At 36.2% G+C, this 57,671-nt stretch carries 45 protein-coding genes and 2 pseudogenes (1 of these 47 running past the window's edge); 19 read left to right on the top strand and 28 right to left on the bottom strand.

Going from position 1 to position 57,671, the window contains the following annotated elements; translation table 11 throughout:
* Positions 1-54 precede the first annotated feature (54 nt).
* Both ABD792_RS01690 and ABD792_RS01695 read right to left on the bottom strand, forming a co-directional pair.
* A pseudogene (locus ABD792_RS01690) lies at positions 55-975 on the bottom strand (DUF4331 family protein).
* Positions 976-1,008: 33 nt separating this feature from the next.
* Positions 1,009-1,281, bottom strand: a pseudogene (locus ABD792_RS01695) (DUF4331 family protein); the annotation flags it as partial.
* Between the two features lie 147 nt (positions 1,282-1,428).
* Here ABD792_RS01695 and ABD792_RS01700 point away from each other — a divergent pair.
* From ABD792_RS01700 to ABD792_RS01720, 5 genes are all read left to right on the top strand, one after another.
* Positions 1,429-2,601, top strand: a complete 1,173-nt coding sequence (locus ABD792_RS01700; protein ID WP_345003983.1) for an LETM1-related biofilm-associated protein — start codon at positions 1,429-1,431, stop codon at positions 2,599-2,601.
* Positions 2,602-2,616: 15 nt separating this feature from the next.
* Entirely contained in the window at positions 2,617-3,849 is a 1,233-nt protein-coding gene (locus tag ABD792_RS01705; RefSeq protein WP_345003984.1) for an MFS transporter, read from the top strand.
* 191 nt (positions 3,850-4,040) lie between these two features.
* Positions 4,041-4,868: a cyclase family protein gene (locus tag ABD792_RS01710; protein ID WP_345003985.1), complete on the top strand. Its 828-nt coding sequence runs from the start codon at positions 4,041-4,043 to the stop codon at positions 4,866-4,868.
* A 43-nt stretch (positions 4,869-4,911) separates the two neighbouring features.
* On the top strand, positions 4,912-5,067 hold the full coding sequence (locus ABD792_RS01715) for a hypothetical protein (protein WP_345003986.1): 156 nt from the start codon (positions 4,912-4,914) through the stop codon (positions 5,065-5,067).
* A gap of 272 nt (positions 5,068-5,339) precedes the next feature.
* Positions 5,340-6,779, top strand: a complete 1,440-nt coding sequence (locus ABD792_RS01720; RefSeq protein WP_345003988.1) for a sulfatase-like hydrolase/transferase — start codon at positions 5,340-5,342, stop codon at positions 6,777-6,779.
* Positions 6,780-6,793: 14 nt separating this feature from the next.
* On the opposite strand, the gene ABD792_RS01725 is transcribed toward ABD792_RS01720, so the two are convergent.
* A complete protein-coding gene (locus ABD792_RS01725; RefSeq protein WP_345003990.1) occupies positions 6,794-7,951 on the bottom strand; it encodes a THUMP domain-containing class I SAM-dependent RNA methyltransferase in 1,158 nt (385 codons plus the stop codon).
* 179 nt (positions 7,952-8,130) lie between these two features.
* On the opposite strand from ABD792_RS01725, the gene ABD792_RS01730 reads away from it, so the two are divergent.
* From ABD792_RS01730 to ABD792_RS01740, 3 genes are read left to right on the top strand one after another with little or no spacing between them, the layout of a single operon-like run.
* Positions 8,131-8,862, top strand: a complete 732-nt coding sequence (locus ABD792_RS01730; protein ID WP_345003992.1) for a class I SAM-dependent methyltransferase — start codon at positions 8,131-8,133, stop codon at positions 8,860-8,862.
* 45 nt (positions 8,863-8,907) lie between these two features.
* Complete coding sequence (locus ABD792_RS01735) at positions 8,908-9,582, top strand: ZIP family metal transporter (protein ID WP_345004039.1); 675 nt, start codon at positions 8,908-8,910, stop codon at positions 9,580-9,582.
* Positions 9,583-9,587: 5 nt separating this feature from the next.
* Positions 9,588-10,016 carry a DUF4268 domain-containing protein gene (locus ABD792_RS01740; protein ID WP_345003993.1) on the top strand — a complete coding sequence of 143 codons (429 nt, stop codon included), beginning with the start codon at positions 9,588-9,590 and terminating at the stop codon, positions 10,014-10,016.
* 9 nt (positions 10,017-10,025) lie between these two features.
* On the opposite strand, the gene ABD792_RS01745 is transcribed toward ABD792_RS01740, so the two are convergent.
* The 3 genes from ABD792_RS01745 to ABD792_RS01755 all read right to left on the bottom strand — a co-directional run bounded on the left by ABD792_RS01745 (position 10,026) and on the right by ABD792_RS01755 (position 11,922).
* Positions 10,026-10,544, bottom strand: coding sequence for a GNAT family N-acetyltransferase (locus ABD792_RS01745; protein WP_345003994.1), 519 nt, complete (start codon positions 10,542-10,544; stop codon positions 10,026-10,028).
* 67 nt (positions 10,545-10,611) lie between these two features.
* On the bottom strand, positions 10,612-11,238 hold the full coding sequence (gene trhA / locus ABD792_RS01750) for a PAQR family membrane homeostasis protein TrhA (RefSeq protein WP_345003995.1): 627 nt from the start codon (positions 11,236-11,238) through the stop codon (positions 10,612-10,614).
* 9 nt (positions 11,239-11,247) lie between these two features.
* Positions 11,248-11,922, bottom strand: coding sequence for a DUF4294 domain-containing protein (locus ABD792_RS01755; protein ID WP_345003996.1), 675 nt, complete (start codon positions 11,920-11,922; stop codon positions 11,248-11,250).
* Between the two features lie 101 nt (positions 11,923-12,023).
* Here ABD792_RS01755 and ABD792_RS01760 point away from each other — a divergent pair, with 101 nt between their 5' ends.
* Together ABD792_RS01760 and ABD792_RS01765 are read left to right on the top strand one after the other, a co-directional pair.
* Positions 12,024-13,112: a M42 family metallopeptidase gene (locus tag ABD792_RS01760; RefSeq protein ID WP_345003997.1), complete on the top strand. Its 1,089-nt coding sequence runs from the start codon at positions 12,024-12,026 to the stop codon at positions 13,110-13,112.
* Between the two features lie 181 nt (positions 13,113-13,293).
* On the top strand, positions 13,294-15,459 hold the full coding sequence (locus ABD792_RS01765) for an endonuclease MutS2 (protein WP_345003998.1): 2,166 nt from the start codon (positions 13,294-13,296) through the stop codon (positions 15,457-15,459).
* A gap of 882 nt (positions 15,460-16,341) precedes the next feature.
* Here ABD792_RS01765 and ABD792_RS01770 read toward each other — a convergent pair.
* The 7 genes from ABD792_RS01770 to ABD792_RS01800 all read right to left on the bottom strand — a co-directional run bounded on the left by ABD792_RS01770 (position 16,342) and on the right by ABD792_RS01800 (position 31,050).
* Complete coding sequence (locus ABD792_RS01770; protein ID WP_345003999.1) at positions 16,342-18,729, bottom strand: ABC transporter permease; 2,388 nt, start codon at positions 18,727-18,729, stop codon at positions 16,342-16,344.
* A gap of 269 nt (positions 18,730-18,998) precedes the next feature.
* On the bottom strand, positions 18,999-21,440 hold the full coding sequence (locus tag ABD792_RS01775; RefSeq protein WP_345004000.1) for an FtsX-like permease family protein: 2,442 nt from the start codon (positions 21,438-21,440) through the stop codon (positions 18,999-19,001).
* Between the two features lie 219 nt (positions 21,441-21,659).
* Entirely contained in the window at positions 21,660-22,364 is a 705-nt protein-coding gene (locus ABD792_RS01780; RefSeq protein ID WP_345004001.1) for an ABC transporter ATP-binding protein, read from the bottom strand.
* A 410-nt stretch (positions 22,365-22,774) separates the two neighbouring features.
* Positions 22,775-25,150, bottom strand: a complete 2,376-nt coding sequence (locus ABD792_RS01785; RefSeq protein ID WP_345004002.1) for an ABC transporter permease — start codon at positions 25,148-25,150, stop codon at positions 22,775-22,777.
* 387 nt (positions 25,151-25,537) lie between these two features.
* Positions 25,538-27,973, bottom strand: a complete 2,436-nt coding sequence (locus ABD792_RS01790) for an ABC transporter permease (protein WP_345004004.1) — start codon at positions 27,971-27,973, stop codon at positions 25,538-25,540.
* 471 nt (positions 27,974-28,444) lie between these two features.
* Positions 28,445-29,695, bottom strand: coding sequence for an efflux RND transporter periplasmic adaptor subunit (locus tag ABD792_RS01795; protein WP_345004005.1), 1,251 nt, complete (start codon positions 29,693-29,695; stop codon positions 28,445-28,447).
* 5 nt (positions 29,696-29,700) lie between these two features.
* On the bottom strand, positions 29,701-31,050 hold the full coding sequence (locus ABD792_RS01800) for a TolC family protein (protein ID WP_345004007.1): 1,350 nt from the start codon (positions 31,048-31,050) through the stop codon (positions 29,701-29,703).
* A gap of 212 nt (positions 31,051-31,262) precedes the next feature.
* On the opposite strand from ABD792_RS01800, the gene ABD792_RS01805 reads away from it, so the two are divergent.
* From ABD792_RS01805 to ABD792_RS01815, 3 genes are all read left to right on the top strand, one after another.
* The gene (locus ABD792_RS01805; protein ID WP_345004008.1) at positions 31,263-32,630 is read left to right on the top strand and encodes a sigma-54-dependent transcriptional regulator; all 1,368 of its coding nucleotides are present in this window, start codon (positions 31,263-31,265) and stop codon (positions 32,628-32,630) included.
* 3 nt (positions 32,631-32,633) lie between these two features.
* Positions 32,634-33,980, top strand: coding sequence for a sensor histidine kinase (locus ABD792_RS01810; RefSeq protein WP_345004009.1), 1,347 nt, complete (start codon positions 32,634-32,636; stop codon positions 33,978-33,980).
* Positions 33,981-34,051: 71 nt separating this feature from the next.
* Entirely contained in the window at positions 34,052-34,468 is a 417-nt protein-coding gene (locus ABD792_RS01815) for a thiol-disulfide oxidoreductase DCC family protein (protein WP_345004010.1), read from the top strand.
* Here the strand turns inward: ABD792_RS01815 and ABD792_RS01820 are convergent, their stop codons facing one another.
* The 3 genes from ABD792_RS01820 to aroC are packed head-to-tail and all read right to left on the bottom strand — an operon-like array spanning position 34,469 to position 37,687.
* A complete protein-coding gene (locus ABD792_RS01820; RefSeq protein WP_345004011.1) occupies positions 34,469-35,290 on the bottom strand; it encodes a sulfurtransferase in 822 nt (273 codons plus the stop codon).
* A 17-nt stretch (positions 35,291-35,307) separates the two neighbouring features.
* On the bottom strand, positions 35,308-36,618 hold the full coding sequence (locus tag ABD792_RS01825) for a dicarboxylate/amino acid:cation symporter (protein WP_345004012.1): 1,311 nt from the start codon (positions 36,616-36,618) through the stop codon (positions 35,308-35,310).
* Between the two features lie 4 nt (positions 36,619-36,622).
* A complete protein-coding gene (aroC, locus tag ABD792_RS01830) occupies positions 36,623-37,687 on the bottom strand; it encodes a chorismate synthase (RefSeq protein WP_345004013.1) in 1,065 nt (354 codons plus the stop codon).
* Between the two features lie 245 nt (positions 37,688-37,932).
* Here aroC and ABD792_RS01835 point away from each other — a divergent pair, with 245 nt between their 5' ends.
* Positions 37,933-38,781 carry a UDP-2,3-diacylglucosamine diphosphatase gene (locus ABD792_RS01835; RefSeq protein WP_345004014.1) on the top strand — a complete coding sequence of 283 codons (849 nt, stop codon included), beginning with the start codon at positions 37,933-37,935 and terminating at the stop codon, positions 38,779-38,781.
* Here the strand turns inward: ABD792_RS01835 and ABD792_RS01840 are convergent.
* Positions 38,773-41,700, bottom strand: a complete 2,928-nt coding sequence (locus tag ABD792_RS01840) for an FAD-binding and (Fe-S)-binding domain-containing protein (protein WP_345004015.1) — start codon at positions 41,698-41,700, stop codon at positions 38,773-38,775. The genes ABD792_RS01835 and ABD792_RS01840 overlap by 9 nt on opposite strands.
* Positions 41,701-41,847: 147 nt before the next feature.
* On the opposite strand from ABD792_RS01840, the gene ABD792_RS01845 reads away from it, so the two are divergent.
* The 3 genes from ABD792_RS01845 to ABD792_RS01855 all read left to right on the top strand — a co-directional run bounded on the left by ABD792_RS01845 (position 41,848) and on the right by ABD792_RS01855 (position 43,507).
* The gene (locus tag ABD792_RS01845) at positions 41,848-42,327 is read left to right on the top strand and encodes an outer membrane beta-barrel protein (RefSeq protein ID WP_345004016.1); all 480 of its coding nucleotides are present in this window, start codon (positions 41,848-41,850) and stop codon (positions 42,325-42,327) included.
* Between the two features lie 68 nt (positions 42,328-42,395).
* Positions 42,396-42,962: a Crp/Fnr family transcriptional regulator gene (locus tag ABD792_RS01850; RefSeq protein ID WP_345004017.1), complete on the top strand. Its 567-nt coding sequence runs from the start codon at positions 42,396-42,398 to the stop codon at positions 42,960-42,962.
* Positions 42,963-43,048: 86 nt separating this feature from the next.
* Positions 43,049-43,507, top strand: a complete 459-nt coding sequence (locus tag ABD792_RS01855; RefSeq protein WP_345004019.1) for a DoxX family protein — start codon at positions 43,049-43,051, stop codon at positions 43,505-43,507.
* Positions 43,508-43,518: 11 nt separating this feature from the next.
* Here ABD792_RS01855 and ABD792_RS01860 read toward each other — a convergent pair whose 3' ends face one another.
* The 9 genes from ABD792_RS01860 to ABD792_RS01900 form a co-directional block, all read right to left on the bottom strand.
* The gene (locus tag ABD792_RS01860) at positions 43,519-46,182 is read right to left on the bottom strand and encodes a DNA gyrase/topoisomerase IV subunit A (RefSeq protein WP_345004021.1); all 2,664 of its coding nucleotides are present in this window, start codon (positions 46,180-46,182) and stop codon (positions 43,519-43,521) included.
* A 7-nt stretch (positions 46,183-46,189) separates the two neighbouring features.
* A complete protein-coding gene (locus ABD792_RS01865) occupies positions 46,190-46,666 on the bottom strand; it encodes a hypothetical protein (protein WP_345004022.1) in 477 nt (158 codons plus the stop codon).
* Positions 46,666-48,528: a DNA topoisomerase IV subunit B gene (locus tag ABD792_RS01870; RefSeq protein WP_345004023.1), complete on the bottom strand. Its 1,863-nt coding sequence runs from the start codon at positions 48,526-48,528 to the stop codon at positions 46,666-46,668. Before ABD792_RS01870 ends, ABD792_RS01865 begins: the two co-directional genes overlap by 1 nt.
* A 127-nt stretch (positions 48,529-48,655) precedes the next feature.
* Positions 48,656-49,555 carry a DMT family transporter gene (locus ABD792_RS01875; RefSeq protein WP_345004024.1) on the bottom strand — a complete coding sequence of 300 codons (900 nt, stop codon included), beginning with the start codon at positions 49,553-49,555 and terminating at the stop codon, positions 48,656-48,658.
* Between the two features lie 89 nt (positions 49,556-49,644).
* Positions 49,645-50,097, bottom strand: coding sequence for an SRPBCC family protein (locus ABD792_RS01880; RefSeq protein ID WP_345004025.1), 453 nt, complete (start codon positions 50,095-50,097; stop codon positions 49,645-49,647).
* Between the two features lie 146 nt (positions 50,098-50,243).
* Positions 50,244-51,338 carry a redox-regulated ATPase YchF gene (ychF, locus tag ABD792_RS01885; RefSeq protein ID WP_345004026.1) on the bottom strand — a complete coding sequence of 365 codons (1,095 nt, stop codon included), beginning with the start codon at positions 51,336-51,338 and terminating at the stop codon, positions 50,244-50,246.
* Between the two features lie 338 nt (positions 51,339-51,676).
* The gene (locus tag ABD792_RS01890; protein ID WP_345004027.1) at positions 51,677-52,114 is read right to left on the bottom strand and encodes a MarR family winged helix-turn-helix transcriptional regulator; all 438 of its coding nucleotides are present in this window, start codon (positions 52,112-52,114) and stop codon (positions 51,677-51,679) included.
* Between the two features lie 33 nt (positions 52,115-52,147).
* Positions 52,148-52,681 carry an NADPH-dependent FMN reductase gene (locus ABD792_RS01895; RefSeq protein WP_345004028.1) on the bottom strand — a complete coding sequence of 178 codons (534 nt, stop codon included), beginning with the start codon at positions 52,679-52,681 and terminating at the stop codon, positions 52,148-52,150.
* Positions 52,682-52,683: 2 nt separating this feature from the next.
* Positions 52,684-53,061 (bottom strand): DoxX family protein, encoded by a 378-nt coding sequence (locus ABD792_RS01900; RefSeq protein ID WP_345004029.1) that lies wholly within the window; start codon positions 53,059-53,061, stop codon positions 52,684-52,686.
* Between the two features lie 153 nt (positions 53,062-53,214).
* Between ABD792_RS01900 and ABD792_RS01905 the strand changes: the two genes are divergently transcribed.
* Both ABD792_RS01905 and ABD792_RS01910 read left to right on the top strand, forming a co-directional pair.
* Positions 53,215-54,858, top strand: a complete 1,644-nt coding sequence (locus ABD792_RS01905) for an acyl-CoA carboxylase subunit beta (protein ID WP_345004030.1) — start codon at positions 53,215-53,217, stop codon at positions 54,856-54,858.
* A gap of 181 nt (positions 54,859-55,039) precedes the next feature.
* Positions 55,040-56,518: a pyridoxal phosphate-dependent decarboxylase family protein gene (locus ABD792_RS01910; protein WP_345004031.1), complete on the top strand. Its 1,479-nt coding sequence runs from the start codon at positions 55,040-55,042 to the stop codon at positions 56,516-56,518.
* 64 nt (positions 56,519-56,582) lie between these two features.
* Here the strand turns inward: ABD792_RS01910 and ABD792_RS01915 are convergent, their stop codons facing one another.
* Both ABD792_RS01915 and ABD792_RS01920 read right to left on the bottom strand, forming a co-directional pair.
* Complete coding sequence (locus ABD792_RS01915; RefSeq protein ID WP_345004032.1) at positions 56,583-57,311, bottom strand: energy transducer TonB; 729 nt, start codon at positions 57,309-57,311, stop codon at positions 56,583-56,585.
* Between the two features lie 176 nt (positions 57,312-57,487).
* On the bottom strand, positions 57,488-57,671 hold the end of the coding sequence (locus ABD792_RS01920) for an Hsp20/alpha crystallin family protein (protein ID WP_345004033.1). It continues 296 nt past the right edge of the window; 184 of the gene's 480 nt are visible here — the last part of the coding sequence; its start codon lies beyond the right edge, outside the window — the gene reads right to left on this strand; the stop codon is at positions 57,488-57,490.

Raw genomic sequence — 57,671 nt, forward strand, 5'->3', positions numbered from 1 at the left:
AGAAAACTTAGACTTGGGAAAGATAATTATTATCTAAATCAATTCCCTAATTTTTTAAATGAAATTGCCCTGCAAAAAAGGTTTATCGTTTGCGTCTACATTATCGTTAGACAGTTCTGGGTTTTCAGTGAAATCTTCCCCACCGAAAATCAACAACAATTCTACTGTAATAACATCGTCTGCTAACGCACGTCCTGTTAGTACGTTTGTGCCATCATAAAACGTTGTTGTTCCATCCAAGGATACATTTAGTACGTCTGTAGCCAAAACACTTGTAAATGTGGCTGCATCTAATCCCAACGCATTAGTATCGCCGTTATTAGCATAAGCTGGACTTAATGCTTCCAGGTTTGCTTGAAACATACTTTGAAATGCAGCATTTTGATCCGAAGGCACTGTAACATTGAACATGTCTTTGCTATCTGAAGAAACAAACACTGTATTAACAGCAGGACGTCCCATTTGGTCTTGCTGTACATAAACCCCAGAAAGGTTTGGGTTGTTGTATATTCCTTCGCCTTTTGGTGTATCATCGGCTGAACAATTAACTAATAGTCCTGCGATTAAAGTAAGTCCTAGTATGATTTTTATAGTTTTCATCTGTTTAAATTTTACTGTTAATTTTTATTGTTTTCTTTTTGATTCCACCCATGTGTTTATAGTACCAGAACCCCCAATCATTGCTTTTGGTACTTCTACGACTATCGACATTACATTTGTTCCGGCAAACGTATCGCTTCCGGGATTATTAAAGCTTGTAGCATTGCCTCCAATAATAGCAGAGTATTGAGCGAAATCCATAAAGAAAGGGTCGTCTCTCGGGCCAGCAAAGGCTGAAATACCATTTTTAGTTTCTACTACGGCATCCATACCATAGGACGTAATATTAACACCTAGTACGTCTTTACTGGTTTCGGCTGTTATGGTACTATTTAACCCTGTTTGACTAGGAGCAATAGGCCCTATAATGTACATTTTACCATTTCTCGGTACTGCTTGAATAACCAGATCTTCAATATTGTCGCCAGTATTATCAATATTAAATTCAATCATTACATCCTCATCAAAGGCTGCGCTTGCTGTAGCTGTTGGACTTAATAAACCTTGCAGGTTTGCAACAAATACTAAATTGTTTGTGTTTTCACCTTGAAAGGCGTAAAAATCGGTGATATCACTAGTACCACCTTGCACTGTCGGCGCGTCGATGTGATCTGCCGCAATAACGATTAAACTGGCTACTGCCAGTATGCCGACTCCTAAAATTTTCTTGAAGTTTTTCATAATTTAAGTTTTTGTTAATTAATGTTTGACTTTCAAGCATACCTACGAAGTAATCACTTTAGTGGTTTTGTTAAAGTTTTGTTAAAGGATTTATTTGCAAATTTGACATCTAAAAGCTTACATTTACGGCATATTTAATTTAGCTCTATGAATCCATCAGCAAACGGTTGGATAAAGAAATTACTTAAAGTAATTGCACTAAACGATGCATTTTTAAGCTATCCAGAGGATCTCTTTTATAATGCCTTACGTACTTGTGGTTTTATTTATGGTAGCAATCTGGACATTGTTGACCAGGTGGTTGATAAAAAGGATTTGACCGAAGACGAGATTTGTAAGGCAAATTTATGTATAGCGTTTTTATATACCCATAGGCATACGGGTTCTGATATAGGATTTATAGACAGTGTGATTAATTTTTACACTGCGATAAACGAACTTAAAACCTCTTTTTTCCAAGAGCTATTGGGGGGCAAAAAATCCTGTGAACAGCTAGAGAAAATAATACACAAGCGCGTACAGATAGATGATAACGTGATTACCAAGAACTTTAATTATTTTATTATAAACGCGTTGTTATTTATTGATGTTCTGGCATATCATGAATATTTGAAGCATGGCAGTATTTCTATTGATTATATAAAAAACCTGGAGGCTTCTATCGCTTCTATTACTTTGGATGTTTTAAATTCCAAAACCACGAAGAACCAATACGACGATAGTCTTATAAAACTTTTGGAGTCGTCGTTAAGGTATCAGGACAACATTCATATTAAATACGACAAAGCCATTGGTTTTATTAAATCTCACCAAGAGAAGCGTTATGTTCTGGATCTGGCATGTATGGCAACCTGGGGAGATAAAACCATAGACAAGAACGAGGAGCATTTTTTGTTAAAATTGGGAACGGACCTTGATATTATCCGAACTACCATTGATGCTTCCATAGAAATGGTGAATACATTTTACACGCTACACGCAAACGATATCCCGTTATTGAGTTCTAAAAACATTGTACAGAGTTTTTATAACAACTCCAGTAAAATGGTAAATAAGCTAATTTCGAGGAACAGCAAGCGCCTGTATCGTGAACTTAAGGACAGTAAAGAGCTTATGATCTTGCTTTCGCAATCTACACTGAGAGACCTGGACAGCGATGAGCAAAAAAAGGTACAGGAACAGTTATTGGATATTTTTAAGTCCATACCTAGTTTAGCCATTTTTTTACTACCGGGTGGTGCTTTATTGCTACCTTTGGTTATTAAGTTTATCCCTAAGTTGTTACCATCGGCTTTTGATGATAACCGCATTGAGGAATAAGTTGTTTTTAGTAAAATGCACCGCATACAAAAGAACTCACAATACTATAAATTCTGTGCTTATGGTTTTTTAAAGAACCTGCGTTTTTTTGATGCCTTCTTATTGCTTTTTTTTCTGGAAAGTGGCATTAGCTACACACAGATTGGGGTATTGTATGCGCTTAGGGAAATAACGATCAATATTTCTGAGATACCTTCTGGTATTTTGGCCGATACTTACGGGCGTAAAAAATCGCTTATTGGGTCTTTTATCTTGTATATGGTATCGTTTATAGCTTTTTATACCTTTTCTTCTTTTTATGCGTTTCTTCTCGCCATTGTTTTATATGGTATTGGTGATGCTTTTCGCTCTGGAACGCACAAGGGTATGATTATGGACTACCTGGAACTACAGGGACAAAGTAACCAAAAGGCGACCTACTACGGACATACGCGCTCGTGGTCGCAAAAAGGCTCGGCGCTATCGGCTTTAATAGCTGGGGCGCTTGTATTGTATTCGGGCAGTTACCGTTCTATATTTTTGTATTCGGTAGTCCCCTACCTCCTTAATTTTATTAATATTTATACTTATCCCAGTTCTATTGATTATGCTTTAAACAGCCACAAAAAGCAGCAGAGCGCATCGTTGTTATTTACTTTAAAGTCCTTTATAAAAACGGTTAAGACGCCCAAAGTATTGCAAATCATCAATTCGGCCGCCCTGCATACGGCTTACCTAAAAGCTATTAAGGACTACATCCAACCGATTATGGTACAGGTAGCGCTTTTAATTCCTGTTTTGATGCACGTGGATTCTAAAAAGAAAAGTGGGCTTATAATAGGCATTATCTACTTTTTTATTTTTCTGGCCAACTCCTATGCATCCAGATCGGCTTCTCGTATTTCGAATAGGGTTTCTGTTAATGTTGCTAAGGTTACCTTATTTTTAGGTCTGATAGCTGGTGGCATTAGTGGTGCGTTTTATTATTTTGAATACTGGCATCTGGCACTTGTTTTCTTTGCTTGTATCTACTTTTTAGAAAATATTAGAAAGCCCCTTTTGGTTGCTGAAATTGCGGATAATGTGCCCCAAGAAATCTTGACTTCTGTTATTTCTGCCCAATCGTTTTTTAGTACGCTAACAACAAGTATAATAGCCATTGTTATTGGTTATTTTGCCGATACTCTCGGAATTGGTATTGCATTTATCTTGATATCTGTGGGGTTACTGTTGTTTACACGCCTTGTTGGTTTGATGCCATCTAAGTGATTTACTATTAGCTATTGGCTATTGGTGATTGGCTATTGGCTATTGATTATTCACTGACTACTAAACAAATGGTATAAAATAATTTGCTAACTTTAAGGGTTACATTCTTTTTTTGCTTGCTTGGTTATTTAAGCCCCTCCTCCTCTACTTTTAACTGTTTTTGGAAACTGTAACTAATAAAAACAAAGCATATGAAAACAGCTGTTTACTCCTTGGTTCTATTACTCTTTTTATTGCTTTCATGTAATAGTAAGCCTGCTGAGCAAAATCAGGCAAAAGCAACTGATATACTCCCAAAAACAATTATTGATTTATCGCATGAGTTTTCAGATAAAACCATCTATTGGGTTACTGCCAAGGAATTTGAATTGGATACTGTTTTTAAGGGAGAAACTGATAAGGGTTTTTATTATTCTGCTAATAATTTTTGTACAGCCGAACATGGTGGGACACATATAGATGCACCCATTCATTTTGCTAAAAAAGGACAGTCTGTAGACGAGATACCTCTTGAAAATCTAATAGGTAATGCCATTAAAATAGACGTGTCCTTAAAAGCTCTAAAAGATCCGGATTATTTAATAAGTATAGCCGATTTTGTGCATTGGGAAACTACTGAAAACACCCAAATTCCTGATGGAAGCATCATTTTATTGGAAACAGGTTTTTCGCAATACTACCCAGATAAGGTTAAGTATCTGGGAACGGATAAGCGTGGTGAAGCAGCTATAAAAGAACTGCACTTTCCTGGTTTATCTCCCGAAGCTGCAACATGGTTGGTAGAAAACCGTAATATTCATGCGATTGGTATTGATACCCCAAGTATTGATTATGGACAGTCGCAATATTTTAAAAGTCATGTGATACTCCTGTCCCATAATATTCCTGCTTTTGAAAACCTGACCAACCTTGGCAAACTCCCCAACAAAGGTTTTGAGGTTATCGCTCTGCCTATGAAAATTCAAGGTGGTAGTGGTGCTCCCCTAAGAATTGTAGCCATAACAAATGCTGTACAATAAATTCGTATTAATCTCCTTTAAATCAACATCTAAAATCTAAAAAATGACACGCAACAAAAAACTAAATCTAATTTCTGTACTGTTAATACTCGTGGCTATTATAATGATTGCTATTGGACTGGTCATGAAAATACCGGCACCAGCCTTGACAGGGATTGGGTTTTTATTGATAGTTTGGGCCATTAGGGAATTGAGGTAATTGTTAATTGACTATTTATTATTGATTATTTACAATTGTGTATTGGGTTTTGGTTGTTTGTTGTTGGTTACATAATTGTACAACTTTAAACTTCAACTCTTAGCTGTTAGCATTTGGCTTTTAGCCTTCAACTGTTCATTGTTCACTTTTCGTTTTTCGCTTTTTACTTTTAGCTTTTAGCTGTAAACTGCTGGGAAAAAGCATTTTGAGATTGTATTTCAAGTTATATTATGGTAGTTTTATTAGCTATTATAATTCATAATACAAAACCTATGCAATTAAAATACATTTTAAGGTGTGCTATTATTGCGATTGCCTTTAACTCTTGTAACAATTCAAAGTCTAAAGCGATTATAAAAAAACCAAATTTTATCATGATAATGACAGACGATCTGGGTTGGTATGACGTTGGTTTTAATGGGAACGATGAAATCTTAACTCCTAATCTTGACTTACTGGCTGAAGAAGGTGTTATCCTTGATCGGTTCTATGCTGCTTCGGCAGTGTGCTCGCCTACAAGAGCCAGCTGTATTACAGGTAGAAATCCACTCAGGATGCACATTCCATATGCTAATGATGGTCATATGCTTGAAGACGAAATAACCATTCCTGAAATACTTAAAGGTGCAGGTTACGCTACTGGTCATTTTGGAAAGTGGCACCTGGGCACCTTAACGAAAGATACTTTGGATGCCAACAGAGGCGGAAGGCCTGAATTTGATAAGGAATATAGTATTCCTAGTATGCACGGATACGACCAATACTTTTGTACAGAGTCTAAAGTCCCTACTTACGATCCTATGGTGTATCCCAGTGCCTTTATGGAAGGGGAAAGTAAACGATACGGTTGGAAAGCCATAGAGAACGGGGAAACTTCCCTGGCTTACGGCACGGCTTATTGGAATGGTGACGATAAAATGGTTTCCCATAACTTAAAAGGCGATGATTCACGTGTTATCATGGATCGTGTTATTCCGTTTATAGAAAATGCTCTCGATAGCAGTAAACAGTTTTATACAAGTATTTGGCTGCATACTCCCCACCTACCTGTTGTTAGTGATAGTGTACACCGCAACCATTATAAAAAGTTTGCATTAGACAAACAACTTTACTACGGTACTATTACTGCTATGGACGAACAGATTGGCAGACTGTGGAAGAAATTGGGCGACCTAGGCATACAGGAGGAAACCATTATTTTCTTTTGTAGTGATAATGGTCCTGAAATAGACACACCGGGAAGTGCCAATATTTTTAGGGGACGCAAAAGGAGTTTATACGAAGGTGGTGTAAGGGTGCCAGCTTTTGTAACCTGGAAAACTAAGCTACAAGGGAAAAAGCGTAGTGCTTTTCCAATGGTTACAAGTGATTACTTGCCTACAATATTGGATGTGTTGGATATAAAGTATCCAGACTCACGGCCGATTGATGGCATTAGTATTTTAGATGCATTAAAAAACAACGAAAAGAAAAGAGAAAGCCCCATAGGCTTTATTTGTACGCCCCAAGTTTCGTGGGTTACACAGCAGTATAAATTAGTTGGCAACAGCAAAAAAGGTAATTTTGAGCTTTATGATCTGGAAAGCGATCCTTCTGAAAAACAAAATTGTATTGATACACATCCTGAAGTAGCAAACAAACTAAAAAAGGAACTGCTTGTTTGGCAATCCTCGGTTGAAAATAGCCAAAAAGGCTTGGATTATAAAAATTGATTCAATCTTAACAATTACTTATTGTACTTAGCTTTTTTACTGCCTTCGTACATGACGTATTTAACCAAGCGCGATTCTAACTTGGCATTAAAAAGTTGGATTTTACGGGATGGGCGTAACCCTACATGCTTTAATGCATCTAAGTTACTCGTTATCAACCAAGAATCTGTACCAGGATAGCTTTGCTTTAAAGTATCACCAATGTTTTTGTAAAACGCTTGCATGTCAATATTTAAACGCTCGCCATAAGGAGGATTAAATACCATGTGCAATTTATCGGTGCCCCCTTTTTGTGTTTTAAAGAAGTCTTCGTGCTTAACGCTTATAAAATCTTCTAATTGGGCGTGCTTTACATTTTCTTTTGCCTTCATAACTGCACTGGGAGCCTTATCATATCCAATAATTTTATAATGGAAATCCCGGGTCTTATTAAGCAGGGAATCTTCAATTTTTTCAAAAAGATCAACATCCCAATCTTGCCATCGTTCAAAGGCAAATTCCTTACGCAATAGATTGGGAGGAATATTACATGCTATCATAGCTGCTTCAATAAGAATGGTACCACTCCCACACATTGGATCCATAAAATCGCATTGTCCGTCCCACCCCGACAACATAATCATCCCAGCTGCAAGCACTTCATTAATAGGTGCTATATTGGTCGCTATTTTATAGCCACGTTTATGCAAGGAGTCTCCAGAAGAATCTAAGGAGATTGTACATTGCCTACGGTCGATATGTACATTAACTTTTAAATCTGGGAATTTTAAATCCACATTGGGGCGTTGCCCTGTGGTATCCCTAAATTTATCAACAATGGCGTCCTTAGTTTTTTGCGCAATAAATAAGGAATGCTTGAAAATATCGGAATGTACTGTTGCATCAATAGCCAAACTCCCTGTTGGCTTTAAATACGAGTCCCAGGACATTTTATAAATTTTATTATACAAATCCTGTTCACTATTTACGGTAAATGTATCTATAGGTTTTAATATCTTGATAGCTGTACGCAGTCCCAAATTTGCCTTGTACATAAACCCCTTATCACCAAAAAAACTTACATTACGGACACCTTTTTTTACATCCTGTGCGCCAAGCTGTACAAGTTCTTTAGCTAATAAATCCTCAAAGCCAAATAAGGTTTTGGCAACCATCGAAAAATTTTCTTCCATTTTTTACCTATAATAGATTGCAAAAATAACGTAATTTTGCAGTAAACATCATGATTATTGAAATTTAGGTTAAGGATTGCAATGGCATCCTTTTGTTTTGTTGGATAAGTCCTTAAATACAGAGCAAAAGAAAAAGTATAAGTACGATCCTGCCCAAAGTGGTAACCGCCAAAGAATATATGATACAAGACACAACAACATGGTTTACATCGTGGTTTGATACACCTTTTTACCACATTTTATATAAAGATAGAGATGATACCGAAGCACATGCCTTTATGGACACACTTACCAATTACCTGAATATTCCAGTTAATGGGACTATTTTGGATTTGGCCTGTGGTAAAGGACGGCATGCGGTATACTTAAACAAAATTGGCTACCATGTAACTGGTGTTGATTTGAGTGAAAATAGTATTGGTTATGCCAAACAATTTGAAAATCACTCCCTTCATTTCGATGTACATGATATGTGTAAGCCCTACAAAAGACAATTTGATGCTGTTTTTAATTTGTTTACCAGTTTTGGTTATTTTGAAAGGGATGAAGATAATCTTAATACGATTAGGGCCATTAAGTCCAATTTAAATGAATCGGGATTTGGAGTCATTGATTTTATGAATTCGGAATATATTATTGATAATTTAGTAGCCGAAGAAGTAAAAAAAGTTGATGACATTACGTTTCATTTAAAGCGCTATGTTAACGATGGATATATCATTAAGGATATTCAATTTGAAGCTTATGGTACCCGCTATGCTTACCAAGAAAGGGTAAGGGCGTTTACATTACATGATTTTGAAGCACTTTTTGAAGAAGCTGGTGTATATTTACTGGATATTTTTGGAGACTATAAATTACATAAGTTTGACTCTAAAGATTCTGAACGTTTAATCATGATTTTTAAATAAGATAAATTAGTAGTCTAAAATTTATATTTTGAGTAATTACGAATGATGAATCAATTTCTTTTACCCGTTTATTCTGTTGTTTTTGGAGTTCTCCTTGCGACTGTTACCAAACCTAAAAAACACTTAAACACCAAACTCCTGCTCTCCTTTAGTGGCGCCTTCTTATTGGCTTTAACACTTTTTGAGCTACTGCCAGAAGTATACCATCATTTGGACACAAAGCTTACAGGGCTTTTCATTATGTCGGGTATTTTGCTACAAATTATTTTAGAATTGTTTTCTAAAGGTGCAGAACACGGCCACGTACATGTGCACAAGAACAGTACTGCTTTTCCCTGGTTTTTATTTATAAGTTTATGTATACACAGCTTTTTGGAAGGCTTCCCTATCCATGAGCACAACGATATGGTATATGGTGTACTCATCCATAAAATGCCCATTGCTACCTTGGTGACCATGTTCTTATTGCAATCGGACTACAATAAGCTTCAAATTGCTACCTTTTTAGTTGTTTTTGCCGCCATGACACCTTTGGGGACCTTGATCTCCAATAATGCGGGTATAGCTCCCGAGTACATTCATATAATTAACGCGGTAGTAATAGGTATCTTTTTTCATATTTCAACTACTATTTTATTTGAGAGTGGCGATGGTCATAAGTTTAATTTATCAAAATTTGTTGCCATCATATTAGGGGTTGGTATCGCTTATATAATTTAGTCCTCATGTTTTCAAAAGAAGAATCCAGACAGTTAAGGCAAGAGTTTTGGACAAGTTTTGGGAAATCCTTTCCGAGAAAATGGGTACTATACGACACCAAATTAAAGGGCCTTAGTTTTAAATTCCATTTTGATACCAAACGTGCATTGGTTGCTCTAGACCTCGAGGATGATTTGGAAAACCGCATTAGGTATTGGGAAAAACTACAAGCTTTAAAATCGATCCTTACAGACGACTATTTGCCAGAAGCAATTTTTGATGAAATCCATATATTGGATAACCACAAAGAGATTTCAAGAGTTTATCTGCCGCTGGATGCAAAAGTATCCATCCACAACAAAAATAGTTGGCAGATGGTTATGGAATTCTTTAACGAAAAAATGAGCTTGTTTGAAGCATTCTTTGAGGAATACAGGGATGTTATTGAAGGCTAGAACTATTTTTTATTGATTATTTCTGAACGCATTAAGGTTTATGGGCTTTTCCATGAGATAGTCGTCCATAATGAATCCTTGTCCAATATCCTTAACAAGCGGGCCTTTATTAATAAAACCGAGTTTTTTGTATGCTTTTATAGCTTCTAAATTGCATTTGTTTACTGTCAGTCGGATAGTCTTTAATTGTCTATGCTTTGCTTTTTCCTCAACGAATTGCAGAGCTGCTTTGCCTATCTTTTTTCCCCTGTAACTACTTAAAACGTATACTTTACTTAAAAAAAGAGCATCTATTTCTTCTTTAACAGCTAAGTAACCAACGGCTTTATTGTTATAATTCAGGAAATAATAAGCATAGCCATCCCTAACCTGTTGAGCAATAGCAGTAGCCGATTGAAAACTTTTAAGCATATAATCTACCTGATCCCGTCCAATAATAGCTGTATAATGTTCTCTCCAAACCAGATCTGCCAGATCTGCAATTTTCTGATATTCTTTAAAAGTGTTGGCTATTACAATTGTTACCATATTACAAAATAAAGAATTTCTTGAAACAAACTACATGAGAAATACAGTCTAGGGGAATTCTTCTTGACTAAATAACATAACAAAGAATCATAAAATAATGAAATAGTGCACCAGCCAGTACAAACAAATGCCAAATCACATGATTGTAAGGAATGCTTTTAATAGCATAAAAAACGATGCCTACGGTATAAGCCAATCCTCCGGCAAAAAGTAATAGTACCCCGGTACTCCCAATCGCATCGGACAGCGCATAAAAATCGAATACTATAAGCCATCCCATTATTAGGTACAAAAGTGTAGAAAACACCTCGAAGCGTCCTGTAAAGAATAGTTTTAGTACAATTCCAAAAGCGGCAATACCCCATACAATCCAGAATAGGGGCCAACCTAAACTATCCCTTAAAGTAATTAACAACACAGGTGTATATGTACCTGCTATAAGAAAGTAAATACTAATATGGTCTACAATTCTAAAATAATACTTTGTTTGTTCGCTTTTCGTGGCGTGGTAGAGTGTAGATGCCGTAAACAAAATAATTATGGAACAACCATAAACGACAACACTAAACAAACTCCATGCTGTTTTATGGTTATCGTTTAAAATAAGCATGACCAAACCAACAGCACCCAAAAAAGCCCCGACACCATGTGTAATGGTATTTAGCTTTTCCTCCAATGCAGTTTGCCTATACATAATAACATCTTAGGGTTCTTTATTGTTTAACCACTTATCGGTTAAATCATAAAAATCGAATGGTATTGCGGGCTTTTGACGTTCTAAAACACCGCTTTGAAAATTACGTTGCAAAATATCTTCAATTAAATAATCTTCTTTAACGGTCATGGGATCGAACTCTATCTTTAATGAAATATCAAACATACTAGCAGTAGTATTGTACCAAAAGGCACGCCAGCCGCTTCGTAATTCCTTTACCAAATCGAAGGTAGTCATTCCTGTTTGCCTGTGAATCAATTTTACCAAAATCTGCCCTTCGGTTCTGGTAAGCTTTTTTAGTTCATCGGAAAACTCTCCCTCGATATACTTTTGAATCATTTTGGTGTATCGCTTTCTGTCCCTATTTTTTGTAAGCTTAGACAAACGTTGGTTAAGCGAATCTAACCTATCTGCGGCCATCTTGGCATAGGGATATACTTTTACAGTTTTTTTTCTTAAGATTAAGTAACGTATGCGATCCTCCCTACTATCAAACTTAAGCTTATGCAATAGCATAACTTCATCCAAATCAATGATAGTTCTAGGCACCGAATCGCCTTTAATAATGAGGTACTCGACCGTTGTAGAATCCTGTATTTCCTCACTTATCTGAGCTTTGAGAAATAAAGGAAAAATTAACACTATGTATTTAAAAAAGTTCATTAATAAATGGGTTGGAGCCATAATCACCAAAATTAATAATTTGCGCTATGGAAACCATTATTTTCTGTTTATATTATTATTTTAGTACAAAATTTTAACACATGGCAAAGAAGCAAATTCTCAATAAAAAATCGATTGACTTTTTAGAAAAATATTTAAATAATGCCGCACCTACAGGCTACGAGTGGGACGGGCAAAAATTATGGATGGATTATTTAAAACCCTATGTCGACACGTTTATTACGGACACTTATGGCACTGCAGTTGGGGTTATTAATCCGAAAGCAAAATACAAAGTTGTAATTGAAGGGCATGCCGATGAAATTTCATGGTATGTTAACTATATTAGTGACAATGGTCTTATTTATGTGATAAGGAACGGAGGCAGCGACCACCAGATAGCTCCTAGTAAAATCGTAAACATTCACACCAAAAAAGGCATTGTTAAAGGCGTATTTGGTTGGCCAGCCATTCATACACGAAATAAAGCTAACGAAGAAGCTCCAAAGCCTGATAATATTTTTATTGACTGTGGTTGTAAAACCAAAGAGGAGGTTGAAAAATTGGGGGTTCATGTGGGGTGCGTTATCACTTACCCAGATGAGTTTCACATTTTAAATGGTGATAAATTTGTGTGTCGTGCATTAGACAATCGCATGGGTGGCTTTATGATTGCCGAGGTTGCGCGATTACTAAAAGAAAATAAAAAATCACTTCCTTTTGGTTTGTATATTGTTAATGCGGTACAGGAGGAAATTGGATTACGAGGAGCCGAAATGATAACAGATCGCATAAAACCAAACGTTGCCATAGTTACGGACGTAACGCATGATACAACTACGCCCATGATTGAAAAGAAAGTACAGGGCGATATGGAAATTGGTAACGGCCCCGTTGTAGCTTATGCACCTGCGGTGCAACAAAAGTTACGTGACTTAATAACCGATACAGCAGAGACCAATAAAATTCCGTTTCAGCGCTCTGCCCTATCGCGTGCCACAGGTACCGATACGGATGCATTTGCATATAGTAACGGGGGGGTTGCTTCGGCCTTAATATCTTTGCCCTTACGTTACATGCATACAACTGTTGAAATGGTGCATAGAGACGATGTTGAAAATGTTATACGTCTTATTTATGAATCACTTCTCAACATTAAAGACGGTGAAACATTTAGTTATTTTGAATAAATAATAAAAGAAGACTCTGTATATGCCCCTAAATGTTAGACACAATTTGGGGGCTTTTTTATGGTACCTTATTAATTTATTGGTTATGATAGTCTTTATTTCAATGAATTTATGATAACTAAAAATAATTCATTGTTTAATTTTAAATTTGCATTTTACATTAATTTAGGATCAACACCGAATGATACACATTCACGATAAAACCTTACAAGACTTGGAGTTCCCTACGGTACTTCAACAGGTAAGCGAGCATTGTATAACGGCATTGGGAAATGAAAAGACCCTTAAGATAGCGCCTTACAGAACAAGGGAAGCGCTCCTTAATAGTTTGCAGCTAACTAACGAATATCTGGCTTCTTTTTATAACGACAATCGTATACCCAATCATGGCTTCGATACTATAAGTAATGAGCTGAAATTGCTGCGTATTGATAATACTTATTTGGAAGTCCACGGTTTAAAAAAGATAGTCGCTATGTCGACTACCGTTAATGACATAGTCCTGTTCCTGAAAAAGTTTGAAGTATACTACCCCACATTATATAACCACGTGTCACATATAGAAGTCACTAAGGTTATTATTGAAAAAGTAGACAGTATTGTAGATCGTTTTGGTGATATTAAAGACAGTGCTTCTCCCCTGCTTTTAGCGCTTAGGCAGTCTATAAATAGTGTAAAAGGAAAAATAAACCAAAGTTTTGTTACGGCATTAAACAGCTACCATAGTCTTGAATATCTGGATGACATTCGTGAAACGGTAATAGACAACAGACGCGTTTTGGCCGTAAAGGCTATGTACAGGCGTAAGGTTAAAGGGTCTATTATGGGTAATAGCAAAACGGGAAGCATTGTATACATAGAACCTGAAACAACTCTTAAATACTCGCGCGAACTTAATAATCTGGAATATGAAGCACAAGAAGAAGAAATTCGCATTCTAAAGGAGGTTACAAACTTTATCCGTCCGTACTTCCCCCTATTGGAACAATATCAAAGTCTTTTAATCGATATCGATGTGATTTCGGCAAAAGCTAAGTATGCGCAATCTATGAACGGTATTCTTCCTAAAATATCGGAGGACAAGAGTATGTTCTTACGGGATGCATACCACCCACTCCTTTATTTAACTAATTTAAAAAAGGGCGAAAAGACGTTTCCCCAAACTGTTACGTTAAAACAAGACAGTCGTATTATAGTTATTTCTGGTCCTAATGCTGGTGGAAAAAGTATTACATTAAAGACTGTTGGACTGTTACAGGCTATGTTACAAAGTGGTATGTTAATACCGGTTCACGAACGCAGTGAGGTTTGTCTTTTTGATCGTATATTAAGTGATATTGGAGACAACCAATCCATAGAAAATCATTTGAGTACTTATAGCTACCGCTTAAAACAAATGAACTACTTCCTTAAAAAGTGTAATAAGAGCACACTTTTTTTAATAGATGAGTTTGGAACTGGTAGTGACCCAGAATTGGGTGGTGCGTTAGCAGAAACCTTTTTAGAAGAGTTTTACCATCGTGAAGCTTTTGGTATTATAACAACACACTATGCCAACTTAAAGATATTGGCAAACGAATTGCCGCACATGCTCAATGCCAATATGTTATTTGATGAGCGCACGCTGGAACCGCTTTTTAAGCTGGTAATTGGTCAGGCAGGAAGCTCGTTTACCTTTGAAGTCGCACAAAAAAATGGTATCCCTTATAGTTTGATTAATCGGGCAAAAAAGAAAATAGAACGCAGCAAAGTGCGTTTTGATGCTACGATTGCCAAACTTCAAAAAGAGCGCTCGAAGCTTGAAAAAACGGGAGCATCCTTAAAGCGTAACGAACGGAAGAAGATTGAAGAAGCTGATAGACTAGAAGAGATTAATGCCAAGATTCAAAAAAAACTAGAAAGCTACCAGGAACTCTATGATAGTAATCAACGGCTGATATATTTGGGACAGAAGGTTAATGATCTTTCTGAGAAATATTTTGACAACAAACAAAAGCGTGAGCTAATGTCGGAGCTTTTCAAGATCGTCCAAATCGAAAATTCCAAACGGAAAAAGTTGTCTGTAAAGCAGAAAAAAGTTGTTAAGGCCAAAGAAAAGGCTGTAAAGAGAGATGTTGAAAAGAAGGTTGAAGTCATCCGTCAGAAGAAAAAAGAAGCTAAAAAGAAAGCAGTCGAAGCACCTAAGCCAAAACCTGTATTAAAAGTAGGTGACCGCGTTCGTATGGAAGATGGTCGCGCTATTGGTACGCTTGATAAAATCGAAAAAAACAAAGCGGTTGTAAACTATGGGATTTTTACCACCAATGTAAGTATGGATCAGTTAGAGCTTGTTGAACGTGTTAAATAGGGATTAATTGGTACTGGTTGTTTGTTGTTGGTTTATAAAATTTTCAACTATTTACGATATCATTATTTTTATGAGATTGCCACACATCTACTGCGCTCAGTGCGGCTACTTTCGTCATTACGAGGTTTTTTTTAAGAGCGGCGAAGTAATCTCTTGGTTGATTTTACCTTTAAAAAGATTGCTTCTTCGTTACACTCATCGCAATGACGACCTCTTATTACTTTTACTTTTTCATGGAACTTATCAACGCTCAACTCCTTACATACGAAATGGTAAACATTAAACGAAGCAATAATGGCAAACTCATTCCCAGTATGGAAACGGCGTAGATCTTATAATTTCGTGTAATCCTTTGAAAGTATTCCCTTAGTATTTTAAATAGCATTTGTTGGTTACTGTATCATTATAAGGTTACCTCACTTCTACTGCGCTCAGTGCGGCTACTTTCGTCATTACGAGGAACTCTTTTTAGAGCGACGAAGTAATCTCTTGGTTGATTTTACCTTTAAAAAGATTGCTTCTTCGTTACACTCATCGCAATGACGACCTCTTTTTACTTTTACTTTTTCATGGAACTTATCAACGCTCAACTCCTTACATACGAAATGGTAAACATGAAACGGCGTAGATCTTATAGTTTCGTGTAATCCTTCGAAAGTATTCCCTTAGTATTTTAAATAGCATTTGTTGGTTACTGTATCATTATAAGGTTACCTCTCTTCTACTGCGCTCAGTGCGGCTACTTTCGTCATTACGAGGCGCTCTTTTTAAAGCGACGAAGTAATCTCTTGGTTGATTTCACCTTTAAAAAGATTGCTTCTTCGTTACACTCATCGCAATGACGATCTCTTTTTACTTTTAACTTTTCACTTTAAACTCAAACTATTCATCTCTTAAACTTTCCGCCGGATTACGTGTGGCAGCTCTGTATGTTTGCCAGCTTACCGTTAACAGGGCAATCACCAATGTAAATAAACCTGCCAAAACAAATACCCACCAACTCAATGCTGTTTTATAGGCAAAGTTTTCCAACCATTTATGCATCGCATAATAGGCAATGGGACAAGCAATAACAAAGGCTATGGCTACCCATTTAATAAAGTCCTTATTAAGCATGAGCATGATCTCCTTTATAGTAGCACCGTTTACTTTACGGATGCCAATTTCTTTGGTTCGCCTTTGTGTGTCGTATAAAGCTATTGTAAACAAACCAATGGCAGATATTAATAGAGCGATGCCAGTAAATATTATAAATATTGACCTAAGATCTTTTTCCTTTTTGTATAGCGCTTCAAGTTCATCACTTAAAAAAGTGTACTTAAAAGAGTCTTCTGGGCTTACTTTTTTAAATAGGGCTTCCAGTGCGTGCAAACCATCTTTAACTCTGTTTTCTTGCAATTTGATGAAAAAATCAGCATTCCAATCTGTAGAAGGAAATAGCACCAATGGTTTAGGTTTTGATGACAGATGCTCACTATTAAAATTTTTAACAACCCCAACGATCTTGTAACCTTTAAAACTTTCATTGGGTGTTAAAATAAGATCTGTATTGATGTCTTTTATTTGCCAAAATGCTTTGGCCGCTTCATTGATAATAACTTCGTTTTTATTAAATGTACCTTTAGTCGCATTATTATTAAACCAATGGCCTTCTATAAGCGTTAATCCAAAAATGTTTTTATAATTGGCATCTGTTGACAAGAAATTTATTTCATGAAATTCTTTATTGCTGTTTTTAGACTTTAAAGGTATTGGAATAGGCGTTATGGGTGATTTGCCCTGAGAAAAATTTACAACCAATGGAGTTTCGTCCAACTTATTTTTGATGAGATTTGGTAGCTGATTTAAATTGTATTGGTTGTCATGATTTTTATAGTTGAAAGTTGGTTTGTTATAAAGCTTGATTTTTACAATATCTTTACTATCAAATCCCAAGTCTTTATTTAACATTAAATGCAATTGTTTTGATATCAATATGGAAGTTATAAGAAGTGTTATTGTTAACACGTATTGAATAACCAAAATAGCTTTTCGGGTAGTTAGGTTGCCTTTGACATTAACAATGGATTTTATATTTGTTACGACAGTTCGCTTATAAATCACTAATAAAGGGTAAATCAATGCCAAAAACATCATGAAAATTAATGTACATCCTATAATGGTAAATACCACTAAACTTGGGGGCTGTAATTCTATTTTCATCAAGGCATTAAACTCTGGAAGCACTAGTTTGTAACCTATAGTTACAAACAATAAAACTGTGGTACAGAGTATAGCATACTCCACAAGTTTTTGATAAAGTATATGTGATTTCTTTGCTCCGTTAATTGTTATTAGTGCATTGTATTTAATACTATTATTTATATTAATTATTTGAGCATTGGAAAAATTAAGTGCCGAAATGACAACAATTACGAGTATAATAGCAAAAACTATTTTTAGTGATTTAGTATCTCCCCGCCTTGACAAAACATCAGCACGAATTGGCATGTTATTGTAGTAAAGTCCATCAAACGGAAAGTAGTTTATCTGTGAACCATAATCCTTTATGTACGGCGAAATAATTTTTAGTTGTTGTACTTTTTCTAGAAACTCATTTTTTTTGAAACTGTCATTAGCAAGTATAAATTTCATTCCCAGTTGTCCATGTTTTATAAGTGAGTTTTCAGAAGGCTTGGGGAATAGCAGATCGAAAGTAATGGAACTGTTGGAAGGTATTTTTATTACGCCTTTTACTGTATAAAAAATCTCGGAGCCAGTTGTTATTTTTAGTTTTTCTCCAATTGGATTCTTATTTCCGAACAACACCTTTGCAAAGGCTTCAGATAATACAACATGATATGGATTGTTAAGAATCTTTTTTTGGTCTCCATATTTTAGATCAAAATCAAAAACTTTGAAAAAGATAGTATCAGCCACGATACCATCTGTATAATAACTTTCATTGTTATGGTAAACTGTAGCACTTTTATATTTTTTATCTAATTTGGCTATACTGGTTACTGCTTCTACTTCGGGAAACAATTTGTAATTAATATCAATGGCCGGAGGAGGATTTGTCCACACACCGTCAGGATGCGTTCTAAAAACTTCAAAAAAAATGTGCTTCTTGTTTTTATGGAAACCATCCATAGTGAGCTCATTGTAAATGTAAGAGAGTAACAACGATGCACAGAGTGTCCCCAAGCAAAGGGTTAGCAAACTACTTGCTAAAATAACCTTATGTTTTATAAGATTTCTAAAAGCTATTCTTAAGTAATGTTTTAACATTTAATATTCATTACAATGCTATTCATACGACTTCCTTTTATTTCGACTGCGCTCAACCTGATCGAAAATCACTTTGGTTAACATCATATTTTTTAATTGTTACGTTTCTTTTTCATGGTTTGTTCGTCATTACGAGGCGCTCTTTTTTGAGCGACGAAGTAATCTGTTTGTTAATTAATCCATATTCAAAAGATTGCTTCTTCGTTACACTCATCGCAATGACGACCTCTTTTTACTTTTAGCTTTTAGCTTTTCTCTTTAAACTCAAACTATTCATCTCTTAAACTTTCTACTGGATTACGCGTAGCGGCTCTGTATGTTTGCCAGCTAACCGTTAACAAGGCAATCACCAATGTAAATAAACCTGCCAAGGCAAACACCCACCAGCTTAGTTCTGTTTTATAAGCAAAATTCTCTAACCACTTGCGCATAGCGTAATATGAAATAGGACAAGCAATAACAAAGGCTATGGCTACCCATTTAATAAAGTCTTTGTTGAGCATGAGCATGATCTCCTTTATAGTAGCGCCGTTTACTTTACGGATGCCAATTTCTTTGGTTTTACTCTCGGTAATAAACAGGCTAATGGCAACCAAGCCTAGAAGCGAAATAAAAAGCACGATAACGGTAAAGGCTTCGAGCAAGCGTTTGAGCTGGAGTTCAAGGTCATAAAAATCTTCATAATCCACCTTGTAAAGTATTTCATCTTTTTTGCTGTCATCGTACGTTATATCATTCTGTATATACAAATTCGATAAAAACGCAATCAATTCATCCTTACGATTTTTATCAAAAGATACCTGTAAAAATTGCATTGGAAAATTGTTAAACCCATAACCAATAATCATAGGGTAAATAGGACTATGCAAAGGCGTATTGTAAACATCTTTAATAACCCCAACAATAACTGCATTATTGATATTGGTAGATTTAAAGACCATTCCCAGGGGCTTTTTAAGATTAGCTTTTTTAACGAACTCTTCATTAACCAATACTTCAATTAAATCATCTGTCTTTTGTGGAGTCCATCCCACCCTAAATCTGTTCGAGAATAATGGCTTTTTGTTGGATTTAATATTACGCCCCAGTTTTAATTGTAAACCGTAGGTGTCCAGATAATTTGTATCGCCCCTAATCAGCATAGCCTTTAACTCACCTTGGGAAGACTCTATCTTAACATCTTCCAAATTAAATTTCTCATTAAAAAGCATGTCGCCAATTGCCAAACTGTTGATATAGCTTTTTGATCTAAGTTCGTTCAGTAATACATCGTCAAGTCCAGGAGGGCTAATAAAAACAACGTTTTTATCAAATCCCAAATCCTTAGTTTGAATGTATTGTACTTGTTTGGATATAAGCAAGATTGAACTTAACAACCCTATTAACAACACCAATTGAAAACCAACGATTATCTTTTTTGAAAACCAGGCACTGTTCCATTTTTTATTTTTACCCCTTCCTGCGCCAAAAATGGATTTATAGGATAGGATGAATTCCAATGTCCCTATTATTGAACCTATAACAAGTATGATAAAAAGAAATAAGCTAAGCAACGCCTTGTCATGATACCATGAAAATTCATAATTGGACGTTAACAATTTTCTAAAAATACCACTAATAAGTGGATACGTAAGTAATGTAAGGATAAAGCACACCACAATATTGAAGAAGGATTCAAATAACAGTAGCAAATAAATATTTAATTTGGATCCTCCCAAGTAGCGCCTCATCTTAAATTCTTCCGTACGATTTATACTTAGCCCCAAATTCATTAAAACATAATTGAAAATGGCCAACACTAATGTTAATACACCTACAAGGACAAGAATATTAATAAACTGTAAAGACCCTTTTTTACCTTGGTTACTAATATCGAAGGAGTTAAAATAGATAGTATCGAGACGCTGCAATTCATATTTATAATTGTTTCTGTCCACATCGCCACTGCCATTGCCTTTTGCTTTTTCAAAAAGTAAATCTTCTATCTTTTTGGTTATGCCGTTAACGTCTTTCGCATTTGGTAAATACAGATATAAGTCGGTAAAACCAGTTCTCCAACCTTTATCCTCATGGGTATCTGTATAACTTACAAGAGGGTGGGATTTAAGGTTTAATAACACGTCCGATTGTAATGTTGAGTTTTCCGGAATATCCTCTATAATACCCGCTATGGTATATTCCATTTGTTGTGAACTAACCACATTGTACGACTCTATAATTTTGCCAATAGCTTCTTCTTCTCCAAATAATTGCCGTGCCTTTCTTCTTGAAATGATGATACTGTTCTTGTTTTCCTTGAACGCATGCAAACTTCCCTTTATGAATTTAAAACTAAAAAGTTCAAAAAAGGAAGCATCTACATAAATTATATCCAGCTCTATTTTTTTACCATCGATTATAAAATTGATAGGAGCATTGTTGTTTACAACACGGCTAAAGTCAATGACTTCAGGAAGAATATCCTTTAAATAGTTCCCCAACGGTGGCGGGGTTTGTACATTTCTATAACTACTAGAAGGGGGTGTTTCTAAAACCCTATAAATATCCTTCCGCTTTTCATGGAATTTATCTACGCTTAGTTCTTTATATACAAAATGGTAAATATGAAACGAAGCAATAATGGCCACACTCATTCCTAGTATGGAAACAGCATAAACCTTATAGTTTCTTGTAATCCTCCGAAAGTATTCCCTTAGTATTTTAAATAGCATTTGTTGGTTATTAGTTGTTGGTTTCTAAACTTTAAACGGTTACGGTATTATTATTTTATAAAATTACCTCACTTCTACTGCGCCCAATACAAGCTACTTTCGTCATTACGAGGAGCTCTTTTTAAAGCGACGAAGTAATCTCTTGGTTGATTTCACCTTTAAAAAGATTGCTTCTTCGTTACACTCATCGCAATGACAGTCCATTTTTGCTTCCAATTTCTAACTTCCTGCTTCTTCAGTACCAACCAACTCATGAACACTCTCAGCTACAATTTGTCCGTCAAACAAGTTAACCACACGGTGCGCGTACTGAGAATCCCTATCGGAATGGGTAACCATTACGATAGTAGTCCCTTCCTGATTAAGTTCTGTAAGTAAGCTCATGACTTCTCTACCATTTTTGGAATCCAAATTACCAGTAGGCTCATCGGCCAATATCAATTTAGGATTTGCAACTACAGCCCTTGCTATGGCTACGCGTTGTTGCTGTCCGCCCGATAATTGCTGCGGAAAATGTTTTAAGCGGTGTCCCATTTTCATACGCTCCAAAACCTCCTTTACACGGCGTTTACGCTCTTTGGTGCTTATTTTTAGGTAGATAAGCGGTAGCTCTACATTCTCAAAAACGGTTAATTCATCTATCAGGTTAAAACTTTGGAATACGAAGCCAACGTTTCCCTTGCGCTTTTGGGTACGCTGACTCTCCTTTAATTTGCCCACTTCTTCCCCAGCGAACTTATACCCTCCACTGCTTGGATTATCTAACATCCCAATAATATTGAGCAGTGTCGACTTACCACAACCCGATGGTCCCATAATGGCTACGAATTCACCCTTCTTTACATGAAGGTTTACGTCGTGCAAAGCACGGGTCTCTACATCTTCGGTTCTAAATACTTTTGATAGCTTTTCTGTTTTAATCATTGTTTTTAATATTTATATGTTTAATTGTTTGTTTGAATCTCGAAATAGTTTGTACTAATTTATTTCAGTGTTTTTTAATCTTGTCATTCTTTTACCCTTCCGCCCGCTCGCGTTTTTTTATTTTTATTTGTCATTACGAATCGTACTTTTTGAAGCGACCAAGTAATCTGTTTGTTAATTGATCCTTATTCAAAAGATTGCTTCTTCGTTACACTCATCGCAATGACATTTCACTTTTAACTTTTTGCTTATTCATTGTTCCCGATTCCATTTTCTTTTGATTTCTACTGCATGCAATCTGACCTAAAATGACTCGAATTAACATATTTTTTGAATGTTATATTTCTTTTATAAGATTGCCACGTCCTTTGTCCTCGCAATGACACTCCCCTTTTTACTTTTAACTTACCCTATTCATCCCTTAAGCTTTCCACTGGGTTTTGTGTGGCCGCCTTGTAGGTTTGCCAGCTTACTGTTAACAGTGCTATTATTAATGTAAATAGCCCTGCAAGCGCAAACACCCACCAACTCAATGCTGTTTTATAGGCAAAATTCTCCAACCATTTATGCATCGCATAATAGGCTATTGGACATGCAATTACAAAGGCAATCCCCACCCATTTTATAAAATCCTTATTGAGCATGAACATAATCTCTTTAATGGTAGCACCATTAACCTTGCGAACACCTACTTCCTTAACCCGACGTTGTGTGTCATACAGGGCAATGGTAAACAGGCCTATTACCGAGATCAACAACGCGATAACAGTAAAAACTATATATATGGTACTTAGGCGTTTTTCTTTTTGGTATAGAGCTGCGATCTCATCGCTTAAAAACGTATAATTGAAGGGTTGATTGGGGTTTACTTCATTAAAAACCTCATTAATCTGAGCTATTGTCTCTTGATTTTTACTATTATGAAACTGAATAAAATAACCACTACTATAAGGTGTGCAAGAGATTATAAGTGGTTTTGGTTTTGATGCTAAATGCTGATAATTAAAATCTTTCACAACACCAATAATTTCATAATCTTTTCCCCAATAGATATTGTCTAGCGTTGCAGTACTAATATCTTCAATGTCCCAATATTTCTTAGCGGCCTCATTTATTATAATTTTACGGTTCCATCGTTCGTTATCAATTTCTTTATCAAAAAAGCGTCCTTCCAATAATTCAAAACCAAAAATATCTTGACACTCTGTTGAAATTACTAATGTATTGAAAGATTCAAAACCCAAAGTTTCTTGCTTAGTTTTCCATTCAATTTGATAAATATCTAAAGGAGATCGTCCTTGACCAACGGTTTTTATACCAGAGAAAGAGGCCAGTTGGTTTTTAATATATTCTGGTTTGTTAAGTATTTCCTTTTTATGAGCACTCCGTTTCTCTTCACTTCCTATTTCAACCATTGGGACTTGCGTTGTTGGATAATACAGTTTTACTTTCATAATATTTTCGGTATTAAACCCTAAATCCTTGCTTAGCATTAATTGAAGCTGTTTGGAAACTATTATGGACGATATAAGGAGCATAACCGCTAAAGCGTACTGAAGTACAACAATAATCTGCTTTCCTTTTAATTGTTGCTGCTTATTTATATTTAATACTGCTGAAAAACGATTGATACTAATGATTGGATATATGAAACCAATACCTGTAATTAATGTTAAAAACGAAACGTTAATTAATAAAACTGTTAAAACCGGCGGCTTTAAATTAGCGTTCATAAAACTATTAAAATAGGGAAGTATTAAATTATAAGTTATTGTTAGTATAACAACTGATAGGATAATTATGATGATATTTTCAACTAACTTTTGATAATAAATATTCTTTTTGAAGGCTCCATTGATTTTGGATATTACTATATTCTTGATAACGGAATTGACATTTACAATTTGAAGATTGGAAAAATTAAGAATAGACACCAATAGTATTACTAAAATAAAAATGATTAAGACATCTACATTACTCCTGTTTCCGGAACTAAAAATCGGAAAGGCCTTTATTCGACTAAAGTTGTTGCTAAAATAAAGGTCTTTTAATTTTACTGTTTTAGTAGTACTTTCAGTTAATTTAGGGTAAGCAAAGGGATAATTATTATTAGACCTTTTAATTTTCTCATCAAAATCATTTTGATGAACACTTTCTTTCAATTTTACGAATGGCATCCACCCGCCATAGGGGACACCTGCATTGGGTATTAAAACATCAAATTTAAGAGAACTATTTGAAGGGGTTTTAATAATTCCTTTTACGATATGAAGCCCTTGATAAATTGGCGATTCAAAATCCACTTCTTTCCCTATGGGGTTTACATCACCAAATAATTTTTCACTAAAATCCTCACTTAGTATAATGGCTTCATAATCATTTAAAATGGTATTTTCATCGCCTATGGTTAATTCAAAATTAAATACTTTAAAAAAACTACTATCTACAACAACACCTGTAGGTGTGTATGTTTCTTTATTATATTTTAACCTAACTTTATCTTTTTCAAAATATACAAGCGAGGTACCATTCTTAACTTCCGGATATTCGTCATAATTATTCTTAAAAGGAGGAGTCCATTCACTTTTAGGAGAATTTTTCATGGTTATCATGTATATATCTTCTACATTTTCATGAAAATCATCCATCGTCAATTCGTTATACACATAGGAAAACAGCATCGAAATACATAAAGCTCCCAAGCAAAGCGTTGCCAAACTTCCTGCAAATATGACTTTATTAGCGCGAAAGTTCCTAATGGCAAATTTTATGTAGTGTCTTAACATTTGTTATACATTTTTTAATATCATTATGAGGCGTGAAATGAACATTGTTTCATTCCCCTACCCTCTCTTAACAAGATCATTTATCCGGTTCGGTTTCCCGTAATAGTAGTAACTGGAAACCTGTTAACTCAATCTATTTTATTCTCAATACACACGCCATCATAATAATATTCCGTTCGATTTTTGATTGTTCTTTATTTATAACTTTTTACTTGTTCAATTTTCCTGTTATGATTCTCCTTGATTTCGACTGCGCTCAATCTGGCCTAAAATGACTCGAATTAACATATTTTTTGAATGTTATATTTCTTTTATAAGATTGCCACGTCCTTTGTCCTCGCGATGACACTCCCCTTTTTACTTTTAGCTTTCCACTTTTAACTTACCCTATTCATCCCTTAAGCTTTCCACTGGGTTTTGTGTGGCTGCCTTGTAGGTTTGCCAGCTTACTGTTAACAGTGCTATTATTAATGTAAATAGCCCTGCAAGCGCAAACACCCACCAACTCAATGTTGTTTTATAAGCAAAATTCTCCAGCCATTTATGCATCGCATAATAGGCTATGGGACATGCAATTACAAAGGCAATCCCTACCCATTTTATAAAATCCTTATTGAGCATGAACATAATCTCTTTAATGGTAGCACCATTGACCTTGCGAACCCCTACTTCCTTAACCCGACGTTGTGTGTCATACAGGGCAATGGTAAACAGGCCTATTGCCGAGATCAACAATGCAATTACCGTAAAGACGATATAAATGGTGCTTAAGCGTTTTTCTTTTTGGTATAGGGCTGCGATCTCATCGCTTAAAAAGGAATACCTAAAGGTTTGATTGGGGTTTACCTCTTTAAATAAAGCTTCAATGAGTTGGATGCCCACTTGGGTTTGTCCCTTATGGAATTTAATGAAATACTCATCGTCAATATATTCATAATAAACCATAACAAGCGGTTTGGGTTTAACAGATAAATGCTCATAATTAAAATCTTTGATAACCCCTATAATTTGTAAATCATTATGAGTCACTTTGGTTCCATTTTCTGATATTACATGACTTTTTCCAATATGATCATTCTTAATAAGGGTTTCATGAAAATCTGTGATATTCCAATATTTTAGAGCTGCCTCATTGACAACAATTTTAAGCCCCCCTTTTTGACGGTCAACTTCTCGTTCAAAAAAACGTCCTTTAATCACTTTAAAATCAAAAATATCTTTGTTTTCTGGAGTCACAATAAGCGTGTTAACAGATTCATAGTCACCACCTTCAATTTTCCAATTTGATGAATAAGAATTCAATGGGGATTTTCCCTGAGCCATCTTTTCGATACACGAAAAAGAAGCCAATTGATCATTGATATATCGGGGGACTTGCATAAGCTTTTCATGCTCTTCTCTTCTGCGTTCCTGACTCCAGTTTCTAGATTCCATATTAAAAGGCGGCTCATAAAACAACTTTACTTTCATAATCCCCTCTTTATTAAAGCCCAAATCTTTATTAAGCATCAAACCTAACTGGTTATTTATAACAAGTCCTGATATTAACAGAATAAATGCTAAACTATATTGCATAATAATAGTAACATGCCGTCCACTTAACGTATGGGAAATTTTCACATTTTGTTTAATGTTTTTTATGGTAGAAAACCGATTGATTACCCAGACAGGATATAAGGCTCCAAATATGGTTATGGTTAGTAATATAACGGTATTGAGTAAAAATACCTGCACTACTGGTGGCGCCAGAGTTACACCTGCAAAAGTATTAAATTGGGGTAAGATAAGTTTATAACCTATCGTTATAAGAGCACCTGAAAAAAGTATTAAAATTAGTGTTTCTACCAGCTTTTGAAATACGATATGTTTTTTAAGCGCTCCATTTACCTTGGAAATGGCTATACTTTTAAGTACTGCATTGGTATTAACAATTTGCAAATTGGAATAATTGAGCACAGAAACAAAAAGTATAACCAATATGATAATAAACAATACCCGAAGGTTCTTTTCATTTCCTGATCCAAATGGTGCATATTGCTTTATGCTATTTAATTCATTACTAAAATACATATCATCCAAGTTAACAATGGAAGTAATGCTTTCTGTTAATTGAGGATATACATTGGGTACTTTATTATTGGATGCTTCAATTTTTTCCTTAAATCCATTCTCATTAAAATTTGGTTTTACTTTAAAAAATGGTACGCCTGATCTTCCGTAACCATGACTTAAACGTTGATGTGGTATAATGTAATCGAAAGTTATTGAACTGTTAGAAGGTATTTTAACAATTCCCTGTACGGTATGGACACCTTGGTACATTCGAACTTCAAAATCTATTTTTTTTCCTATTGGATTTTCATCTCCAAACAATTTTTTACTAAACTTTTCACTTATAATGATGGATTGCTTATCGTTTAATACTGTATTCGAATTTCCTTGAGTAAGCTTAAAATCAAAAACTTGAAAAAAAGTACTATCTACCACCATGCCTATGGGCGTATAAATATTCTCATTGTATTTTATTTTGGTGTCATTCTCCCTAAAACACTTTAATGATACACTGCTTTCTATTTCCGGATATAATTCAGGATCGAACTTATACGGTGAACGCCACTCGCCTTTAGGAGATTCTTTCATGATAACCATAAAAACATCCTTTTCCTGTTCATGGAAATTATCCATTGTCAATTCGTTATACACATAGGAAAACAGCATCGAAATACATAAAGCTCCCAAGCAAAGCGTTGCCAAACTTCCTGCAAATATGACTTTGTTAGCGCGAAAGTTCCTAATGGCGAATTTAATGTAGTGTCTTAACATTTGTTATACGTTTTTATATATCATTATGAGGCGTGATATGAGCACTTTTTTATGACCTTGCCCTCTCTTAACAAGATCATTTAATCTGGCTTCTTGTAATAGCAGTAACAGGAAACCTATTGACTCAACCTACTTACTACCCATATACACGCCTTCATAATAATATTCCGTTCGATTTTTGATTGTTCTTTATTTGTAACTTCTTTACTTGTTCATTGTTTTCGATACTATTCTCAATCTAACAGAAAATCATTTGAACCAATATATTTTTTAATTGTTATGTTTCTTTTTCATGGTTTGTTCGTCATTACGAGGTGCTCTTTTTAGAGCAACGAAGTAATCTCTTGGTTGATTTACCTTTAAAAAGATTGCTTCTTCGTTGCTCTCATCGCAATGACGCTTTCCTTTTAATCTTTAACATCCTTAGTCCTGGTCCTGCTTCCTGTTTCTAACATATATTCACAACTACCATTATCTAAGAATTAACTTATCATTGTCTCCAAAATTGTCATAAGATGAAATAATCACAGCTTCTCCGACATCCAAACCTTCAATAATTTCATAATACTGTGGATTTTGCTTACCTATTTTTACTGGGCGTTTTATAGCATATGTGCCCGAGACATCAACCACATACACCCATTGTCCACCCGTGCTTCCAAAGAAAGCGCCTTTAGGCAACAGCAATGCTTCAGATGGTGCGCCTAGCTGCAATTTTATATAATAACTTTGCCCTGTACGAATGTTATCGGGTTTAGAATCATCAAATACCAAATCGACATCAAATTTACCATCTCTTACTTCGGGATAAACTTTTCTTAATCGTAACTTATAAAGGGTGTCTTTACGATCGAATGTTGCTGTAAGTCCTCGCTTTACACGATCTATATAATGCTCGTCTATTTGCGATTCCACCTTAAAGTCGGACAGTACATTAATTTGACCTATATTTTGACCTTTCCCCACACGCTTACCAATTTCGGCGTCCAAAAAGCCCAACTGACCATCTATTGGTGCCTTTACATTTAAATTCTCGATGCGCTCGTATTCCATGCTTAAGGCCTGTTTCATACGCCCTAAATCGCGACTTAGGTCTTTAATACTCCCTATGTTCCTTAGGGAATCCTGTTTGGTTTGGAATTTCTGTACTTCATGGCTTTTTTGTGACAACTCAAAATCCTCTTTAGCTCTTAAATACTCCTCTCTTGCGATCAGTTCGTCATCATATAGCGCCTGGTACTGTATATATTTACGCTCGGCCTGCTTTAACCGGTATTCGGCATCGAGTAAGCTCTTTTGAGCAGCATTTCTTTTGGTTTCAAAGTCAATTTGTGTTTGTCTTAGGTGATTTTCCTTTGTTGCTAAATTGGTTTCACTGTTTAATATCTCTCCAAATAACTCCCTATTTTCCAACTGCAGTATAACGTCTCCCTTTTTAACCATACTCCCTTCTTCTATAAGCACCTCGGTAACACGCCCTCCTTCGTAAGCGCCTAAATATACTGTGGTAATTGGGCTTACCTGTCCGCTAAGACTAATGTAATCATTAAATTTATTTTTGGTAACCTGGGCTATGGTAAGCTTTTCTTTATCTACTTTTAATGTAGAGACATTATCGCTAAATGCGATATGGAAAATGAAGAATAGCACAAAGGCTGCTAGTACACCTATTACAGCATGCTTGCGTTTTAAACCTTTTTTCTTTTCAATAGGAGTGTCCATAAATATTAATTTGATGCTATTGTTGGTAATTTAAATTCACCTTTGTAAAAGTCTAAATAGTGCTTTTGTATGCGTTTTTCTACTAGTATGCGTAATTGTTCTATTTTGGCACTTAAATATGAACTACTGGTAATTTGAAGATCATACAGGCTTATAAGTTCTTTTTCAAATCTCTTTTGTGCTACTTTATAAGCTTGTTCTTTTGCTTTTAATTGTTTTTGGTTCAAAACTTCCTCTGCATTTAAGGCTTTGTTTTTTTGAAGCATTTCCCGGATTTGTTTATAGGTACGTTGTTGTTCCAGTCTAAATTGTGTATTGGCCTTATTCAATCTTATTTTACCAATTTTGGTTTGGCTCCACACCCTTCCATTGCCAAAAACGGGGAAATTGAGCGAAACCCCTATAAACTTATTTTGGTTGTTTTTTATTTGCTCTCTAAAAGAAACTGTATTTCCAGAAGCATCTTTAATGTTATCTGAAAAACTAGTATTAATGGCTGCACTTAACCCAATTCTGGGAAAAAACGCACTCTTAGTGACAGCTAAATCTTTTTTTGCAGATGCTACCGAAAGAGCACTTATTTTGAGTAGTGGTAATGTTTCCAAAGCACTATTAAAAACCTCTTCAACATCAGTTTCAGGTAGTTTGTTTGAAGTAAGTCCTGCAGTAATCGCTATGGTTTCCTGTTGCAAATTCATTTCCTGCAACAAACTCAGTTTTGCCAGTTCCAATCGGTTTTCGGCTTGAAGTACACTTAATGAATCACCACTAACGGTTGCTTCAATTTCATATAGATCGGCCTTGGCCATCAATCCCAAATCAGTTTTTTTACTAACTGTCCGGTAATGCAACAAATTAGAGCGTTGTTGCTCCTTAACAATTTCTAACGCTCCTTCATGAAACAATACATTACTAAATAAGTCCATGATCTTAAAGGCCAAATCGTATTTAGCTTGCTCTGCTCGGTATTTACTGTTTTCGTATTGCAATTTTTGATATGCCAAGTGGTGCCATTTCCTAAAACCTTCAAACAATGTAATGGAAGACGAAAGCCCTCCCCTTATTCCCGACACAAAGCGTCTTTCAACATAAGTATTTGTTACAGGATCCAGAGTACGCCCAAAGCTTACATTATAACCTGGATATGAAACACCAATGCTTGGAAGCAGGTTGCGTTTACTTTGTTGCCAGTATTCTTTACTTATTGCAGCATCCTGACTAGTAATCTCCTGTTCTAAACTATGTTCTAGTCCATATACAATACATTCGTCTAAAGTCCACATCTTTTGTGCCTGCCCTTTAAAAATGAAAATGACCCCAAAAAACAATACTGCTAAACTAATTTTAAAACTCATTAACTCTATAACCGTTGAATTTTGGGCATTATATGTCCAACACCGTGCCACTTTTTTTAACAACCTGCAAAACAATGCTTTACGCAATAAAACAATATCTAACCCAACGCTATAGTGTAAAAATAATGGACAAAATGTGTAAAAATATTTTACACTTCATACAGTGTAATAAGAGGATTAGTTAGTTTTGAATAAATTAATAGTTACTCCCAATGATTCAAGGTAACATACTTATTATAGACGATAACAAAAATGTACTAAGTGCTCTCGAGTTATTATTGCAAACCGAATACCAAAACATAACAACACTATCCAATCCCAATGCCATTACATCGGTTGCTAACATAGCCTCTTACGATGTTATCTTATTGGACATGAATTTTTCAGCAGGTGTAAACACTGGCAATGAAGGTTTTTATTGGCTTAAACGGTTAAAAGCATTAACACCCGATGCCTCCATTGTTATGATAACTGCCTATGGTGGCGTTGAAATTGCAGTTAAGGCTTTAAAGGAAGGTGCAACAGATTTTATCCTTAAGCCTTGGGATAATAAAAAACTGCTGGCTACAGTACACGCTGCTTACAAATTTCGTCAATCACGATTGGAAGTTAAAGCATTAAAATCGGCGCATCAAAATTTAAAATCATTAATTAATAACGAAGGGAAATATATTATTGGTCAGTCCAAAGCGATTAACAAAGTACTTAAACTTGCAAGAAAGGTTGCGAGCACCAATGCCAATGTGCTTATTACTGGTGAAAATGGTACTGGTAAGGAACTCATAGCCCAGGAGATTCATAAAAATTCTAAACGGCACCAAGGAATACTCGTTAATGTGGATATGGGAGCCATCCCCGAAACCTTATTTGAAAGCGAACTGTTCGGACATGTAAAAGGAGCTTTTACCGACGCCCATAAGGATCGTCCGGGTAAATTTGAAGCTGCCAATGGTGGGACATTATTTTTAGATGAAATTGGCAATTTACCTTTATCCCTACAATCTAAATTATTATCGGTACTGCAAAACCGACAGGTATTTAGAGTAGGATCTAATACAGGAATTGCTGTAGATATCAGACTTATTTGCGCTACAAATAGTCATTTAGAGAATTTATTGGTCGAAGGGTCTTTTCGGGAGGATTTATTGTACCGCATTAACACGATTCATATTGAAGTACCTCCCCTACGCGATCGTGATGATGATGTTTTGCTTTTAGCTGATTTCTTTTTAAAAAAATACGCCAATAAATACGGAAAAAAGGTTGCCAATATAGCCTCCTCTGCTAAAAAGAAGCTACTAAATTATAACTGGCCTGGTAATGTACGTGAGTTACAGCATACTATTGAGCGAGCCGTTATTTTAAGTGAGGGCAATACCCTAAACACCAATGATTTTTTATTTAAAACGCCAACCAAAACAAGAATTACAGAGCACTTAGAAACTTTAGACGCTATGGAGAAACAAATGATCTCAAGTGCTTTGGAACGACACGAAGGGAATTTTACTGCAGCTGCCAACCAATTGGGAATCACCCGACAAACCTTGTATAATAAAGCAAAACGTTATGGAACCCAATAGATTATGAGCAGTAAAGTATTATATTATAAAATTATTTTGAGGGTGCTTCTTATATTGGCAACATCTATAGGCTTGGCCTTTTCTATTTTACAAAACCATTTAGATTACAGCATTTATCTGGGGCTAATCCTAGTTGCTCAAGTTATTGGAATTATTATATTTTTAAATCAAACCAATAAAAAAATTGCATTCTTCTTTGATGCTATCGAAAATGATGATTCTACCATCCATTACCCCGTACACATTAAGAACAAATCTTTAAAAGCCTTGCACCATAGTTTAAATAAGGTAAACAATCTCATTCAAGACATAAAAATAGAACATGAAGCCCAGGAGAAGTATTACCAAACCATTCTGGAAGAGGCTAGCATAGGCATTCTTACCATTGGCAAGCAGGGGCATATTTTTACAGCTAATAAAAGTGCAAAAACCATGCTATCCCGCAATCCGTTGACACATATAAGGCAATTGCAACAGATTGATAAAAAACTATACGATCTCATCGCAAATCTAAAGCCTTTTGAATCCAAATTATTTCAGTTTACCAATGAGCGGGAAGTTATCAAACTATCCGTAAAGGCAACCTCTTTAGTGTTAAACCAAAAAGAATTGTTATTAGTTATTATTCAAAATATCAATTCAGAAATAGAACAAAATGAAATCGATTCCTGGAATAAACTTTTTAGTGTGTTAACACACGAAATCATGAATACTATAGCGCCAATCACCTCTTTGTCTGAAACACTGGTTGAACAAATCAAGAAACATTCAAACAGCGACGAAGATCAATTAAAGGATGCCCGTACAATGAAAAATATTTCGAAAGGGTTGGATGTTATCAAACAAAACAGTCATAACCTAGTAGATTTTGTAAATTCCTATAGAACATTAACCAAAATCCCAAGTCCTGATAAGCACATTCTATCGGTTGCCACCCTGTTCGACAAAATAAAGATCTTGTGTAGCCAGGAAAAAGGATTTGGTAATGTTACCTTTAAAACAAGTGTGCCCCATAATCTAGAAATATTTGCCGACGAGAAGCAAGTACTTCAAGTATTGGTAAATCTGGTGAAAAATGCATTACAATCTATGGAAGGAAGCACAAATGGCATTGTAAAACTAACAGGAATAAAACAGCAAAATGGAAAGATTGTTCTGCAAGTTGCAGATAATGGACCTGGTATTCCTTCCGATCTCTTAGACCACATTTTTGTTCCTTTTTTTACGACCAAAAAAGAAGGAACAGGTATTGGTTTAAGTCTTTCCAAACACATTATGCGACTGCACGGTGGTAGTGTGCAGGTAAGCTCCGTTCCTGAAAAGGAAACGGTATTTACTTTAAGCTTTTAAAGCAAATTAAACTGTAGTATTTTTGTATTGCACCTATACTTATTAATGATGTCGTAAAAGTAAAAAAAGCTATGGTAGATTTTTACAAACATAAAAACCTCATTCTTTTCGATGGTATTTGTAACCTATGCAATGGTGCTGTACAATATATCATTAAATATGACAAAAAGGATGTATTCCTATTTGCTCCTTTACAAAGTAACATTGGAAAGCAAATTATTAAAACCCATCATATTGATACAGGCAAAACAGATTCCATACTGCTTTTTGTACCTGGAAAAGGTATTAGCAGCAAATCGACTGCTGCATTAAAAATTGCATCGCAATTAGGATTTCCTAATAATTTAATGGTTGTTTTTTTTATTGTACCAGCATTTATACGCAACTGGGCTTACGACTACATTGCTAAAAACCGCTATAGATGGTATGGAAAAAAGGATGCCTGTATGGTACCAACTCCAGAATTAAGATCTAAATTTTTAGAATAACTATTCCTGTACTAAAGTACCCCATTCGGTCCAGGAACCATCGTAAACCGACAGCTTATTGTAGCCTGCTATTTCTGCTCCTAGAGCAAGCACACATGCCGTAATTCCAGATCCGCAAGAAAAGATTATAGGATCTTCATTTAGAGCTAATTTGGCATATATCTGTTGTAAGTCTTCTTTAGATTTTATTTCACCATCACTTAACAAATCGGTAAAAGGTAAATTAACCGAATTAGGAATGGTTCCCATGCGTAAGCCCTCTCTAGGTTCTGGTTCTTGACAATTAAAACGTCCTCTGGAACGTGCATCAATAATAGTATGTGTTTTATTTGCAGAAGCTGTTTTCATATCATTAAAAAACACCATAGCTTCTGGGTTTAGTTTTGCTTCAAAATCGCCTAAACGACCACCATACTGCACCATCGACTCTGTTTTGTAATTGGCTTTTTGCCATGATGGCAAACCACCACTTAACACCGCTATATTATGATGACCAAATGCCTTAAACAACCACCAAACCCTAGCCGAAGAATAAATCCCTTTATCATCATATACTACTATAGCACTGGCTTTATTAATGCCTAAAGCCCGTGCCTCTTTTTGAAACTGTGCCTCGGATGGGAATGTACTTGGAAATGGTGCGCCTACTTCACTAAACCTCTTCTTAATATCAAAAAAGCGGGCTTTGGGTATTTGGATCTGGGAAGCATCCAATACTTTGTTAATTGTTCCGTCTAAAACGATTAAATTATCAGCATCTAAATGTTCATGTAACCAAGTTACAGAAACTATTGGCATAGAAAAAACAATATTAGAACTCATAACAAAGGACTTTATGCCTAATCATTTCTTTTTTTATAGTTATCGTCCCAGTTTCTAACATGGGGCTCTCCTAGCTTATCAACTGATTTGGCTACAAGCATCGATACCGATGCATCACCAGTAACATTAACCACCGTTCTGCACATATCAAGAGGTCTATCTACCGCAAATATCAATGCCAAACCAGCTTCGGGTATACCTGCCTGGGCCAATACAATAACCAACATAACCATTCCGGCACCTGGAACAGCTGCACTTCCAATGGAAGCTAATGTTGCCGTAACAATAATACCTAGTTGTACACCCAAGCTCAAATCCATACCAAAAGCTTGCGCTATAAACACTGCTGCTACAGCCTGATATAAACTGGTTCCGTCCATATTAATTGTCGCTCCAATGGGCAACACAAAACTGGTTACTTCTTCTTCTACGCCAAGGTGCTCTTCTACCCGTTCCATAGTTACTGGAAGCGTTGCAGCACTACTACTTGTTGAAAATGCCAGTAACTGCGCTGGTCCAATACCATTAAAAAAGAATTTTGGTGTTTTCCCCGTAAAGACTAGAACGATTATTGCATAAACGACAATCATCATCGCCAATCCCAATACCACACAAAAGGCATACCACCCCAAGGCACTAAATAAATCGGCACTTGGCGATTCAACAACCAATGCAGCCAATAGGGCAAATACGCCATATGGAGCTGCTAGCATTATTAAATCGATAAGCTTTAGAATAACCTCGTTAAAGCTATCGAAAAATTGCTTTGCAGGTTTTGCCTTCTCTTCAGGAATCAAAATCAACCCCAAACCAAAAAAGATGGCAAAGAATATAACCTGAAGCATATTGCCATTATCGCTGGCCGCATTAAAAATATTACTTGGGACTAAATCTTCCAGAGCTTGTAAAGGCCCTGCTTTCCGTTGTTTTTCAGCTGCCGATATTTTCTTATCAGCATCTCCCTTATAGCTTTCAACTAGTTCTGTCCGGGTTGCTTCTGTTATCGATTTTCCCGGTTGAACAACATTCACGACCAGTAAACCAATAGAAACCGCTATAACGGTTGTAATGATATAAGTTATTATCGTCCTCCCTCCCATTTTTGAAAGTTTGGCTATATCCTTTAAGTCTGATACACCCTTAATAAGTGAGGCCAATATTAACGGAACGGCTATTAATTTTAAAGCATTAATAAATATATTCCCAAAAGGTTTAACCCAATCTTGAATAATCTCCCTGCCCCCATCAAATTTGGTCATTATTAAACCTACAACGACTCCTAAAGCCATTCCTAATAATATTTGCCAATGTAATGCGAGCTTCTTCATGGAATTATATTTTTGATAATTTATTTAAAAGGTAGTAATCTGCAAGTACCAATGCTGCCATAGCTTCGACAATAGGCACCGCTCTTGGCACCACACAAGGGTCATGGCGTCCTTTACCTTGCATTTCGACCGTATTTCCTTCTTTATCAATCGTTTCATATTTCTGGATAAGCGTGGCCACAGGCTTGAACGCTACATTAAAATAGATATCCATGCCATTGCTAATACCTCCTTGAATACCTCCAGAAAAATTGGTTTTTGTTGTACCATCGTTGTTAAAAGCATCATTATGGTCACTGCCATACATGGTACTCCCCTCAAAACCACTACCATATTCAAATCCTTTCACGGCATTAATGGATAGCATGGCCTTACCTAATTCTGCATGTAATTTATCAAATACAGGTTCTCCTAATCCAATTGGCACATTCTTAATAACACAACTAACAATACCTCCTACGGTATCACCTTTACTGCGTACTTCTTTAATATAAGCCTCCATATCCTTTGCCATAGTTTGGTCTGGACAACGAACAATATTAGATTCTATTTGAGTAAGATCAAGCTCTGTATAAGGCTTATTTAGCTTCATAGTCCCAACACCAGAAACATAGGCACTTATTTTAATATCCTTTAGCATTTGCTTTGCCAAAGCTCCAGCTACTACTCTACAAGCTGTTTCGCGTGCAGAACTACGGCCTCCTCCCCTATAATCACGGATACCATACTTTTTATCGTAGGTGTAATCTGCATGACTTGGTCTGTAGCTGTCTTTTATATGTGAATAATCGTGTGATTTCTGATTGGTATTTTCTATAACAAATCCAATCGAAGTCCCTGTTGTTTTGCCTTCAAAAATCCCTGAATGAAATTTTACCGTATCTGGTTCTTTTCGTTGTGTCACTATTGAAGACTGTCCCGGTCTTCTTCTATCCAATTCTTGTTGAATAGACTCTATATCAACATCAATCCCAGCTGGACAACCGTCTATAACGCCTCCTAAAGCACTTCCGTGCGATTCACCATAAGTTGTTAATGTAAATAATTTACCAAAGGAATTCCCTGCCATAAATAAATTTTTGACGCTAAAGTAAATCTATTCTTAGAGATACGAAAATGAAAGTTAAGAATTTCTTGAAGCCATCTATAACAAAGGTAACACTGCAAGTCTCTTTTTTTAGATCAAATACAAGTAAAATAACCAAACAGAACTAAGGACATTACATTTATTTAACAATATACTCACAGTTAGATAATTGTAAGGTAACCCCTAAATAATATATGTCTGCGATATTTACAAAAACTTGATACATTTTGAAAATAAAACGTAAAATAGAAATCGCCGTTATTTCCGATGTCCATTTAGGCACCTATGGATGCCATGCCAAACACTTATTAAGCTATTTAAACAGTATCACTCCTAAAAAACTGATCCTAAATGGTGATATTATTGATGTTTGGCAATTTAATAAGCGTTACTTTCCTAAATCACACCTTAAGGTAATCAAAAAAATTATAGACATGGCGGCTAACGGTGTTGAGATTATCTATATTACTGGAAACCATGACGAAGTATTACGCAAGTTTAGTGACACTAACATAGGCAATCTTTCTATTGTAGATAAACTGGTTCTTGAATTGGACGGGAAAAAAGCATGGTTTTTTCATGGTGATGTATTCGATATTTCCATTCAAAACGCCAAATGGTTGGCTAAACTAGGGGGGTATGGATATGACTTACTTATACTTTTAAACCGCTGCATTAATTGGTGCTTGGAACGTATGGGGAAGGAAAAGCGCTCCTTGTCAAAAAAAGTAAAGGATGGTGTAAAAGGTGCTATAAAATACATTAATGATTACGAAACGGTTATCTCTGATCTGGCCATAGAAAATGACTACGATTATGTGATTTGCGGACACATACATCAGCCCAAAATGATGTACCGAGAAAACAAACACGGAAAGACCATGTACCTAAACTCGGGAGATTGGGTAGAAAATTTCACGGCACTAGAATACCAATTCAAACGTTGGAAAATATATAATTTCAACAAAGATAAACTTGCCCCTTTTTATGTTGATGAAGACGTAAAGGCTATGGAAATAAAAGATTTAATCGCGGCCATAACTATTGTTGATCAACAGCAAAAAAAATCAGGCTAAGGCATTTTTTAATATGGTTATAGGGTGCAAAGCCTCACGCTGCGTACCATCTTTAATTTGATGCCTGCAACTTGTACCATTTGCTGCTATTATAGTATCGTTTGATGCTTTTCTAACAGCTGGAAACAAGGTTTGTTCCCCAATAGTCATACTCACCTCATAATGCTCCTTTTCGTACCCAAAACTTCCTGCCATACCACAACAACCGCTAGGAATAATGGTAACCTTGTAATTCTCGGGGAAGTTTAAAACGGTAAAACTAGACAATTGATTCCCCATAGCCTTTTGATGGCAATGTCCGTGAAATTTAATTTGCTCCTCCTTCTTTGTAAACTGCTCGGGTTTAATATTACCAATTGCCATTTCCTGCTGCAAAAACGCCTCAATTAATAGTGTATGCTTTGCAATAGTTTTGGCCGCTTGTTTATCGTCTGCTAATTTTAAATACTCGTCCTTAAACGTTAAAATAGCTGAAGGCTCAATACCCAATAAAGGTGATTCGGCCGAAATCTTATCCTTAAAAACAGCAACATTTTTATTAGCGACTGCTTTAGCTTGTTTTAACAGGCCTTTTGACAAAAAAGTGCGCCCAGATACATCATTTTCTAAAATAATAACGTTATAGTTTAATGCAGTTAACAACAAAATAGCATCCTTACCTATTTTTGTATCTAAATGGTTAGTAAACTCATCATTAAACAGATAAACCGACTTGATGAATTTTTCACCAACCTTTTGTTTTTCAAACGATTCAAACCACTTACTTAAACTATGAGATGACACTAAAGGCAGCGTTCTTTCCTTTGCTATTCCCATTGCATTTTTCAATAAAGAAGCTGTTACGGTATTCTTAAAGACAAAGTTTGTAAGCTTAGGGAACCAGCTACCATAACGATTTAGTGTATTGTTATAAGCAAATAGTTTTGTGCGTAAAGACACTCCGTTTGCCTTCTGGTATTGGTACAGGAATTCGGCCTTTAAATTTGCTACGTCCACACTGCTCGGACATTCACTTGCACAAGCTTTACAACTAAGACATAAATCGAACACCTCTTTAAGCTCTTTGTGATCAAACCTGTTAGCCTTATTTGAATTAGTCAAAAATTCCCTTAAAGCATTGGCTCGTGCTCGTGTGGTATCTTTCTCATTACGGGTAGCACGATAACTCGGACACATAACACCACCGAACTCTGGAAGTTTCCTGCAATCACCAGAACCATTACACTTTTCGGCTTCTCTTAAAATACCTAGCGATGCCGAAAAATCCATTAATGTATCAATCTTAGGCTCCTTTCTATCGGTCTCATAACGTAGGCTTTTGTCCATTGGGAAAGCATCAACAATTTTACCGGGGTTAAAAATAACTCCGCCATCAAAGGCCATTTTTATATGTTTTAAAATATCGTAATTCGCCTGACCTATCATTAGAGGTATAAATTCCGACCTTACAATACCGTCGCCGTGTTCTCCACTCATAGACCCCTGATACTTTTTCACCAAATGTGCGACATCTGTGGTTATTTTTCTGAACAGGTCAACATCGCTATGCTTCTTTAAATCCAAAATAGGCCGTAGATGTATCTCCCCAGCCCCTGCATGCGCGTAATACACTGCCTTTTGTCCGTGTTTTTCCATTAAGGTTGTAAACTCCGAAATGTAACTTGCCAAATCCTCTACTAGTACAGCCGTGTCTTCGATACACGCCACAGCTTTTTTATCCCCAACGATATTTCCCAATAGCCCCAAACCAGCACTGCGCAAATTATTAGCCTTATCTACATGATCCCCAACAAGCAGTGGGTGCGCATAACTCAAGCCTGTCTCTTTAATAGTCTTAATTAAAGCATTGGCTTTAGATTGTACTTCTTCCTTGGTTTCAGCTTTCACCTCACACATTAGGATCGCTTCAGGGTCACCTTCCAAAAACTGTCTGTTTTCTTCTTGTGTCTTATTATGTTTGGTACAATCCAGAATGGTTTTATCCATCATTTCACAAGCATACAAATCGTGCTGCATAACAGGCACAACAGCATTCAAACAGTTTTCGATACTACGAAAATGTGCTGCTACCATTATATTTTCTGAAGGTGGTAGTATATCAAGTTTTAAGGTGATTTCTGTCGTGAAAGCCAAGGTTCCTTCACTTCCGGACAATAACTTACACATATTAAACATAGTATCTGCACAGGCAGGCTTGAACACTTCTGTATTAACAAGTTCGTCTATAGCATACCCCGTGTTTCTTCTGTGAATTTCTGGCTTTGGAAAATTGCCCTCAATTTGCTTATGGACTGCTTCCGGCTGCAATTGGGCGTAAATCGTTTTATAAATTTGTCCTTCTAAATTAGGCATCTCTATTTTTTTATGGAATTCCGATTTTGAAACCGCTTTAAAAGTCGCTTCACTACCATCGCTTAAAACAGTTTGCATTTCTAAAACCTTATCACGCGTTACGCCATACTGTATTGATGTAGACCCAGAAGAGTTATTGCCTACCATCCCTCCTATCATACACCTGTTAGATGTAGAGGTGTTGGGGCCAAAAAAGAGTCCAAATGGCTTTAAATAATTATTTAGGGCATCACGTACCACACCTGGCTGTACCGTAACGGTTTGCTTCCTTTCATTTAGAGCAATAATCTCTGTAAAATATTTAGATACATCTACAACAATACCTTTACCCACACATTGTCCTGCTAAGGAAGTGCCCGCCGTTCTGGGAATTAATGAGGTGTCGTGTTTTTTAGCAAAGTCAATTAACAGCTTTATATCCTCCCTATCTTTAGGGTAAGCAACTGCTAAAGGCAACATTCTATATACCGATGCATCGGTAGCGTAAATTGTTTTCAACAACTCATCATAAAATAATTCTCCTGAAAGCGTTTTACTTAACTCCTGTAAATGAGCGGATAATATCATAGTTCAATAAAAATATTTATAATTCTAACGAGAAGTTAAATATAAATACATTTTTGGCGTTATTTTTGTAAAAATAAGCTGAACTTAAAATAATCTTTTTTTTAAAAAAGATCGTATATATATTAATAAAAACAAAACTTAACATTTATGAGAAATTTATTTTTATTGTCAATAGCTTTAATTGGTTTTGCTATTAGTTCTAATGCGCAAAGTATTTCTGAAAACGCCCTTGGTTTACGATTAGGAGACAGCGATGGCTTTGGAGCCGAAATCTCGTACCAACGTGCCTTGGGAGACAACAACCGTTTGGAAGTGGATTTAGGCTGGCGTGACGGAAAAAACTATGATGGTTTTAAATTAGCTGGTTTATACCAATGGGTATTCCCACTAGATGGTGATTTTAACTGGTATGTCGGCGCCGGTGGTGGTTTAGGGTCTTTCGATGTAGATACTCCAACCTATAGCGACTCAGAGACATTTTTCTTTGCGGCTGGCGACATTGGTATTGAATACAGCTTTGAAATCCCATTGATGCTTTCGCTTGATTTTAGACCCGAAATTGGCTTTGGCGATTTCAATGATGATTTAGATTTTGATATAGCCTTAGGTATTAGATACCAATTTTAAACACACACATTATATATAACAAAAAGCGCCTTTAGGGCGCTTTTTTCATACCCTAAATAGCATAAGTTTTGGAACAAATACGAAAACATTTTGAAAAGAATTTCAATATAACACCTCAAGATTGGCAAATATTTGCATCAAAACTAGTGTGCAAAAAGTTCCCAAAACGAACGGTTCTCTTGAAAAAGGGAGATACTGAACGGTATCTATCATTTATTGAAAAAGGCTCTATTCGCTTCTATGTACCAAACGCAGACAAAGACCTTACTTTTGGATTTGTTTTCCAAAATGCTTTTGTAAGCGCATACGACTCCTTTTTAACGCAATCACCTTGTACTTATACTGTAGAAACCATTGAGGATACTGTACTTTGGAGATTAACTTATAATGACCTCCAAATTATATACGACACTACTCAAATTGGCAACACTATTGGAAGAAAAGCCTGTGAAGACCTATACTTAAAAAAAACAAAAAGAGAGTTATCACTTTTAAACGAAACTGCAGAAGTACGCTATGCAAATCTTTTTTCTGAACGACCAGAGCTTATTAAACATGTTCCTTTAAAATATATTGCTTCGTACATAGGTGTAACGCCCCAAGCATTAAGCAGAATTAGGAAGCGGATTTCTTAACTTGGGTTCATTGTAATAAATGCGCTAACATGGATCTTTGTAAAATAGATTTTCAAGATTTATGTTAATTAAAAAATTACAAACAGATGAAACCATTAATTGTTTTATTAGGCACATTTATTATCGCTATTACTGTTTTAAAATTAGCAAGAAACACTACTGACTACCGACTGGCTGGCCGAGTCGCTATGGCTTCCATGTTATCTTTTACTGCTATTGGACATTTCATGTTCATTGATGGCATGAAAGCAATCATTCCCGATTTCTTCCCTTTAAAAACCGAAATAGTTTTTGCCACAGGCGTTTTGGAATTAGTCTTTGCTATTGCCTTATTTTATCCTAATATTAGGGCATTGACCAGATGGGCTTTAATTATTTTCTTCATAGCAATCTTACCTGCTAACATTAAAGCCGCAATGCACCATATAAATTACCAAACTGGAGCCAACGATGGTCATGGGGTAACCTATTTATGGTTTCGCATACCCCTACAAGTATTTTTTATTGTTTGGGTTTACATGTCAACACTAAAACAGGCTCAGTAATTCTAACATGCCTAAAATAAGGTTGTTTGTCCTTCACTATCCGTATCGGTATCGTTACTACCTGTAATTTCTACGGCTATGGTATCCGAATTTTTAGATTCTGAGTCGACTGGTTTTGAGACTGTTTCCTCATCAACAACATCAATGTCGTCGGCGTGTTTTTGTTCTGGGGCTTCAAACGGAATTGGATCCAATAAATTAACTTGGTTAACTTTATCTTTCGTTAATTGATTACCTAAAGCCGTGATACCTTTTATCGCAATAAATTCCTCTAAACGAATTTCTAAGTTTTCTTTCCTGTCTTTACCACGTTCTTTAGCAAAAACAACCTCTGCAACAGGTTTCCAGTCAGTAGAAACCACTTCTAGAACCGAGTTAGGGTGCTCTGAGATAAACGTTTCCTCTTTGCCTTCGTTCTCAACTAAAAAGCGTTTCACATAATACAGTTCCTTCTCCCCATTGTAATAAATCGCTGAAATGGGCTTATTGGGAATCCACTTTTCAAGAACGATCATGTCATCATCAAAATGAGCGGTAAGCTCTGGTATAATTGTTTTTGCCACACCCGATTGACTGATGATAAGAATACGGTCTTCGCCTCTAAATTCTCCTACCAACTCACCTCGGCCATCAACATTTAAGCGTTGTACTGTATCGTCAAACCAAATCTTACGTGGTTTTAGGGTTGAAACACCTTTTTCTTTTAATTCTACACGTTTTATAGAATATTTAGTAACTAAATTCCCTTTAGAAACACGTCCTTTAATTAAAATATCTGCAAAATCGATATCCCATTTTAATTTCTTAATGCTACCTGCTTGTCTCAACAATATGGTAACTACTTCTGCTTCCCCATTAGGGTTGGCTGAAAAATACAAGACTACGGAACCTTTATTCCCATTGGTTAAATCGTATTCTTTATCACGGGTTATGGCTGTTACTGCAAATCGCTTAATATAGGAAGGTCCACTTTTACCATCTCTATAAATCATATTGTAAATGGTACGCTTGTCTTTCTTTTTAAATACCGCCACATGAATAATGTCTTTACCCACAAAGGTTTTGGTGTCCACTTTGGTTACCATCATAACACCTTGTTTTGTAAAAACGATAATATCATCTATATCGCTACAATCGCAAACATATTCATCCTTACGTAAGGAGGTGCCAATAAAGCCTTCAGCCCTATTTACATATAACTTTGTATTCCTAATCACCACCTTAGTAGCATCTACATCGTCAAACGTACGGATCTCCGTTTTACGTTCACGCCCCTCACCATACTCCTTTTTGAGTCTGTTAAAATATGCAATGGCATACTCAATAATATGTGCTAAGTCGTGTTTTACCTGGGCTATTTCCTCTTCTAAAGCATCAATTTTTTGTTGTGCCTTATCGATATCAAATTTTGAAATACGCTTGATACGGATTTCTGTAAGACGCACAATATCCTCTTCTGTAACTGCACGTTTCAGGTGTTTTGTGTGTGGTTTCAAACCTGTATCGATTGCTTTTATAACACCTTCCCAGGTTTCTTCTTCTTCGATGTCCCTATAAATCCTATTTTCAATAAAAATACGTTCTAGAGAAGCAAAATGCCACTGTTGCTCAAGCTCTCCCAGTTTTATCTCCAACTCACTTTTTAGCAACATTACAGTATTATCGGTCGAGCGACGCAACATTTCGCTAACCCCAATGAACAAAGGCTTATTGTCTTCTATAACACAGCCTAAAGGTGAAATGGAGGACTCACAGCTTGTAAAAGCATATAGTGCATCGATGGTTTTATCTGGCGATAACCCAGATGGCAAATGCACTAATATTTCCACTTGTGCGGCTGTGTTATCTTCAATTTTTTTGATCTTTATCTTTCCTTTGTCGTTAGCTTTTAAAATAGAATCGATTAAAGAAGAAGTTGTTGTCCCATAAGGCAACTCGGTAATTACCAAGGTATTTTTATCTAGCTGTGATATTTTAGCGCGGACGCGTACTTTTCCACCACGCATGCCATCATTATAATTGGAAAAATCGGCAATTCCAGCAGTTGGAAAATCAGGAAGAATTGTAAACCTTTTACCTTGCAAATGTTTAATAGAAGCATCTATAAGTTCTATAAAATTGTGTGGGAGTATTTTAGTTGAAAGTCCAACAGCAATTCCTTCTCCGCCTTGAGCCAGCAACAATGGGAACATTACGGGTAGGTTTATCGGTTCTTTACGACGCCCATCGTAACTTGCCTGCCACTCGGTTATCTTAGGGTTGTATACAACATCTATAGCAAATTTGGATAAACGGGCTTCTATATATCGTGATGCGGCTGCACCATCGCCCGTTAGAATATTCCCCCAGTTACCCTGAGTGTCTATTAACAAATCCTTTTGCCCTATTTGCACCATGGCATCTGCAATACTTGCATCACCATGCGGATGGTATTGCATAGTATGTCCTACTATATTAGCTACTTTGTTATAGCGACCGTCATCCAAATCTTTCATGGAATGCATAATGCGTCGCTGCACCGGTTTAAAACCGTCTTCAATAGCTGGAACGGCACGTTCTAATATAACATACGATGCATAATCCAAAAACCAATCTTTATACATACCCGTTACCCGAGTAATGGTTTCTTGTGGTTCGTCTTGGTCGTTAATCAAATCGTCGTTTTCTTCTATCATCAACTATTCATTTTTTTCTGTTAGCCTTCACCATTTTCCGTAATGATTGCTTTATATATTTGCGCTTTTTCCTGCTCACTAAAGTAACGTTAAAGTGTACACGTTTCGTCCCACCTCGATTATTTTTTATGTGCAACACCAAACTTTTAAAAACAAGGTAGTTATATATTTTATAAGATACTAATTGTTGTTTTTCAAACTCAACTTTAAACTCTCTATAATTTAAGTAATCTGAAAGCAACAAGCCCCTGTTAATTAATACGACTTTCATCCCATCACTGTCATATTCAAAGTATTTAGAAATAGCATGCACTATGAAAAACAAAGCGATGAAACCAAATAAAAACAATAAAAACGTGAGTGTTGGGTTGCCGGTAATATTTTTAAATGCACTAAAAACGGTCGACATAACGATAGCCAACACAATTAGTATAAAATATACCGAAATGATAACATTTCTTATTTTTCCATTATTGGTACGCATTAATTTTTGTCTTCATCAATCAAATCCAATTCTACCTTTAAGTTGTCAATAATAAACTCTTGTCTTGATGGCGTGTTTTTTCCCATATAGAAAGCCAACAATTCTTCAATAGACATGTTATCATCTAACATAACAGGATCTAAGCGGATGTCATCTCCAATGAAATGTTTAAATTCATCTGGAGAAATCTCACCCAACCCCTTAAATCTGGTAATCTCTGGTTTTGGTTTTAATTTTTCTATAGCCGTTCGACGCTCTTCTTCGGAATAGCAATAAATAGTTTCCTTTTTATTTCTTACACGGAACAAAGGTGTTTGTAAAATATACAAATGCCCTTCTTTTATCACTTCAGGGAAAAATTGCAAAAAGAATGTGATAAGCAACAATCGAATATGCATACCATCCACATCGGCATCGGTAGCTATTACAACATTATTATAACGCAAATCTTCTAAAGACTCTTCGATATTTAAAGCGGCTTGCAATAAATTAAATTCTTCATTTTCATACACAATTTTTTTGCTTAAGCCATAACAGTTTAAAGGTTTTCCTTTTAAACTAAAAACGGCTTGGGTATTCACATCGCGAGACTTGGTAATACTTCCTGACGCCGAATCGCCCTCTGTAATAAATAAAGTGGTTTCTAAATTGCGTTCGTTTTTTGTATCCCCAAAATGCACGCGACAGTCTCGCAGCTTCTTATTGTGCAAACTAGCCTTTTTGGCACGATCCCTTGCCAATTTTCTAATACCAGATAGCTCCTTACGTTCACGCTCTGCCTGTAATATTTTGCGTTGTATCTTTTCAGCTGCTTCCGGATTTTTGTGCAAATAGTTATCGAGGTTCGTTTTAACGAAATCGTTAACATAGGTGCGAACGGTTGGCAAATCGCCTCCCATGTCTGTTGACCCCAATTTGGTCTTGGTCTGACTCTCAAATACCGGTTCCATGACCTTGATTGCAATAGCACTTACTACCGACTTCCGAATATCGGAAGCGTCATAATTCTTACCATAAAACTCTCTAAGCGTTTTTACCAAAGCTTCCCTAAACGCATTTAAATGTGTTCCTCCCTGTGTGGTATTTTGTCCATTTACAAAGGAGTGGTACTCTTCACTATACTGTGTTTTACTATGGGTTAGCGCTATTTCTATATCATCGCCACGCAAATGGATTATAGGGTATAATAAGTCTGATTCATTAATGTTTTCACTTAATAAATCTTTTAGTCCGTTTTCACTGTAAAACTTCTCTCCATTAAAAACGATAGTTAAACCGGGATTTAAGTAGACATAGTTCTTAAGCATTTTAACAACATACTCGCTTCTAAACTTGTAGTTTTTAAAAATGTTTAAATCGGGAACAAAAGACACTTTTGTTCCTTTTCTACGCGAAGTTTCATCTAATAATTCTTTGTTGATTAAATTGCCCTGCTCGAATTCAGCCGACGCAGAGCGACTCTCACGTGTGGATTCAACCCTAAAGTAAGATGACAAAGCATTTACTGCTTTTGTTCCCACTCCATTAAGCCCTACCGATTTTTTAAAGGCTTTCGAATCGTACTTACCTCCTGTATTCATTTTAGAAACAACATCGACTACTTTTCCCAATGGAATACCTCGGCCATAATCACGCACCGTTACTTTAGACCCCTGAATAGAAATTTCAATGGTCTTACCAGCTCCCATCACGTATTCGTCAATAGAGTTATCTAAAACCTCCTTTAAAAGGATATAAATACCATCATCTGGCGACGATCCATCTCCCAGTTTACCAATATACATTCCCGGTCGCATTCGGATATGTTCTTTCCAGTCAAGAGAGCGTATATTATCTTCGGTGTAATTGGATTGTACAGACATAGAATTGAGAAAAATTTTATGATAGAACGCTAATATAATACAACGTTATAAAAAATGAAACAGCGTTTGGACAAAATAATTAACAATATAGCACTGTTTATGTTGAGAACACCAAATAAAACCTACTTTACTGCTTTGTTTTTAAAGAAACGAAACAAATCCCTACAATAACAGCCAGCGCTCCAAACAATTGAAGCATGGTTAAATGCTCATTCAAAAAAACAGCTGCTAAAACTATGGTAGAAATTGGACCAATCCCTGCAACAATGGCAAAATTGGACGATGTAATCATTTTTATGGATGCCGACACTAAGAAAGATGGAATAACCGTAGCGAAAAGCGCTATCAAACTTCCTAAAAGATATACTTGCCATGGGTAATTCCAAAGTGGCACATCTATAATTAAACTGTAATGTACGAATACACAAAAGCAAGATACGATCATGGCGTAGGCTGTAAACCTCATAACGCCCAATTTGGGAAGTAACCACCCGCTCCCTACCAAATAAGCTGCATACGTAATGGCACTAAGCAAAATATAAATACCTCCAATATAAGTGTCATTTCCAGAAACCGCCACCTCGTCCCAAAATGCAACAACAATGCCCAGATAGGTCAAGCCAATGGCACCTGCCTGAATATTTGTTATCGGTTGTTTTAAAAACACCTTGTTCAATAATAAAACGATCGTAGGATATAAAAACAAGATGATACGCTCTAAACTGGCTTTAATATAGGTAAGACCAACAAAATCGAAATAGCTAGCCAAATAGTATCCTACAAAACCAAAAAGGAACACCCACATATAGTCTTTTGGAGTAACATAGGTAGACTGCCCTCTTTTCCTGTAAAGTAAAGCTACTAGCACGTAAAAAGGAAACGAAAACAACATACGCAGTAACAATATACTTAAGGCATCTATTTGATATTGATAGGCCATTTTTACCATAACTGCTTTAGAAGAAAACAACACTACTCCTAAAATACCTATTAATACACCATAAACAAATCGCTTATTAAATTTCATGCGTCAAAAGTAGTTCTATGCATTTATGGAATTACCTACAACTTACATAAATTACAACGTTCAACCTTAAAAACTGAGGATGGCGATATCTAAGTCAATTCAGCCCTTTCTTTTAAAAAACAGCTTCTGGTCAATAAAAGTTTTTTCATGTAGCGCCTCAAAAACAGGACGTTTGCAAGTTTTCCTAAAATTCCATAAGGTGATTCGAAGTAAAATTTACCTACAACCAATGTCTTATTTTCATTTTCATAAAAATGATACTCATGGCGAAATGATTTAAACGCACCAAAAATCATCTCTCCTATAAAATAATTAGGAGAATCGAACTCAACAATTTTAGATGTTAAATGCTGAACAAACCCCAAGTGTTTGGCTTCCCAGCTAACCCATTCTCCCAATTCGATCAACCCGGTAACCTTACCAGCTATGGCTTTTTCGTTATAATGCTTTAAAGAATCTTGATGTAAATCTATGTTTCTGGCTAAATCGAAGCAGGTCTTTATATCTGAATTTATTTCAGTCTTTATTTGAATTATGGGCATGGCTTAATTAATATTTGCTTAAGGGAAAAGCAAATATAATTAAATTCCTACAAAAAAACCACTAATCTTTCAATAATTTATTAATAACCAGAAAACTAAATATTAGTGCGATATGTAATCATACAAATTTAAATACTGTATTACAGTTACACATTAAACAGGAAGTGCATTACATCGCCATCCTTCACAACATAATTCTTTCCTTCAACGCGCATCTTTCCCGCTTCTTTAGCTTTGGCTTCGCTACCCAAGGCAACGTAATCGTCGTAACCAATAACTTCGGCACGAATAAAGCCTTTTTCAAAATCGGTATGTATAACCCCCGCTGCTTGTGGCGCCGTAGCACCTATATCTACAGTCCAAGCACGTACTTCCTTAACGCCTGCGGTGAAATAGGTTTGTTGATTTAGCAATCTGTAGGCAGCTCTAATCAATTTAGCAGATCCAGCTTCTTCCAGTCCAATATCTTGCAAAAACAACTGACGCTCTTCGTAATCGTCCAATTCATTGATATCTGCTTCGGTACCTACAGCCAATACCAGTACTTCTGCATTTTCTTCTTTAACAGCTTCCTTAACCTGCTCTACGTAAGCATTACCCGAAACAGCCGATCCTTCGTCTACATTGCATATATACATCACTGGCTTATCGGTAATAAACTGGGATGGTTTCACAAAATCGATATAATCGTCGTCACTAAATTCCAAAGCACGAACAGATATACCTGCTTCTAACCCAGCTTTTATCTGTAACAATACAGCTTCTTCTTTTTGAGCATCTTTGTTACCTGTTTTAGCAGCTCGCTTTACTTTGTCCAATTTCTTATCAACCGTTTCCAGGTCTTTAAGCTGTAACTCCATATCGATAGTTTCCTTATCGCGTATAGGGTTAACATTACCGTCCACATGTACAATATTGTCATTATCAAAACAACGTAAAACATGTAGAATAGCATCAGTTTCACGGATGTTTGCCAGGAATTGGTTTCCTAACCCCTCTCCTTTACTGGCTCCCTTAACCAATCCAGCAATATCTACAATTTCTACAACTGCGGGTTGTACACGCTCTGGGTTAACCAACTTTTCTAAGGCTTCCAGTCTAGGATCTGGCACATTAACCACACCTAGATTGGGTTCTATAGTACAAAATGGAAAGTTTGCACTTTGCGCTTTGGCATTAGACAAACAATTAAATAAGGTGGATTTTCCAACATTTGGCAATCCTACAATTCCTGCTTTCACACGTTTAAATTTTAGTTAATTACATGACTAAAAACCAATTACTAATTTATGAACGTTCAATACCGTTCCGCTCTTTCATTAGTCTAATCTATCGACGGCTAAGAATTTCAATCAACTCTTTTGCAAAAGTTATTTTAAAATTCAATCAATATCTGTTTTTATAGTCGTAAAAATTAAGGCTGCAAATATAGTTATACTTCACTTTATTTCTACATACTTTCAGTATTTAAGTAGTAATTTTATCTGCTCCCCCTAAAAGAGAACTGTAAAATAGTATTCTTTAATGATTGACAATGTCTCTAAACTCCTTATATTTTATAAAATATAAAATGGATCCATTATCTTATTTTATCCAACAAGTTACTCAGTTGAAAGGCTTCTTCTTCAGATAAGTTATTCAAAAGATCATCTTTAAGTTCTTTTGCTATTTCATCCAATAGTTCCTCTCCCTGTTCAGTGATCTCAACAAATACAACACGTCGATCTCCCGGACAGGGCAAACGCCTGATTAATTGCTTTTCACACAACTTATCCATCAACCGGGTAGCATTGGGCGAACGTTCTATCATCCGTTCTTTAATTGTCTGCACTTTTGTAGGTTCTCCTGCCCCTTTAAGGATTCTTAGTATATTAAACTGCTGTGGGGAAATTTGATAGGGCTTGAAAAACGCATTCTGATGACTATTAATCCAATTGGCAGTGTAAACAATATTTAGCATCGCCTTAACCCTATTGCTAGAAAAAGTAGATTTTATTTCTTTTGACAGATCCCCCATAAATACCAAAGTTTATTTGTAACGCAGCACAAGTTACAATGCTTTTTGAAAAGCTTCAACTTTTTCTTTTAAGGTATTGTTTAATTCCTGGTCAGTAATTTGCGATCCATTAAAATTCTCTTTGAATGAAGGCAAAGAAAACACACCTATTATATTTGCATTGTGCCTAGGAAACCTATCTTGCGCCATTGCCAAAACCGACTTCCCTCCACGTCCACCGGGAGAGGTTGCCATAAGCAACATCGGTTTTCCGTAAAAGGTTTTTCCTTCTATACGGGACATCCAATCCAATAAATTCTTAAATGCCGCCGAATAGGCACCATTGTGCTCTGCTAATGATAGCATAATACCATCTGACTCTTCAATATACTTTAAGAATTTATGTGCATTCTTTGGTTGTCCACCTAAATCCGCTTCCAAGTCCACCCCAAATAGAGGTAATTCAAAATCGTTTAAATCTAAAATAGTAATCTCACTGTTTTCAACCAAACTAGAAGCATAGATTGCCAATTGTTTGTTAATGGATTGCTTACTATTACTTCCTGCAAACACTATGACTTTCTTCATTTCTATCTTTTAATACTATTACTAAATTTATTTATTTTGCTATTAAACACGTACGATACTACTAGTAGTATTAATGCCAATAAAGCTCCTGCCTGCTCTCCATCACCAATCATGTAATGGGCAAAGAACGCTAAAATAAAAGCAAAGAAAAAACCTGAATACGCCCATTCCTTTATTGTTTTTAAGTTAGGATTCCAAATAGCAAACAACCCTAACAGTTTTGCTATAGCGTAAGGATATATAATATATATTGGATATCCAAACCCCTCAAACATTTTTGACACATCATCGTGCTTAAAAAAATACATGCTTACAGAAAACAACATTAATACAGACAATAAACCTGTTGCTATGTAAAAAATAATTCTATCTCTTTTCATTTTTTAATGTTTTAAATATTGAGGCAAAGCTACAAAGTATAAATTTATTTTCCAAGGAAAATAATTCCTAGTAATATATTTTATGATTTCATTAAGAAACCCGATTGTAAATTTTGAAACTTTTGTACTTTAGCACCAAATTATATCACAGCGATGGACATAAACTTCAATAAAAACGAAGATCACAATAAACTTTTAGTGTCAGAACTTAATAAGCGTCTTGCGAAAGTGAGTCTTGGCGGTGGAAAATCCCGTATTGAAAAACAACATAGCAATGGGAAAATGACAGCTAGGGAGCGCATTGATTATTTGTTGGATACAAAAACCAAGGTGATCGAGATTGGAGCTTTTGCTGGTGAGGACATGTACAAAGAACACGGAGGTTGCCCTTCTGGAGGTGTTGTTGTTAAAATAGGTTACATAAAAGGAAAGCAATGTATAGTTGTTGCCAATGATGCCACCGTAAAAGCCGGAGCATGGTTTCCGATAACTGCCAAGAAGAATTTACGGGCTCAGGAAATAGCCATTGAGAATAAACTACCAATAATTTACTTAGTAGATTCTGCAGGAGTGTATTTACCTATGCAAGATGAGATATTCCCAGATAAAGAGCATTTTGGCCGTATATTTAGAAATAATGCCATTATGAGCAGCATGGGCATTACACAAATAGCTGCTGTTATGGGGAGTTGCGTTGCTGGAGGTGCTTACCTACCTATTATGAGTGACGAGGCTTTGATTGTTGATAAAACCGGTAGCATCTTTTTAGCTGGCAGCTACCTTGTTAAAGCTGCCATTGGTGAAACAATCGATAACGAAACCTTGGGAGGCGCAACAACACATTGCGAGATTAGTGGCGTTACTGACTATAAAGCCGATAACGACCAAGCAGCACTGGACAAGATTAAAAGTATTGTTGATAAAATAGGTGATTACGAAAAAGCAGGGTATAATCGGGCAACCCCTAAAAAACCTAAAGAAAACCCCTCAGACATCTTTGGCATCCTTCCTCAGTCCAGAACAGATCAGTATGACATGTACGAAATCATCAAGCGCATTGTTGACAATTCAGAATTCGATGAATACAAAGCCGGATATGGGCAGACCATTATTACCTGCTATGCGCGTATTGATGGCTGGGCGGTAGGCATTGTTGCCAACCAACGAAAAATTGTAAAGACCAAAGGTGCAAAAACCAAACCCAGCGAAATGCAGTTTGGAGGTGTAATCTATAATGATAGTGCAGATAAAGCCACCCGCTTTATTGCCAACTGCAACCAAAAGAAGATTCCATTGGTGTTCTTACAGGACGTTACAGGATTTATGGTTGGTAGCAAAAGTGAGCATAGTGGCATCATTAAAGATGGAGCCAAAATGGTTAATGCGGTTAGCAACAGTGTGGTTCCTAAATTTACCGTGATTATTGGCAATAGTTATGGTGCGGGCAATTATGCCATGTGTGGCAAGGCTTACGACCCCAGACTCATTGTTGCCTGGCCTAGTGCCGAACTCGCTGTTATGAGCGGTAATAGTGCCGCTAAAGTCCTATTACAAATAGAAACAGCTTCCCTTAAAAAGCAAGGCGAAAAAATAACTCCAGAAAAAGAAGCTGAGCTTTTTAATAAAATTAAAGATCGCTACGACAATCAAGTGTCACCATATTATTCAGCAGCACGTCTTTGGACAGATGCCATTATTAACCCGCTAGACACCCGCCAATGGATTAGTATGGGTATTGAAGCTACCAACCACGCTCCTATTGAAAAACCTTTTAATCTGGGCGTGTTACAGGTTTAGAACAATTACCAGGCACTACTAACCGTTCCGCTACTTTCTATAGCGACATTGTTTTCATCATTACATGATTTAGATTTTAGAAGCATTCTACCACTACTTATATCACATATTTCTCCTTACCAAATTTTTCCACTAATATTCTTTTCATATTTCCTATATTGTGTAATACAATCTTTATTACATGGCAACCAATAGCAATTCCGAAGAGTTTGAAACCCTCGACCCAAAGGACTGGAAACAGTCAAAAGCCCTCATGCACCAAATGATAGAGGACGCCTTCGACTATATTAAAAATGTTAGAGAACGTAAGATTTGGCAAGAGATGCCTGAGACCGTTCTAAATAGCTTCAACACGTCATTACCGAAACAGCCCAGTGATGCCAAAACAGTTTACAAAGCCTTACAGGAAACGGTACTCCCTTACCCCATGGGCAATATCCATCCGCGCTTTTGGGCGTGGTACATGGGTAACGGAACAATTTCTGGAGTAATGGGTGACTTTTGGGCTTCGGTACTAAACCCCAATTTAGGTGGTGGCAATCATGCCGCCCACAAAGTAGAAGAACAAGTTATAGACTGGATCAAAGAGATTGTGCAATTTCCAAAATCTGCAGGTGGCCTTATGGTAAGCGGCGGTTCTATGGCCAATTATACAGCCCTGGCAGTTGCCAGAAACACCAAGGCTGACTACGATATACGCAAGGAAGGGCTAAAAGAAAACAATCTGGTATTCTATGCCTCTAAAGAAATTCACAGCTGTAACACCAAAGCAATCGAACTCTTAGGACTTGGCACGAAAGGCCTTAAGAAGATTAAGGTTAACAATGACTACACTATTAACATAGATGCTTTAAAACAACAAATAAAAGAGGATAGGGATAATGGTTTGCAGCCAATTTGCGTCATTGGCACCTCGGGAACAGTCAATACTGGCGCCATAGATGACTTAAATGCTATTGCGGAAATTTGTGTGAAAGAAAAATTATGGTTTCATGTAGACGGTGCTATTGGAGCCATCGCTATGCTGTCACCCAAAATAAAGCCATTGCTTAAAGGTATTGAATGTGCTGACTCCATTGCCTTGGATTTACACAAATGGTTACACATGCCTTTTGAAGCCGGCTGTGTGCTTATTAAAGACAACAACCAACACAAAAACACCTTCTCGTTAATTCCAGAGTATTTAGCAAAGAATACAAGGGGTATCGCATCGGGAAGCGATTGGTTTAGTGAATACGGCTTACAATTATCCAGACGCTTTAGAGCTTTAAAGGTATGGATGTCGTTTAAAGAACACGGTAGCGAACGTTTTGGACGCATGATTACTAAAAATGTAGAACAGGCGCATTACCTAGGCAATCTCATTACAAAACATAACGATCTGGAACTTCTTGCTCCCATAGGTATGGATATAGTTTGTTTTCGCTATAATCCAGGCAAATTGCACCTAGAGCAATTAAACGCCATCAACAAAGAAATTAAACTGCAGATTGAAGAACGAGCAGTCGCATTACCAGGGTACACCACACTTAACGGCATCTATTGTTTGCGCTGTGCTATTTCTAGCCACAGGGCAAATACACACGATTTTGATGATTTTATAACCAACGTAAGAAACATTGGAAATGAGATACTGCAAAACGGAATCTTAACACCTTAACAACAAAAAAATAGCCCTAATTACTTTTAGCCTACATCTTAACCAGCGTTTTAAGGCATTAGCATCATATCGATTCCATTTTAAAGTGTATAGGAATTGCATAAGACACCTTTACTGGTTTGCCTCGTTGTGTGCCGGGTTTCATTTGGGGCAACAATTTTATAATACGCTCTGCCTCTTTCTCTAAAATTTTATCAGGGCCTCTGGATTTAACATTTACCGTATAACCTTTTGAGTCAATTACGAACAATACAAATACGCGCCCCTGAATACCTAACTCTACTGCCGTATCGGGATAATTAAAATGCTTATGTACGTGTTCCTGAATTTTAGCTTGAAAACACATCTTAATTTCACTCTTAGACCTTCCTTCACACCCTGGAAATACGGGCACATTCTCCAATACAGCAAAAGGCACCTCTACCTCTTCTACAACCTCTTCAAGCTCAATGTCTTCAATATTTACAACACGCTCTTCAATCGCTTCTTCCTGAGTCGTTTCGGAACTTTCAATAACTGTTTCTTCAATTTCAACTACATCTTCAACAATTTCAATAGATTCTACAACAGCCACAGGTAGCGATGGTGGCGGTGGTGTATTTATCGGAACAATTGGTATATCCTCTTCAACTTGCTCGACCATTTCTATAATATCTATTGAAGTAAGCTCCTTTTCATAAGTCTTAAATTCCAAGGCTTGCCACGATAGCAACAACATCAAATTAAGACCTATAGCAAAATAAAGACTGCTATTTCTCCCCACTTCTATTTTTGGGTTCTTTTTTGAGATCATGATTATAGAATTTATTATACTTAAATTTAACCTAACCTCATTAGAATAACAATGATAATTATCACTAAACAGCCTCTTAACAACCTAAAAAACAATATTTTAAACTTCTTTTCTGTAAACACACTAAGTCCTGAGACTCCTACCATAAAAAAAGCAGCTCGATTGAGCTGCCTTAGTTAAGAAATCTTTATTTCCCGAGGAGGTTTTTCCTTAGCCTCTTCTCTTTTAGGAAGATATACGTTTAAAATACCTTCACTATAATTAGCTCGTATTTTGCCTTCTTCTACTGTTTCTGGTAATGTGAACGCTCTTTTAAATGAAGAATAACCAAACTCTCTACGGGTATACCCTCCGTCTTCT

Source organism: Snuella lapsa (genome assembly GCF_039539345.1).
GTDB classification, from domain to species: Bacteria; Bacteroidota; Bacteroidia; order Flavobacteriales; family Flavobacteriaceae; genus Snuella; species Snuella lapsa.

Excerpts from the sequence above, each read along its gene's own strand:
- trhA (WP_345003995.1), bottom strand. The coding sequence starts at position 11,238 with ATGTATAGGCAAACTGCATTGGAGGAAAAGCTAAATACCATTACACAT.
- ABD792_RS01840 (WP_345004015.1), bottom strand. The coding sequence starts at position 41,700 with ATGATATTATCCGCTCATTTACAGGAGTTAAGTAAAACGCTTTCAGGA.
- ABD792_RS01710 (WP_345003985.1), top strand. The coding sequence starts at position 4,041 with ATGAAAACAGCTGTTTACTCCTTGGTTCTATTACTCTTTTTATTGCTT.
- ABD792_RS01785 (WP_345004002.1), bottom strand. The coding sequence starts at position 25,150 with ATGTTAAGACACTACATAAAATTTGCCATTAGGAACTTTCGCGCTAAT.
- ABD792_RS01765 (WP_345003998.1), top strand. The coding sequence starts at position 13,294 with ATGATACACATTCACGATAAAACCTTACAAGACTTGGAGTTCCCTACG.
- ABD792_RS01730 (WP_345003992.1), top strand. The coding sequence starts at position 8,131 with ATGATACAAGACACAACAACATGGTTTACATCGTGGTTTGATACACCT.
- ABD792_RS01890 (WP_345004027.1), bottom strand. The coding sequence starts at position 52,114 with ATGGGGGATCTGTCAAAAGAAATAAAATCTACTTTTTCTAGCAATAGG.
- aroC (WP_345004013.1), bottom strand. The coding sequence starts at position 37,687 with ATGGCAGGGAATTCCTTTGGTAAATTATTTACATTAACAACTTATGGT.
- ABD792_RS01760 (WP_345003997.1), top strand. The coding sequence starts at position 12,024 with ATGGCAAAGAAGCAAATTCTCAATAAAAAATCGATTGACTTTTTAGAA.
- ABD792_RS01705 (WP_345003984.1), top strand. The coding sequence starts at position 2,617 with ATGCACCGCATACAAAAGAACTCACAATACTATAAATTCTGTGCTTAT.
- ABD792_RS01865 (WP_345004022.1), bottom strand. The coding sequence starts at position 46,666 with ATGCGTACCAATAATGGAAAAATAAGAAATGTTATCATTTCGGTATAT.
- ABD792_RS01810 (WP_345004009.1), top strand. The coding sequence starts at position 32,634 with ATGAGCAGTAAAGTATTATATTATAAAATTATTTTGAGGGTGCTTCTT.
- ABD792_RS01790 (WP_345004004.1), bottom strand. The coding sequence starts at position 27,973 with ATGTTAAGACACTACATTAAATTCGCCATTAGGAACTTTCGCGCTAAC.
- ABD792_RS01875 (WP_345004024.1), bottom strand. The coding sequence starts at position 49,555 with ATGAAATTTAATAAGCGATTTGTTTATGGTGTATTAATAGGTATTTTA.
- ABD792_RS01805 (WP_345004008.1), top strand. The coding sequence starts at position 31,263 with ATGATTCAAGGTAACATACTTATTATAGACGATAACAAAAATGTACTA.
- ABD792_RS01870 (WP_345004023.1), bottom strand. The coding sequence starts at position 48,528 with ATGTCTGTACAATCCAATTACACCGAAGATAATATACGCTCTCTTGAC.
- ABD792_RS01900 (WP_345004029.1), bottom strand. The coding sequence starts at position 53,061 with ATGAAAAGAGATAGAATTATTTTTTACATAGCAACAGGTTTATTGTCT.
- ABD792_RS01780 (WP_345004001.1), bottom strand. The coding sequence starts at position 22,364 with ATGATTAAAACAGAAAAGCTATCAAAAGTATTTAGAACCGAAGATGTA.
- ABD792_RS01880 (WP_345004025.1), bottom strand. The coding sequence starts at position 50,097 with ATGCCCATAATTCAAATAAAGACTGAAATAAATTCAGATATAAAGACC.
- ABD792_RS01820 (WP_345004011.1), bottom strand. The coding sequence starts at position 35,290 with ATGAGTTCTAATATTGTTTTTTCTATGCCAATAGTTTCTGTAACTTGG.
- ABD792_RS01795 (WP_345004005.1), bottom strand. The coding sequence starts at position 29,695 with ATGGACACTCCTATTGAAAAGAAAAAAGGTTTAAAACGCAAGCATGCT.
- ABD792_RS01770 (WP_345003999.1), bottom strand. The coding sequence starts at position 18,729 with ATGTTAAAACATTACTTAAGAATAGCTTTTAGAAATCTTATAAAACAT.
- ABD792_RS01775 (WP_345004000.1), bottom strand. The coding sequence starts at position 21,440 with ATGCTATTTAAAATACTAAGGGAATACTTTCGGAGGATTACAAGAAAC.
- ABD792_RS01800 (WP_345004007.1), bottom strand. The coding sequence starts at position 31,050 with ATGAGTTTTAAAATTAGTTTAGCAGTATTGTTTTTTGGGGTCATTTTC.
- ABD792_RS01715 (WP_345003986.1), top strand. The coding sequence starts at position 4,912 with ATGACACGCAACAAAAAACTAAATCTAATTTCTGTACTGTTAATACTC.
- ABD792_RS01845 (WP_345004016.1), top strand. The coding sequence starts at position 41,848 with ATGAGAAATTTATTTTTATTGTCAATAGCTTTAATTGGTTTTGCTATT.
- ABD792_RS01910 (WP_345004031.1), top strand. The coding sequence starts at position 55,040 with ATGGCAACCAATAGCAATTCCGAAGAGTTTGAAACCCTCGACCCAAAG.
- ABD792_RS01825 (WP_345004012.1), bottom strand. The coding sequence starts at position 36,618 with ATGAAGAAGCTCGCATTACATTGGCAAATATTATTAGGAATGGCTTTA.
- ABD792_RS01725 (WP_345003990.1), bottom strand. The coding sequence starts at position 7,951 with ATGGAAGAAAATTTTTCGATGGTTGCCAAAACCTTATTTGGCTTTGAG.
- ABD792_RS01720 (WP_345003988.1), top strand. The coding sequence starts at position 5,340 with ATGCAATTAAAATACATTTTAAGGTGTGCTATTATTGCGATTGCCTTT.
- ABD792_RS01745 (WP_345003994.1), bottom strand. The coding sequence starts at position 10,544 with ATGGTAACAATTGTAATAGCCAACACTTTTAAAGAATATCAGAAAATT.
- ABD792_RS01895 (WP_345004028.1), bottom strand. The coding sequence starts at position 52,681 with ATGAAGAAAGTCATAGTGTTTGCAGGAAGTAATAGTAAGCAATCCATT.
- ABD792_RS01905 (WP_345004030.1), top strand. The coding sequence starts at position 53,215 with ATGGACATAAACTTCAATAAAAACGAAGATCACAATAAACTTTTAGTG.
- ABD792_RS01755 (WP_345003996.1), bottom strand. The coding sequence starts at position 11,922 with ATGAACTTTTTTAAATACATAGTGTTAATTTTTCCTTTATTTCTCAAA.
- ABD792_RS01855 (WP_345004019.1), top strand. The coding sequence starts at position 43,049 with ATGAAACCATTAATTGTTTTATTAGGCACATTTATTATCGCTATTACT.
- ABD792_RS01915 (WP_345004032.1), bottom strand. The coding sequence starts at position 57,311 with ATGATCTCAAAAAAGAACCCAAAAATAGAAGTGGGGAGAAATAGCAGT.
- ABD792_RS01860 (WP_345004021.1), bottom strand. The coding sequence starts at position 46,182 with ATGATAGAAGAAAACGACGATTTGATTAACGACCAAGACGAACCACAA.
- ABD792_RS01740 (WP_345003993.1), top strand. The coding sequence starts at position 9,588 with ATGTTTTCAAAAGAAGAATCCAGACAGTTAAGGCAAGAGTTTTGGACA.
- ABD792_RS01815 (WP_345004010.1), top strand. The coding sequence starts at position 34,052 with ATGGTAGATTTTTACAAACATAAAAACCTCATTCTTTTCGATGGTATT.
- ABD792_RS01735 (WP_345004039.1), top strand. The coding sequence starts at position 8,908 with ATGAATCAATTTCTTTTACCCGTTTATTCTGTTGTTTTTGGAGTTCTC.
- ABD792_RS01700 (WP_345003983.1), top strand. The coding sequence starts at position 1,429 with ATGAATCCATCAGCAAACGGTTGGATAAAGAAATTACTTAAAGTAATT.